Here is a 42,963-nt window from a genome sequence, read left to right on the forward strand (position 1 = left end):
GCGGCACCGAGATCAGGTCGCGGTCGGTCATGACGGTCTCGTAACGCTCGCCTTCGGGCGTGGTCAGCACCACCTTGAGCTTGCCGCGGATCAGGAAGAAGACCTCTTCCACATCGATGTGCAGGTGCGACGGGCCTTCGTGGCCGGCCGGGATCACCATGGTCGAGAAGGTGAAGTGCTCGGCCGGCACGGTGTTGTTGTCCGAGGCGACGCCGGTGCCGCCGGTGCCCACGTAGCGCATCTGGGCGCGGCGGTACTTGGGATCGAAATCGGCCTGGAACTTCAGGGCGTCCCAGTCGTACTGGCGGGTGGAATAACGCGCGATGCGCGTGTTCATCCACTGCTCCAGGCTGGCGCCTTCGGGGCGCTCCCAGCTGGGCTTGGAAGGATCGAGTTGCTGCTGCACGGACAGGTCGGTCATGGGGCTCTCCTACAAACGGGTTCGGGGACGGAAGGCGGGAATCAATTGAGCACGAAGCCGCCGTTGACGGGCAGCAACTGGCCGGTGACGAAGCGCGACAGCGGCGACAGCGCGAACAGCACCGCGCCGCACACATCGGCCGCCTGCTGCTCGCGCGGCAGGGCGCGGCCTTCGAGGTATTTGTCGTGGCGGGCCTTGGGCACGTATTCGGTGGCCTCGACCAGCGTGAGGCCGGGCGCGATGGCATTGACCGTGATGTTGGCACCGCCCCATTCACGCGCCAGCGAACGGGTCATGGCCGCCACGGCGCCCTTGCTGGCCACGTAGGCCAGCAGGTTCTGGGCGCCCCACAGAGCGGTGTCGGAGGCCAGGTTGACGATGGCGCCACGACCGCTGGCGGCCAGCGCGCCGTGGCAGGCGCGGCTCATGAGCCAGGTGCCGCGGACGTTGACGTCCATCACGCGGTCCCACATCTCGATCTCCAGCGCGTGCGGATCGCGGCCACCGGAATTGGTGATGGCGCCGTTGTTGACCAGCCCGTCCAGTCCGCCGAGCAGGCGCACGGCCTCGTCGGCGCAGGCGGTGACGGAGGTGGGATCGGTCAGATCCAGCGCCAGCGCATGCACCTCGTGGCCCTGCCCGCGCAGCGCGGCCGCTTCGCTGGCGGCCAGCTCGGCCAGGATGTCCGCGATGACCACGCGCCCACCGGCCTGTGCAATGCACTTGGCAAAGGCCAGCCCCAGCCCACGTGCCCCGCCCGTCACCAGCACGCGCCGGCCGGCCAGCAGGGTGGGCGGAATCTCGGCCATCAGGCTGCGCAGGCTCTCGGGGTCGGGCGTCATGTTCATCGGGCGAATCCGTTTGTTTCTTTAGAGAAACGCATGTTCATATATGGAATGAACGGAGATTAATGCAGCGGTTTGCGGCCGTCAAGCAGGCCGGGCCAAGGCGTCACGCGAGGGAAGCCTGCCTATCCCCCAAATGGATGAAGCTGCGGCACAACAGCCGCAACGCCCGAACCGCAGACCCTCCCTACACTGCGCCCGCCGCCTCTGGCGGACACACTTTGTTGACAATTTGCCTCAGGCAAGAAAAGAAAGAGGGGCGCTCACATGCGCAATGGGAATCCAAGGAGAACTGCCGGCCTGAAATGGGCCATTGGGCTGGGCTGCGTGCTCGCACTGGCGGCCTGTGGGGGCGGAGGCGGCGGCGGTGGCGGAGGCTTCTTCCTGCCGCCGGCCGCCGCCCCGCAGGCCCCGCAACTGGCCGTCGTGGCCGACGGGACGACCGTCGCTGCCGAGGGGGACGCCTATGTGGTGAAGCCCGGCCAGGTGATCACGGTGAAGTCCAACCAGACCGTGAGCTGGAGCGGCAGCTCGCCCAGCGGCAAGGTGACCGCCGTGGGCACCAGCAGCAGTGACCAGCAATGGCAGGCGCGCCTGGCCAACGCCAACCCGGGCGCCACCGAGGACTATCCGCTGGTGGCCACGGCCAACTCGGGCCAAACGACCACGGTGCGCCTCAAGGTGCGGGCAGGCGACAGCCGCAATGGCCAGTACATGGCCTACGTGTCCAACGGCAGCCGCCAGCAGCTCAAGGCGGACTTCGACCTGGGCAGCCTCGAGTTCGTCGATACGTCGGGCGCAAGCAATGTGGGCACCCTCGTGAAGCCGGCCAGCGGCAGCGCCGTCTACGGGCTGCTTTCGAACCGCGAGACCACGGCGCAGCGCATTTCCGGGCTGCAGGTGCTGCCCGATACGCTGGTGGGCAGCTTCCCCTTCCCCGTCCTGGGCGCCAACCCTGTGACCTACGCGCCCTTCCTTTTTGTCGCCACGCGTGCGCTGATCACAACCGCTGCCGATCTGGACGGCACCTACAACCGCTTCCGGGTCAACTACAGCAGCAACGGAGCCGTCAAGGACTCCGCCATCAGCCAGGTGCAGTTTTCGGGCGCTGGGGCGTTCTTCGTCCGCTGCAATGAGGTGGCCATCACCCGCGTGGACATCTGCCCGACAGGGTCGCTGAGCACCGCAACGCTGGCGCCCGATCCGACCACGCCCGGCCTGTGGCGCGTCACGAACAGCAGCGGCGTCTACGAAGGCCGCGTCGGCGTCGCTCGCGTCGGCAACGAGAAGATGCTGATCCTGGCAGGCCCCGGGGCGACCGACCCGACCACGGCGCAGTTCAGCGTCGGTCTGCAGGAACAGCCGGGCTGGAGCGCCTTCAACAACGCCTTCGGCTGGTCCATCCTCGGCACGCAGGATCAGTCCACGGCCGACCTGAGCACCTACACGCTGAGATCCGCATCGGCCGCCGGCGTCGTCCAGACCGCGCTGACGCTGAACACCCTGGGCTCGGTCGGGCCCACGGGCATGATGGGAAGTTCCACGGGAGACGGCCGCTACTACTTCGTCGCCCGCTCCGCGCAACTCGAGATGGTGATCGGCGCGCGGGGCAACACCGCCACCGCCGGCTTCTTCCACCTGGGCGTGATCAGCAACTGATCCTCGGCCCTGCCGCGGCCGCCCACGCTGCCGCGCCGCAGGGATCAGCCGAAACGCGCCGGGTCGAAGGGCGCGAGGGCCGCCGGACGCTCCGCCCGCCCCAGCAACTCGGCCACCCATTGGCCGGTCCTGGCCGATCCGCCCAGGCCCACATGGCCGTGGCCGAAGGCGAGGACCACATCCGGCGTGGCACGCGCATGGCCGATGCAGGGCAGCCCGTCGGGCAGGCTGGGGCGGTGCCCCAGCCAGTGCCGCACGACAAGCGCCTCGCCCGCCGCGCCGTCGCCCAGGGCCGGGAACATCGAAACGAGATGCCGGCGCAGGATCTCCGCACGGCGCCAGTCCGGCTCGGCCACCAGGCCGGCGATCTCTACCTGGCCCGCTGCACGCAGGCCCGGCACCATGGCATGCACGATCAGCTTGCCATCCGCGGCCATCATGGGCGTACGTGGGCCCACCGGCACCGCGCCTTCCAGCATCACGTGGTAGCCCCGCTCCGACTCGAGCGGCACCGGCGAGCCGGCCGCCCGGGCCAGCGCCGCGGAACGCGCCCCCGCGCTGATGACAGCGGCGTCGCAGGCGATGTCGCCGGCGGTCGTTCTCACTGCCCGCAGGCGGCCGCCTTCGATCTGCAGTCCTGTCGCCAGCGCCTTGACCAGGCGGGCACCCGTAGCCTGCGCATGGCGCGCCAGGGCCGCAACGTAGGCGCCGGGATGCCGACAGTGCCCGGCCTCGGCCACATGGATGCCCAGGGTGTAGCGTCGGTCCAGGTCCGGCTCTTCGGCGGCCAGCCGAGCGGCGTCCCACTCGGTCCACTGCACGCCGGTGCGTGCCCGCACGCGCCAGGCGAGGGACTCGGATTCGAACTCGGCCCGTGAGCGGTACACATGCAGCAGGCCCCGATGCTCGATCAACCCGGGCACGCCGGCGTCGGCCGCCAGCCGTGCGTGGAGCACGGGCGAATCCGCGAGCATCAGCCGCAGCGCATCGGCCGTGCGCTGCACGCGTTCCTCGGTCCAGCCCGAGGCCAGGTAGCGCAGCAGCCAGGGCAAGGCGCGGGGCAGATGGCGCCAGCGCAAGGCCAGCGGACCCAGCGGGTCGAGCAGCCAGGCCGGAACCTTGCGCCAGGCACCCGGCAGCGCGGGCGGGATCACCGAATGCGAGGACAGCCAGCCCGCATTGCCATAACTCGTCGCCTGCTCGCCGCCGGGCTCGCCGGGCTCCAGCAGCGTCACGCGCCAGCCCCGGCGCAGCGCCTCGATGGCGCTCGCACACCCCACCGCCCCGGCACCGATCACCACCACATGGTGCCCCGTGCGCCCTTCGATCGTCGATTGCATCCGCGCATCGTAGAGGGCGGTCTGTCGCCCATGGGGCGCCGCCCATAATCGGCGCCCTATGTCAGCCCCTGCCCTTCCCGACCTGCCCTATTCGGGCGCCATCACCGACGTCGCCGGCATCGAGGTCGGCCACCACACCGACAGCCGTCGCCCCACCGGCAGCACCGTCATCCTGGCGCGCGAGGGCGCCGTGGCGGGCGTGGACGTGCGCGGCGCTGCCCCCGGCACCCGCGAGACGGACCTGCTTTCTCCCGGCAACTTCGTCCAGGAGGTGCACGCCATCCTGCTGGCCGGCGGCAGTGCCTGGGGGCTGGCGGCGGCCGACGGCGTGGTGCGCTGGCTGGAGGAGCGTGGCGTGGGCCTGGACGTGCGCTTCGGCCGCCTGCCCATCGTGCCCGGCGCGGTGCTCTTCGACCTGCCCGTGGGCGACGCCCGCATCCGTCCTGACGCGGCCAGCGGCTACGCGGCCTGCGAGGCCGCCTCCATCGCCGCGCCCGCCGAAGGCAATGTGGGCGCCGGTGCAGGCGCGCTGGTGGGCAAGCTCTTCGGCGCCCAGCATGCGATGAAGGGCGGCATCGGTACCGCCTCGGTCAAGGTGGGCGGCGTGACGGTCGGTGCCCTGATCGCCTGCAATGCGCTGGGCGACGTGCTGGACCCGGAAACCGGCGAACTGCTGGCCGGATCGCGCACGGACGATGGCCGCGCCCTGCGCGACACCCGCCGCAGCCTGCTGCGCGGCGAGCTGCCCAAGCCCTTGCTGGCCGGCACCAACACCACCATCGGCGTGATCGCCACCGACGCCGTGCTGACCAAGGTGCAGGCCCAGCGGCTGGCCGCGGTCGCCCACGACGGCCTGGCCCGCGCCATCAACCCGGTGCACACCATGAGCGACGGCGACACGCTGTTCGCCCTGGCGACCGGCCGCGTGGCGCTGAAGGACGAAGCGCCGGGCATGACGGTGCTCTCGACCCTGGCGGCCGAGGTGGCGGCCCAGGCCACGGTGCGCGCCGTGCTCGCCGCGCGGGCCATCGCCACGGCGGAGCTGTCGATCCCGGCCGCGCGCGACTGGCCGCAGCGCCAGGACGGACACGTGCGATGAAGCGCCTCTCGCACAGCCTGATGCTGGCCCTGCTGGGCCTGCGCGACCTGCTGCTGTCGGCCGGACCGCTGGCGCTGATCGCGGTGGGCGTGCTGGTCGCGGCCTACATCTACCTGGATCCGCAGCCTCCGCGCACGGTGCGGCTGGCGACCGGGCCGCAGGGCAGCGCCTACGCGACATTCGGCGAGCGCTACGCCGCGGCCCTCAAACCCAACGGCATCCAGGTGGAGCTGATTCCAACGGAAGGCTCGCTCGAAAACCTGCGCCTGCTGCGCGAGGGTCGCGCCGACCTGGGCTTCGTGCGCGGCGGCGTGGCCGATCCCGTGGCCGACCCCGAGGCCGGCATCCTGTCGCTGGGTGCCCTGTTCTACGAGCCACTGTGGGTGTTCTACCGGCCCAACGCCGTGCGCCGGCCCGAAACCCTGCGCAGTTCCGGCGCCGAGCGGCGGGAGGGCCTGGCGCAGGCCGAGTTGTCCTCACTGGCCGGACTGCGCCTCCTGCGTCTGGGTACCGACCGCCCCGGCAGCGGCGTTCCGGAGCTGGTGGCACGCATGCTGTCGGCCAACCGGATCGACGCCAAACGCATGCGAATCACCGCCGAGACCCCCGACGACGCGGCCGCCGCCCTCATCGCCGGACGGCTGGACGCCATCGTCCTGGCCTCGGCACCCGAATCACCACGCGTGCAGCAGTTGCTGCGCTCGCCCGGCATTGCCCTCCTGGACCTGGGCCAGGCCGAGGCCTACACCCGCATCTTTCCCTTCCTCACCGCAGTGACGCTGCCACGTGGCGTGGTCGACCTGGCGTCGGATGTCCCGCCGAAGGATGTGTCGCTGGTGGCCACCACCACCTCGCTGCTCACCCGCGAGGACACGCATCCGGCGCTGCGCCAGCTCTTCGCGCAGGCGGCGCAGACCCTCCATGGCCATGCCGGCTGGTTCAACCGGGCGCGGGAATTTCCCAACACCCGGGCGAGCGAGCTGCCCGTCAGCACCGAGGGCGATCGCGCCATCAATGGCACCCCGCCCGTCTGGCAACGCTGGCTGCCCTTCTGGGCCAGCAACCTGCTGGAGCGCATGTGGCTGGTGATCGGCGGCCTGATCGTGCTGCTGCTGCCGCTGTCGCGGGTGGTGCCGCCGCTCTACACCTTCCGCGTGCGGCGGCGGGTGTTCCGCTGGTACGCACGGCTGCGGGACATCGAGGCACGCATGGAGTCCGACCCCGGCGCGCGCGACGTCCTGCTCGACGAGCTGGACGAACTCGACCGCGTGGCCAACAAGGTGACGGTGCCGCTGTCCTATGCCGAGGAGTTGTACGCCTTGCGCCACAACATCGAGCAGGCGCGGCGGCGCCTGCTTGCGCGGCCCAGAGGCTGAGGGCGGTCTGCGTCTTGGGGCTGCCGCCCACGCACGGCGGGCTGCGGGTGGCGGGCGGCGGGCGGCGGGCTGCGCAGACGCTCGGAGGCTCGGAGGCTCGGAGGCTCGGAGGCTCGGAGGCTCGGAGGCTCGCCATGGTGGGCGATGGCGACGCGTGGCGCCGTGGTGGCCGGCGCTCCAACTGGCTGCTCAGCGGCGCCCGACTCACTCTTGCCACATCCGGCGCCTCTGCTTCTGAATATCATCGGCGGTTAACCAAAATTAACATCTAAACGGCATTTCCCGCCGTTCGACCACCGCCATGACCTGCTGCTGCCGGCGCCGCGCGCGCCTGCTGGCGCCCACCTCCCGGGGGCGCTCATGATCCATGTCATCACCTGTGACCCCTTCGGCGTCGTGCGCCGCGGCATCCGCGAATTCCTGGCGGAAGCGGTGGACGTGCGGCTCAGCGGCGAGGCGGCCAGTGCCGAGGAACTCAAGCGGATGCTGCGCACCACCCAGTGCGACGTCCTGCTGTTGGCCCTGGCCCTGCCCGGCCGAAGCGGGTTGGACGTGCTGGCCGATCTGGTGGAGGCCGGCTCGACGGTCAAGGTGCTGGTGTATTCGGGCGAGCCGGAACAGCAGTACGCCGTGCGATGCCTGCGTGCCGGCGCCTACGGCTTCCTGTCGAAGGCGTCCGACCCGCGGCTGCTGGTCACGGCCGTGCGCATGGTGGGCCAGGGTCAGAAGTACCTGAGCCCCGAGGCCACCCAGTTGCTGGCCGACACGGTGGCCCGCCCCGACGCCGAGGCGCCGGCGCACCAGCTGCTGTCCAACCGCGAACTGGAGACGCTGGTGCGCATCGCCTCGGGCAAGACCATGGCGGACATCGCGCGCGAGTTCATGCTCAGCCCGAAGACCGTCAACGTCTACCGCATGCGAGTGCGCGAGAAGCTGCACCTGAACAACGATGCAGCGCTGACGGCCTATGCCATCCGCAACCAGCTGATCTGAGACAGCCGTGGCGCTGCCAGGTCAGGCCTGGCGCCGCAACCAGTCCGAGGCGCCTTCCGCCGCAACAACGCCGCTGGCCATGCAGGCGTTGAGCAGGTAGCCGCCGGTGGGCGCTTCCCAGTCCAGCATCTCGCCGGCGCAGAAGACGCCGGGCAGCCCGCGCAGCATCAGCCCTTCGTCCAGGTCGTCGAAGCGCACGCCGCCGGCGGTGCTGATCGCCTCGTCGACCGGGCGGGGCCGCAGCAGGGTCAGCGGCAAGGCCTTGAGCGTCGCGGCCACGCGTGCGGCGTCCTGCATGGCCGCCTTGTCCAGCACCTCGTGCAGCAGCGCGGAACGCACGGCATCGAGGTTGAGCCGGCTCTTGAGATGACTGCCCATGGAACGGCTGCCGCGCGGATGGGCCACCGCGGCCAGCACGCGCTCGGGCGTCCAGTCGGACAACAGGTCCAGGGTGACCGTCGCCTGGCCGATGGCCGCGATCTCGTCGCGCAGCAGGGCCGAGGCCGCATAGACCAGGCTGCCTTCCACGCCCGTGGACGTCACGACGAACTCGCCCTTGCGGCGGAAGTGGCGGCCATCGCGGTCCCGCACGTCGAGCACCACCGACTTGAGCGGCTGGCCCGCGAAGCGCTCGGCGAAGAAGGATGTCCAGGCCACGTCGAAGCCGCAGTTGGCCGGCCGTAGCGGCGCGGCGGTGACGCCACGCGCGTGCAGCGGACCGACCCACGCCCCGTCCGAGCCCAGCCGCGGCCAACTGGCGCCGCCGCAGGCCAGGATGAGTGCATCCGCACGCACCGTCGTCCCGCCCTGCGGCGTGTCGAAGCGCAGCGCACCGTCGTCCTGCCAGCCCGTCCAGCGATGGCGCATGTGCAGGCGCACGCCGCTCGCGCGGAGGCGATGCAACCAGGCGCGCAGCAGCGGCGCCGCCTTCATCTCGCGCGGGAAGACGCGACCCGAGGTGCCTACGAAGGTCTCGATACCCAGCGCGTGCGTCCAGGCGCGCAGCGCATCGGCATCGAAGCGCCTGAGCAGCGGCTCGACCTGCGCACGACGCTCGCCATAGCGCGAGGCAAAGGCATCGAAGGGTTCGGAGTGGGTGAGGTTAAGGCCGCCGCGGCCGGCGAGCAGGAACTTGCGACCCACGGAGGGCATGGCGTCGTAGAGGTCGACGGTGCAGCCCGCGGCGACGAGGCGCTCGGCCGCCATCAGGCCGGCCGGGCCGCCGCCGATCACGGCCACATTCGAAAGCTTGGTCATCGCGGGCATTGTCGCGTCGGCCAGACTTCGGCTATCGGTGGCATAGCCGCAGGCTGCCGCGCCGCAGGGGGCTTTCTGTCACAATGAAATCGATCTTTCGCCGCTCCCCGCGAGCATCCCTTTCACCGCGAACGTAGCCAAGGCAGACATCATGGCCAGCGAACTCATCAAGCACATCTCCGACTCCTCCTTCGAAGCCGACGTCCTGCAGTCCGACAAGCCCGTGCTGGTCGACTACTGGGCCGAGTGGTGCGGCCCCTGCAAGATGATCGCGCCCATCCTGGACGAGGTCTCCAACACCTACGACGGCAAGCTGCAGATCGCCAAGATGAACGTGGACGAGAACCGCGAGATCCCCGCCAAGTTCGGCATCCGCGGCATCCCCACGCTGATGCTGTTCAAGAACGGCCAGCTCGCCGCCACCAAGGTCGGCGCCATGAGCAAGGCGCAACTCACTGCCTTCATCGACCAGCAGCTCGCCTGATCGCCTCCTGCTCCGAATGAAAAGGCCGACGCATCCTTGCGCCGGCCTTTGTTTTTTCCTGTCATAATTCCTGTCATTCGCCGGCCCCAACACAAGGGCACGGTTCGAGTCCAAGGCTTCCGGGGCATCTCTCTCGCCCTGACGCAAGCCCCCTCCTCTCCCACCGTCACCAAGCATCTCCGCCCGCGGGGCCATTCCATGCACCTGAACGAACTCAAGGCACTGCACGTCTCCGAACTCCTGAAGCAGGCCGAAGCGCTCGAGATCGAAAACGTCGGCCGCATGCGCAAGCAGGAGCTGATGTTCGCCATCATCAAGAAGCGGGCGAAGGCCGGCGAGCAGGTGTTTGCGGACGGCGTGCTGGAGATCCTGCCCGACGGCTTCGGCTTTTTGCGCAGCCCGGACACCAGCTTCACGGCCAGCACCGACGACATCTACATCAGCCCCAGCCAGGTGCGGCGCTTCAACCTGCACACCGGCGACATGATCGAGGGCGAGGTGCGGATTCCCAAGGACGGCGAGCGCTATTTCGCGCTGACCAAGCTGGACAAGGTGAACGACGGCGCGCCCGAGGCGAACAAGCACAAGGTGATGTTCGAGAACCTCACGCCGCTGTTCCCCAAGGAGCAGATGAAGCTGGAGCGCGACAACTTCAAAAGCGAAGAGAACATCACCGGGCGGGTGATCGACATCATCGCGCCCATCGGCAAGGGCCAGCGCGCGCTGCTGGTGGCGCCGCCCAAGAGCGGCAAGACGGTGATGATGCAGCACATCGCGCACGCCATCGCCGCCAACTACCCCGAGATCCACATGATGGTTCTGCTCGTGGACGAGCGGCCCGAAGAAGTGACCGAGATGCAGCGCTCGGTCAAGGCCGAGGTGATCGCCTCCACCTTCGACGAGCCCGCTGCCCGCCACGTGCACGTGGCCGAGATGGTGATCGAGCGCGCCAAGCGCCTGGTCGAGCTCAAGAAGGACGTGGTGATCCTGCTGGACTCCATCACCCGCCTTGCCCGTGCCTACAACAACGTGGTGCCCTCCTCCGGCAAGGTGCTAACCGGCGGCGTGGACGCCAATGCCCTGCAGCGGCCCAAGCGCTTCCTGGGCGCGGCCCGCAACGTGGAAGAAGGCGGCTCGCTCACCATCATCGGCACCGCGCTGGTCGACACCGGCAGCCGCATGGACGAAGTGATCTTCGAAGAGTTCAAGGGCACCGGCAACTGCGAGATTCACCTCGACCGCCGTCTGTACGAAAAGCGTGTGTTCCCCTCGATCCAGCTCAACCGCTCGGGCACCCGCCGCGAAGAACTCCTGCTGGCGCCTGAAGTGCTGCAGAAGACCCGCATCCTGCGCCAGTTCATGTACAACATGGACGAGATCGAGTCCATGGAGATGGTGCTCAAGAGCATGAAGGCCACCAAGACCAACGTCGAGTTCTTCGACATGATGCGCCGCGGCGGCTGAGCCGCCGACCATCCCCCCGTCCTCATGACGCCGCGCCCTTCGCGCGGCGTTTTTCATTGGTGCGTGCGCTTCTTGCAGGTGCGCGGATGCACCAGGCTCGGCGCATCGCGCCCGACCAGACCCGGTTTTTCGTGCCCGTACTGAGGGAAATCAAGGATCTGCAATCTGGCACGCATCATGCGTAATGTCATCTGTCGACAGCTGACAGTAATTGACGGAGCGTTGTGATGCTGATGCAGGACCTGACCCCCAAGACCTTCTCCGATGCCGAGCGCCAGGTGCGCGAGGACCTGGCCGCCGCCTATCGGCTGGTCGCTCACTACGGCATGGAGGACAGCATCTACACGCACATCTCCGCGCGCGTACCGGGCGCCGAGGACCAGTTCCTCATCAACCCGTTCGGCATGCTGTTCCGGGACATCACGGCGTCGTCGCTGGTGAAGATCGACACTGAAGGCCGGATCCTGGAGCCCTCGCCCTACGACGTGAACCCCGCCGGCTTCACGATCCATAGCGCCGTGCACATGGCGCGGCATGACGCCATGTGCGTGCTCCACACGCACACGGTGGCCGGCGTGGCCGTCTCATCGCTCGCCTGCGGGCTGCAGCCCTGCAACCAGTGGGCGCTGCAGTTCCACAACCGCGTCGTCTACCACGACTTCGAGGGCATCGCGCTGGACCACGGCGAGCGCGAGCGCCTGATCGCCGACCTGGGCCCCACCGCCCGCGTGCTGATCCTGCGCAACCACGGCCTGGTGACGCTGGGCCGCACGGTGGCCGAGGCCTTCATCCTGATGCACAACCTGGAGCGTGCCTGCCGCGTGCAACTGGCCATCCAGGCCAGCGGCCAGCCGATCCACCCCGTGTCTGAGGAAGTCTGCGAACTCACCGCCCGCCAGTACGAAAGCGGCGACAGCAACCGCCTGCCCGGCGCCGCCGATCCAGATGCGCGCGAATGGCGTGCCCTGCTCCAACGCCTGGAGCAGCCCACGGCCTCCGCCTCGTTCCGCGACTGATCCCCATCCCCTCTTCAACACCCTCTTGCGCTGACTGAAAGGAAGCCTGACATGCAACGTCGTCGACTCATCCAACTGGGCGCCACCGGCCTGGGCGTCTCCATCGCGGGCGTGCCGCTGCACCTGCTGGCGCAGGAAAAGCGTAGCGGCACCATCAACGTGCTGGTGCAGCCCGAGCCGCCGGGCCTGATGCTGGGCATCGTGCAGAACGGCCCCACGCAGATGATCGCCGGCAACATCTACGAAGGCCTGCTGCGCTACGACGAGAAGCTCGACCCGCAGCCGCTGCTGGCCACCTCGTGGACCGCCAACAAGGAAGGCACGGTCTACACCTTCAAGCTCAAGCCCAACGTGAAGTGGCACGACGGCAAGCCTTTCACCTCGGCCGACGTGGTGTTCTCGGCCGACGTCTTCCTGCGCAAGACACATGCGCGCTTCCGCGCCAGCCTGCAGCAGATCGAGAGCATCAAGGCGCTGGACCCGCTGACGGTGGAGTTCACGCTCAAGCAGCCCTTTGGCCCCTTCATGGGCATCTTCGAGACCGGCACCATGCCGATGATCCCGAAGCACATCTACGACGGCACCGACTTCCTGACCAACCCGGCCAATGCCACGCCCATCGGCACCGGCCCGCTCAAGTTCAAGGAATGGGTCAAGGGCTCCTACATCCAGCTGGTGGCCAACGAGCAGTACCACCAGCCCGGCGTGCCCAAGGTGGAGAACGTGTACTTCCACGTCATTCCCGATGCGGCCTCGCGCGCCGCGGCCTTCGAGTCCGGAAAGATCGACATCGCCCCCGGTGGCTCGGTGGAGTACTTCGACGTGGCCCGCCTGGCCAAGCTGTCGGGCGTGGAGGTCACGACCAAGGGCTGGGAGTTCTTCGCGCCCCATTCCTGGCTGTGGATCAACAACCGCAAGGCGCCGATGGACAAGGTCAAGTTCCGCCAGGCGGTGATGCATGCCATCGACCGCGACGCCATCGCCAAGGTGGCCTGGCAGGGCTACGCCAAGGCGGCGACGGGACCCTTCAACAGCCACATCAAGTTCTACAGCGACGACGTGCCGAAGTACCCGCGCGACATCGCCAAGGCCAAGAAGCTGCTCGAAGAGGCCGGCTACAAGGGCGAGACCCTGCGCCTGCTGCCCCTGCCCTACGGCGAGACCTGGCAGCGCCAGGCCGAGATGGTGCGACAGCACCTGGGCCAGGCCGGCATCAAGATCGAGATGACGCCCACCGATGTGGCCGGCTGGAACCAGCGCCTCAACGAATGGGACTACGACCTCGCCTTCACCTACGTCTACCAGTACGGCGACCCGGCCCTGGGCGTGGCCCGCAACTACACCAGCAGCAACATCGCCAAGGGCTCGCCCTTCAACAACGTCGAGGGCTATTCCAATCCCAAGGTGGACGAGCTCTTCGCCGCCGGCGCGGTCGCGGCCGATCCCGAGAAGCGCAAGGCCATCTACCTCGAAGTGCAGAAGCTGCTGCTGGAGGAAGCGCCGGTGGCCTGGCTGCACGAGATCAACTTCCCCACGCTCTATCGCAGCAAGGTGAAGAACCCGGTGAGTTCCGGCATCGGCCTGAACGACAGCCTGGGCCGCGCCTCCATCGGCTGAGCACGCAGCGCACGCACCCATGAAACGCCTGCAGTTCATGCTCACCCGTGTGGCGCAGGGCCTCGTGGCCCTGGTGCTGATCGCCACCGTCAACTTCATGCTGGTGCGTGCGGCGCCCGGGGACCCGGTGTCGGTGATGGCCGGCGAGGCCGGTGCCTCCGACCAGCAGTTCGTCGACCAGCTGCGCCGCGAGTTCGGGCTGGACCAGCCCCTCGGCACGCAGCTGGCCACCTACCTGGGCCATGTGGTTCGGCTGGACCTGGGCTTCTCGTACCGGCAGCAGCAGCCGGTGGCCAAGCTCATCGCCGACCGGCTACCGGCCACGCTGCTGCTCACCGGCAGCGCCTTCGTGCTGTCGCTGATCTTCGGCGTGGTGCTGGGCGCGCTGGCGGCGCGCAAGCCGGGCTCCTGGCTCGACAGCGCCATCACGGTGGTGGCGCTGGTCTTCTATGCCACGCCGCTGTACTGGCTGGCCATGATGGCCGTGCTGCTCTTCACCGTGCAGATGAACTGGCTGCCGGGCTTCGGCTACATGACGGTGGGCTCGGGCCTCTCGGGCCTTTCCCTGGCCTGGGACATCGCCCAGCACCTGGTGCTGCCCTCGCTCACGCTGGCCCTGTTCTTCATGGCCGTGTACGCCCGCATGACGCGCGCCTCGATGCTCGAAGTCGCGCAGATGGATTTCGTGAAGACCGCCCGCGCCAAGGGCGTGAAGCCCGGCCGCATCCAGCGCGCGCACATCCTGCGCAACGCGCTGCTGCCGGTGGTCACGCTGGCCGGCATCCAGGCCGGCAGCATGATCGGCGGCGCGGTGCTCACCGAGACCGTCTTCGCCTGGCCCGGCATCGGCCGCCTGATGTTCGATGCCCTGCTGCAGCGCGACTACAACCTGCTGCTGGGCTGCTTCCTGGTGACGGCCGCCATGGCCATCCTGTTCAACCTGATCACCGACCTGGTCTACACACTGGTCGATCCGCGCATCCGGCTGTGAAGCCAATGAGGAGCCCACGGCAATGAACAACTCCGGTTTCTGGCGGCGCTTCTGCCGCAACAAGGGCGCGGTCTTCGGCCTGGTGGTGCTGGCCCTGCTGGCACTGATGGTGGCCTTCGGCCCGCTGCTGGCCACCAACGATCCCTGGGACATGGTGCAGTCGCCCTTCCTGCGGCCCGGGCAGGAGGCCGGCTTCCTGATGGGCACCGACACCATGGGCCGCGACATCTTCTCGGGCGTGGTCCGCGGCGCACGCATCTCGCTGCTGATCGGCGTGGTGTCCACCGTGGTGTCGCTGCTGATCGGCGTGGGCCTGGGCGCCGTGGCCGGCTACTTCGGCGGCTGGATCGACGCGGCGCTGATGCGCTTCACCGAGCTGTTCCAGGCCGTGCCGAGCTTCGCGCTGGCCCTGGTGCTGGTGGCGATCTTCCAGCCCTCGGTGGGGTCGATCGTGACGGCCATCGCGCTCGTCTCGTGGCCGCCGGTGGCGCGGCTGGTGCGCGGCGAGTTCCTCACCCTGCGCCAGCGCGACTTCGTGGCGGCGGCGCAGCTGGCGGGCCAGTCCACGCCGCGCATCATCCTCACGCAGATCCTGCCCAACGCCACCTCGCCCATCGTGGTGATGGCCTCGCTGATGATCGCCTCGGCCATCCTGCTGGAAAGCAGCCTGAGCTTCATGGGCCTGGGCGACCCCAACCAGATGAGCTGGGGCTACATGGTCGGCACCGCCCGCACCGTGCTGCGCCAGGCCTGGTGGATGGCGGTGTTTCCGGGCCTGGCCATCGTGCTGACCGTGCTGGCGCTGAACCTGGTGGGCGAAGGCCTGAACGACGGACTCAACACCCGGCTGGGAGGCCGCACCCGATGAACGCCCTGCTCAAGCCACTGCCCGAACCCGAGGCCGAGGACGCCGTGCTGCGCGTCGAGGGCCTGGACATCTGCCTGCCGCCCGGCGGCGACCGCGCGCTGGCCGTGAAGGGCGCCAGCTTCGAGCTGCTGCCCGGCCGCACGCTCTGCGTGGTGGGCGAATCGGGCTCGGGCAAGTCGATGATCGCCAACGCCATCATGGGCCTGCTGCCCAGGCCGCACGTGGCGCCGGTGGCCGGCCGCATCCTCTTCGAGGGCACCGACCTGCTCACGCTGACCGAGGCCCAGATGCGCGAGTTGCGCGGCCGCCGCATCGGCATGGTGTTCCAGGAGCCGATGACCGCGCTCAACCCGGTGATGCGCATCGGCGACCAGCTGGCCGAAGTCTTCGACTCGCACATGACGCTGCCCGCGGCCGAGAAGCGCCGCCGCATCGTGGCCGCGCTGGCCGACGTGGGCCTGCCCGACCCCGAACTGCTGGCCGACAGCTACCCGTTCCGGCTCTCGGGCGGCCAGCGCCAGCGCGTGATGATCGCCTGCGCCCTGCTGCTGGAGCCGCGCCTGCTGATCGCCGACGAGCCGACCACGGCGCTGGACGTGACCACGCAGGCACAGATCCTCACGCTGATGCGCGAGCTGCAGCAGCGCAAGGGCACGGCCCTGCTCTTCATCACGCACGACTTCGGCGTGGTCTCCGAGATCGCCGACCACGTGGTCGTGATGCAGACCGGCGTGGCCGTCGAAGCCGGCCCGGCGCACGAGGTGCTGATGCACCCGAAGCACGACTACACCCGCAAGCTCATCGCCGCCATCCCGCAGGGCCGCCTGCGCGAGCCGGCCGCCGACACGCAGGAGGACTACGTGCTGCAGGTGCAGGACCTGCGCAAGACCTATGTGAGCGGCGGCGGATTCTTCAGCAAGGGCCGGCGCGTGGAAGCTGCCAAGGGCATCGGCTTCCAGCTGCGCCGTGGCGAGACGCTGGGGCTGGTGGGCGAATCGGGCTCGGGCAAATCGACCGTGGGCCGCTGCATCGTGGGGCTGGAGCCCTTCGACAGCGGACGCATCCTGTTCAAGGGCAAGAGCCTGCTCTCCGGCGCGGCCATGCGCCGTCAGACTCAGGGCAAGGTGCAGATGGTCTTCCAGGACCCGTATGCCTCGCTCAACCCGCGGCACCGCATAGGGCCCACGCTGGCGGCCGGTCCCATCGCCCAGGGCGTGCCCAAGGCCGAAGCCATGGCCCGCGCGCTGGCGCTGCTGCGCCTGGTGGGCCTGGGCCCCGAGGCGGCCGAGCGCTATCCGCACGAGTTCAGCGGCGGCCAGCGCCAGCGCATCGGCATCGCCCGTGCGCTCGCCATGGAGCCCGAACTGCTCGTGGCCGACGAGCCCGTCTCCGCGCTCGACGTGTCGGTGCAGGCGCAGGTGCTTCAGCTCTTCGCCGAGGTGCGCGAGCGCTTCAAGCTGGCGATGGTCTTCATCACCCACGACCTGCGCGTGGCCGGCGAGATGTGCGACCACATCGCCGTCATGCAGCGCGGCGCCGTCGTCGAATACGGTCCGGCCGCGCAGGTGCTGACCGACCCGCAGCATCCCTACACCCGCATGCTGATCGAGGCGGTGCCCCGCCTCACGGCTGAAAAGGAAACCTCGCGTTGACCACCCTCGCCTTCCTGAGCGCCAACCTGGACCTCGGCTACCTGCTGCCGGCATTCCGTGAGGAATTCCCCGATGCCGATCTGCGCACCATGGCCGAGCTGGGCCCGCTGGACGCCATCGATGCCGCCGTCTGCTGGTGCCCGCCCGCCGGCCTGATGGCGCGCATGCCCAATCTCGCACTCATCCAGTCCGTGGGCGCCGGCATCGACCACCTCACGGCCGATGCCGAACTGCCGCCTGTGCCGGTGTGCCGCATCGTCGACACCGACATGGCCTCGGGCATGGCCGCCTATGTGACCTGGGCCGTGATCCATGGACAGCGCCACATGGGCCGCTACCTGGCCAGCGCCGCCGCCGGCCGCTGGGAAGAAGCGCCCATCCAGCCGCCCCGCGCGCACCGCGTCGGCATTGCCGGCCTGGGCACGCTGGGCCTGGTCTGCGCCCGCGCGCTGATGGCGCTGGGCTACAGCGTGCGTGGCTGGAGCCGCAGTCCGCGCGAGGTGCCGCAGGGCCTGGACTGCTTCCACGGACAGACGCAGCAGGCCGAGTTCCTGGCCGGCTGCGACACGCTGGTGTGCCTGCTGCCGCTCACCGACGAGACCACGGGCATCCTGAACCGCGATCTCTTCGCGCAGCTGCCGCGCGGCGCGCACCTGATCAACGTGGGCCGTGGCGCCCACCTGGTGGAGGCCGACCTGATCCCGGCGCTGGACGCCGGCCATCTGGGCGCCGCCACGCTGGACGCCTTCGTGCAGGAGCCATTGCCGCCGGAGCACCCCTTCTGGCGCGACCCGCGCATCCTGGTCACGCCCCACATCGCCACCCGCACCCAGCCGGCCGTCATCGCCCGGCAGACCCGCATGAACCTGGAGCGCATCCGCGCCGGCCGCGCCGCCGAGGTGGCGGTGGACCTTCAACGCGGCTACTGAAAAGAGACCGACCATGAACGCACGCACCCCCAACGCCGCCGCCGACGTCGCGGCCCATCTGCATTCGTACACCAACCTCGCCACCCACGGCCAGGTGGAGCCGCTGCTCATCACCCGCGGCGACGGCATCCATGTGGAGGACGAATCCGGCCGACGCTACATCGAAGGCATGTCGGGACTGTGGTGTGCCTCGCTGGGCTTCAGCCACCCGCGGCTGGTGCAGGCCGGCATCGACGCACTGAAGACGCTGCCCTACTACCACACCTTCAACCACCGCAGCAATCCGGCCGCCGCGCAGCTGGCCGAACGGCTGCTCGCCCTGGCGCCGGTGCCGATGGCGCGCGTGTTCTTCGCCAACTCGGGCTCCGAGGCGAACGACTCGGCGGTGAAGATGATCTGGTACTACTTCAACGCCATCGGCAAGCCGGCCAAGAAGAAGATCATCGCCCGAGACCGTGCCTACCACGGTGTGACGGTGGCCTCGGCCAGCCTGGGCGGCCTGGCGGCCAACCATTCGGACTTCGACCTGCCCATCGCCCGCATCCTGCGCACCGGCAGCCCGCACCACTACCGCGATGCATTGCCTGGCGAATCGGCCGAGGATTTCGCCACCCGCCGCGCCAATGAGCTGGAGCAATTGATCCTGAACGAAGGCCCCGACACCGTGGCCGCCTTCTTCGCCGAGCCGGTGATGGGTGCGGGCGGTGTGATCGTGCCGCCGCCCACCTACTTCGAGAAGATCCACGCCGTGCTGCGCAAGTACGACGTGCTGCTGGTGGCCGACGAGGTGATCTGCGGCTTCGGCCGCACGGGCGAGATGTTCGGCTCCACCACCTTCGGCATGCGGCCGGACATCCTCACCTGCGCCAAGTCGTTGTCGTCGGCCTATGTGCCGATCTCGGCCGTGATGGTGTCGCAGCAGATCCACGAGGCCATGGCCGCCAACAGCGGCCGCATCGGCACCTTCGGCCATGGCTACACCTACTCGGGCCATCCCGTGGCCGCGGCCGTGGCGCTGGAGACGCTCAAGGTCTACGAAGACGAAGGCATCCTGGCCCGCACCCGCGAGCTCGCGCCGCGCTTCGCCGAAGGCCTGGCCGTGCAGGCCGAGCGCCGCATCGTCGGCAACATGCGCGCCGTGGGCCTGATCGGCGCGCTGGAGCTGATGGCCGACGGCCCCGCACGCACGCCCTTCGACCCGGCTCTGAAGGCTGGCTACCAGGTGGCGCAGTACGCGCTGGAAGAAGGCCTGATCGTGCGCGCCATGGGCGACACAGTGGCCCTATGCCCGCCGCTCATCATCACGCCGGCCGAGATGGACGAGATGTTCGCCCGCCTGGGCCGCGCGCTCGACCGTTTCGAGAAGACGCTCTGAGCAGGACGACGACGATGCAGGCCTTCTTCTGCCCCGACCAGCTGCTGCACCAGCCGCAGCAGTACATGCGCATCGGCCGCATCCACAAGCCGGCCGACCTTCCCGCCCGCGCCGAGGCGCTGCAGGCCACGCTGCTGGCGCACGGCATCCCCGCGCATTCGCCGCCCGAGGCCGGCCGTGCGCCGCTGGAGGCCGTGCATGCGCCGCACTACCTGGACTACCTGTCCGCCGCCTACGAAGGCTGGCAGAAGCTCGGCCGCCCGGGCCTGGAGCCGGGCATCGAGGTGCTGCCCAACCTGTCGCCCTACTACGGCGTGGCGCCCGGCGAGCGGCGCCCACCCTGCCCCAGCCCCGCGCTGCTGGCGCAGACCGGCTACTACGTGGGCGACCTTGCCTCGCCGCTGGGGCCGCACAGCTGGCGCTCCATCCTGCGCTCGGCCCACACCGCGCATGCGGCGGCGATGGCCGTGGCCGGCGGCGAGCGGCTGGCCTATGCGCTGTGCCGGCCCTCCGGCCACCATGCGCACCACGACCGCGCCAGTGGCTTCTGCTACGTCAACAACAGCGCCGTGGCGGCCGAGGCCCTGCGCGAGCACTTCGGCAAGGTGGCCGTGCTGGACGTGGACGCGCACCACGGCGACGGCACGCAGAACATCTTCTATGCCAGCGCCGATGTGCTGACCGTCTCGACGCATGCCGATCCCGCTGGCTACTTCCCGTTCTACACCGGCTATGCGCACGAGCGCGGCGCCGGTGCGGGCGAAGGCTTCAACCTCAACCTCCCGCTGGCCCACGGCAGCGGCAATGCCGAGTTCATTGCTGCGCTGGACGAGGCCGTGGCGGCCATCGAGCGCTTCGCACCCGAGGCACTGGTGCTGCCCATGGGCTTCGACACCTACCGCGACGACCCGATCAGCGTGCTGCGCCTGGACTTCGACGCCTACCGCGCCGTGGGCGAGCGCCTGCGCGCGCTGGCCCTGCCGACGGTGATCGTGCAGGAAGGCGGCTACATGGTCGAAGCGCTGGGCCCCGGGCTGGCCGCGCTGCTGGCGGGGCTGCGGCCGTGAGCGACATCCGGACCGAGCGCTGCCCCGCGCGCCCATCTCACGAGGCACCGAAGGCCGGCCGATGAGCGCGTTGCCCGCATCCGCATCCGGGCTGCCGCGCTGGCGCAGCGGTGCTGGCGCGGGTGTCCTGCTCTTCCTGGGCGCGCTGCTGCTCTTCGCCTTCTACGACGCCTTCGCCAAGCAGATGGTCGCCACGCATTCGCCGGTGGTCATGAACCTGTCGCGCTACGTGTGCATCAGCACCATGGGCCTGGGGTTGCTGCTGCACCATGGCCAGTGGCGCTTCTGGCGCCAGCCGCACCAGGGCCTGCTGCTGGCGCGCAGCGGCATGCTGGCGCTGGTGGCCACCTGCTTCATGACCGCGCTGGTGACCATGCCGCTGGCCGAGGCGACCGCCATCTACTTCACGGCGCCGCTGCTGATGGTGGCGCTGGCGCCCGCCCTGCTGGGCGAGACGGTGCGCCGCGCCCAGTGGCTGGCGGTGGCGGGCGGCTTTGCCGGCATGCTGCTGATCGTGCGGCCAGGGCATGACCTGCCGCTGGCCGGCACGCTGCTGATGGCCGTGGCCGCCACCGGCTATGCGCTGTTCCAGGTGTTCACCCGCCGGCTGTCCGGGCTGGTGCCGGCACCGGTGCAGTTCGCGCACATGGCCTTCGTCTGCCTGGCCGTCACGCTGGTGCTGGCGGCCCTGGCACCGGGCGTCGAGATCCCGCCCTGGCCCGAGGCGCTGGTCCTGCTGGCCGGCGGGCTGGTCAGCGGCAGCGCGCAGCTGCTCTTGCTGGCGGCCTTCAGGCGCACGCAGGCCTCGACGTTGGCGCCGCTCAACTACGTGCAGTTGCTGCTCGCGGTGCTCATCAGCGCCTTCTGGTTCCAGCGTCCGCCGGACGGCCTGGCAATGGCGGGCATGGCATGCATCGCGGTGGCCGGCGTGTATCTGGCACGATCAGCCGCAACGCCACGACAACGACATCCGGAGACCGCGTGAACGCAGCCCTGCCCACATCCGCCCCCGCCTTCGCCTCTATCCAGGCGCCCGACCTGGTCGGGCTGATCCAGGCCGAGTTGCAACGGGCCATCCTCGAAGGCCGCATCGGCCCGGGCGACCGCGTGGTCGAAGCCGAGCTGGCCCGCCAGATGGGCGTGAGCCGCGCCCCGGTCCGCGAGGCCGCGCGGCGGCTGGAGAGCCTGGGCCTGCTGGTTTCGCGCCCGCGCCATGGCTTCGCGGTACGCACCGTCAGCGCCAAGCAGATCGACGACCTGTACGCGGTACGCACCACACTGGAGGTGATGGGCGCCGCCCTGGCCTGCCGCCATGCGAGCGATGCCCAACTGGCCGCCATGGCCGCCCGGGTGGACGACATGGTGACGCGCGCAGCGACGCTGAGCCAGACCGAACGCGTGGCACTGGACCTGGACTTCCATGCCGCGCTCTGCGCCCTGTCGGGCAACGACTACCTGCAGCAGCTCTTCGCCAACATGGTCAACGAGGTGCGCATGTTCCTCGCGCTGACCGAGGACAGCTACGGCGATCCAGCCTCCCTGGCCCAGACCCACGGGCCCATCGCCGAGGCATTGCGCCGCCGCGACGCTCCCGCCGTGGAGCAGGCCCTGCGCTTCCACCTCGAAGACGCGCGGGAGCATGTCTCGCGGCTGCGACTGGCCACGCGATGAGTGACTCCGCCCTGGCTCTTTCGGCTCCCACGCCTGCCGGCGCTCGGGTGGCCATGGTCAGCGGCGGCGCACGGGGCATCGGCCTGGCGATCGTGCGCGAATTGGCGGCAGCAGGCTGGCAGGTCAGCGTCGGCGCGCGCAGCGCGGCCGAGCCGCCATCCGGCGCATTCCTGCCCGGCGTGCTCTGGCAACCCTATGACGCCACCGATCCGGCCAGCGAGGTGCGCTGGGTCCAGGCCACGCTGGCGCGTTTCGGCCGCATCGACGCGCTGGTGCACAACGCGGGCATCCTCAGCAACCACTCGGTGCTGCAGGCCACGGGCGAGGAGTTCGATCGCGTCTTCGAGGTCAACGTGAAGTCGCCGATGCGGCTGACGCAACAGGCCTGGCCTGCACTGTCGAGCACCGAGGGCAAGGTGGTGGTCATGTCCTCGCTGGCCGCCAAGCGGGTGCGCGCACCCGAGGGCACGCTCTACGGCATGAGCAAGGCGGCCGTCCTGTCGCTGGCCCATGCGCTGCGTCATTGCGGGGCCGAGGCCCGCGTGCGCTGCACCGCCATCTGCCCCGGCTTCACGGACACCGACATGGCCACCCATGTGCCCGCCGAGCAACGGGCCCGGCTCACCCGGCCCGAGGACCTGGCCCGCATCGTCCGGCTGGTGCTGGAGCTGCCCGCCAGCGCAAGCGTGGCCGAGATTCCTGTCAGCTGGTGCGTCGAGCCCAGCTACTGAAGCGAGAAGAAAGAGGCGACACCTGCCCATGAAAGTCATCTACAGCGACCACCACGTCGGCCACGATCCGCAGCAGTTCATCGTGCGCGGCAAGTTCAAGCGCAGCAATGAGCAGCCCGAGCGCGCCCACCTGCTGTTGCAGGCCGCGCGCGAGCAGGGCCATGACGTCGTCACGCCCGAAGACCATGGTCCCGGCCCACGTGCGGCCATCCACACGCCCCAGTACCTGCGATTCCTGGAGACGGCCTGGGCCCGCTGGCAGCAGCTGGACGATCCTTCCTTCGAGGTGATCCCCAACGTGCACCCCTTTCCGGGGCAGCCCTTCACCTATCCCGACAGCCTGGTCGGCCAGGCGGGCTACCACCTGGGCGACATGGCCTGCTCGGTGGGGCAGCACACCTGGGAAGCGGCCGTGTGGTCCGCACACACGGCCACGCATGCGGCCCAACTGGTGCTGGACGGCGAGCGCGCCGCGTATGCGCTGTGCCGCCCGCCCGGCCACCATGCCTATGCCGACCGGGCCAACGGCTTCACCTATCTCAACAACGCCGCCATCGCCGCGCAGCAGCTGCGCCAGCGCTTCGACCGCGTGGCCATCGTCGACGTGGATGTGCACCACGGCAACGGCACGCAGGGCATCTTCTGGCGGCGGCGCGACGTGCTCACCGTCTCGCTGCATGGTGACCCGCATTTCTGCACACCCTTCTTCACCGGCCATGCGCACGAGCATGGCGAAGGCGACGGACTGGGCTTCAACCTGAATGTGCCGCTGGCCCGCGGGACCGACACCGAGGGCTATCTGGTCGCCCTGCGCGGAGCCCTGGAGGCCGTTCGCGCCTATGCGCCGGGCGCCGTCGTGGTGGCGCTGGGCCTGGACGCCCACGAGCACGATCCCTACCGCGCACTGGCCGTGAGCACCGAGGGTTTCGGCCGCATCACGGCTGAAATCGCGCGGCTGGGACTGCCCACGGTGCTGGTGCAGGAAGGCGGCTACCTGTCGCCGGACCTTGGCCCCAACCTGCGCAGCGCGCTGGGCGGCTTCGAGGCGGCGGCATGAGTCTGCAAGCAAGCGATCCGTCGGGGGACGAGCCCGAAGCGTTCGAGCGGCTGCCGGAAGCCGCCGTCTTGTGCGCAGCTCCGGCGCCCGTCGACGTGGCCGAAGCCGCAGGTTTGCTCAAGCAGCACTACGGGCTCGCCGGCACGCTGACGGCGCTCGGCGGCGAGCGCGATGCCAACTTCCTGCTGCAACCTGGCGGCGGGGCACCCTGCATGCTGAAGGTGTCGCACCCGGTCGAAAGCGCGGTCGTCGCCGACTTCCAGACGCAGGCCCTGCTGCACCTTGCGGCAACCGCGCCGGACCTGCCGGTGCAACGCGTTCTGCCTGCGCTCAGCGGCGAGTTCGCCGTGGTGGAGACGGTGATCGGCAACACCCCGCGCGTCGTCCGTCTCTTCAGCTATCTGGACGGCCTGCCCCTTCCCAAGGCACCACCCACGGCCGGCCGTGCCGCGCACATGGGCACGCTGCTCGCCCGGCTGGATGCCGCCCTCGCGGGCCTGACCCATGCTGCGGGCGGACTGCCGCTGCCCTGGGACCTCCAGCGGGGTCTCGGCACACGCAGCCTGCTCGCGCATGTGGACGATCCGGCGAGGCGCGCGCTTGCGCAGGCGGCGCTGGACCACTTTGGCAGCGACGCGCTGCCGGTGCTCCGCACGCTGCCGCGCCAGCCCATCCACAACGACTTCAATCCTTCCAATCTGCTCGTCGACCCGCGGGCGCCCGAACGGCTGGTCGGCATCCTCGATTTCGGGGACATGGTCGTGGCGCCGCGCGTCGTGGATCTGGCGGTCGCCGCCTCATACCAGCTCGACGCGCAGGCGCCGGCCGAGAGCATCGCGGCCTTCGCCGGTGCGTACCACGCCGTCACGCCGCTTTCGACGCAAGAGCGGACGCTGCTGCCGATCCTGGTCGCCACGCGCCTGGCCATGGTGGTCGCCATCAGCGGCTGGCGGGCGGCGCGGGAGCCGGCCAATGCGGCGTACCTGCTGCGCAACAACGGCGCCTCCTGGGCGCGGCTCACGGCGTTGGCCGACCTGCCTGCCGGGGCGCTCGACGATGCGCTGCGCCACGCCTGTCCCTGACCTGCCCCACGCATCCAGTCCATGCCCACCTCCACCGACCTGATCGAACGCCGCGCCCGCCTGCTCGGGCCCAGCTACCGCCTGTTCTACGAAGAGCCGCTGCACCCGGTGCGTGGCGAAGGCGTGTGGCTGTACGACGCGGAAGGCCGCCGCTACCTGGACGCCTACAACAACGTGGTCTGCGTCGGCCATGCGCATCCGCAGGTGGTGGAGGCCATCGCGCGGCAGGCCGCCACGCTCAACACCCACACACGCTACCTGCACGAAGGCGTGCTGGACTATGCCGAGCGCCTGCTGGCGACCATGCCAGCCGAACTCGGCCACGCCGTGTTCACCTGCACCGGCAGCGAAGCCAACGACCTGGCGCTGCGCATCGCCCGCACGCACACCGGCGGCCAGGGCGTGATCATCACGAACTTCGCCTACCACGGTGTCACCGCCAGCCTGGCAGAGGCCTCGCCCTCGCTGGGCCGCTATGTGCAACTGGGCGATGCGGTGCGCACCGTGCCGGCGCCGAACGGCGACGACCTCGATGCCGAGACATTGGGCCGCCAGTTCGCAGACGGCGTGCGCCGCGCGATCGCCGACCTGCAGGCGGCCGGCATCCGACCTGCGGCGCTGCTGGTGGACACGGTCTTCTCCAGCGACGGCATCTTCACCGGCCCGCGCGGCTTTCTCCAGGAAGCCGTGGCCGCGATCCGCGAGACCGGCGGCGTATTCATCGCCGACGAGGTGCAGCCCGGCTTCGGACGTACCGGCGAGGCCTTCTGGGGCTTCGCCCGCCACGGCGTGGTCCCGGACATCGTGACCATGGGCAAGCCCATGGGCAATGGCCATCCGGTCGCCGGCCTGGCCGTGCGGCCCGAGGTGATGGCGGCTTTCGGCCGGCAGTGCCGCTACTTCAACACCTTCGGCGGCAATCCGGTCTCGATGGCAGCGGCAAGCGCCGTCCTCGATGTGCTCGAGCATGGCGCGCTGCAGGCCAATGCGCAGGCGGTCGGCGCCCACCTGATGGCCGACCTGCGACAACTCGGCGAAAAACATGCGCTGATCGGCCAGGTACGCGGCGCGGGCCTGTTCATCGGGGTCGAACTGGTCACGGACCGCGCCCGCCGAACGCCGGCCACGGCCGAGGCGGCGCGGGTGGTCAACGGCCTGCGGCAGGCCGGCGTGCTTCTCAGCGCCACGGGTGAGGCCGCCCACATCCTCAAGCTGCGACCGCCCCTCGTCTTCGAGCGCGCCCATGCCGACCTGCTGGTGCAGACGCTGGACGACGTGCTGGCCCGCCTCTGAATCAGGAACCGCCCATGGCTGCCACCCCCACCCCCGACCAGTTGCGCGACGCGGCCCAGGCCCTCACGCCCTGGATGATCGACACGCTCAGCGCCTTCGTCGCCGCGCCCAGCCCCTCCGGCGCCGAGCAACCCGCCGCCGACTTCCTCGAAGGCCTGATGCAGGACATGGGGCTGGACTGCGAGCGCATCGTGCTCGACAGCCGGCAGATCGAAGGCCTGGCCCTGTTCTCCTGCCCGTGCGATCCCGACGGCGGCCGGCACAACCTGCTCGCCCGCCATCTGCCGCCGGCGGGCACGAAGGGCCGGTCGGTGCTCTTCAATGGCCACCTGGACGTGGTGCCGACGGGCCCGGAATCGCTGTGGACCGCGGGCCCCTACGTGCCGCGCGTGGAAGACGGCTGGCTGTACGGGCGCGGCGCCGGCGATATGAAAGGCGGCATCGTCTGCGCGCTGGCCGCGCTCCAGCTGCTGCGTACGCTGGGATTCGCCCCGGCCGGCACCGTCGGCTTCAATGCCGTGCTGGACGAGGAGAACACCGGCAACGGCACACTCGCGACCCTGCATGCGCTGCAGACCGCGCGGGCGAAGGCGAAGCTGACCGACTTCGACGCCGTCATCATTCCCGAACCTTTCGGCGAGACGCTGATGAGCGCCCAGGTCGGTGTGAGCTGGCTGTTCGTCACCCTGACCGGCCGACCGGCCCATGTCGCCTACATGGGCCAGGGGCTGAATCCCATCGAGGCCGCCATGGCCATCATGGCCGACCTGAAGGAACTCGAAGCCGAGTGGAACCTGCCCGAGAACCGGCACCCGGCCTTCTCCGACGTGGCGCACCCGGTCAACTTCAACCTCGGGCGGATCGAGGGTGGGGAGTGGAACTCGTCGGTGCCCTGCACCTGTACGCTGGGCCTGCGCATCGGCTACTACCCCGGTATGGACCCGGCCGATGTCGAGGCCCAGGTCGGCGCGCGCATCCGCGCCAAGGCCCGCGCGCTCAACCCGGCGCTGGTGGTCGAGATCGACGCCCGTGGCCACCGCTCGCCCGGCTGCGTCTACGACCTGGAGGCGCCGGCCATGCGTACGCTGGCCACCGCCCACGCGAAGATCACCGGCCAGCCGCCGGCCCGCCTGGCCTGCACCGCCACCACCGACGGGCGGCATTTCCGGCTGGCGACGGACCTCCCCGTGACCAACTACGGGCCGACGGCCCGCAACATCCACGGCATCGACGAGGCGGTGTCGCTCGAAAGCATGCAGCGCGTGACGGCCGCCATGGCGCAGTTCATCGTCGACTGGTGCGGCGTGGTGGCGGCCTGAACGGGCGGATGCGCGCTGCACTGGCGCTCACGGCACCGGCGCGCTAGAATGGAGGGCTTTTCGCGGCAAGTGCTTGCACGATGGTTGTGCACAGTGGCTCCCGCATCGACCGCTCAAGGAATCACCATGGCCAAAGAAGGCATCCACCCCGACTACCGCGAAGTCCTGTTCCTGGACCTGTCCAACGGCTTCAAGTTCGTCACCCGCTCCTGCGTGAACACGCGCGAGACGGAGACCTTCGAAGGCAAGGAATATCCCCTGTACAAGCTGGACACCTCCAGCGAGTCGCACCCCTTCTACACCGGCACCCAGAAGTCGGTGGACAACATGGGCGGCCGCGTCGAGAAGTTCCGCAACAAGTTCGGCAAGAGCGCGCTGTCCTCCAAGTAAGCCGTCTTTGCACACAGCGCCGCCCCGTGCGGTGCACCGAGGGCAGCCCGGATCTCCGTGCTGCCCTTTGTTTTTTCTCCCATGCGCCGCCCGATGATCCGGGCCGCCCGCCCTCCCGCCAGACCGTGAGCCCCGCGCATTGAGCCCTCCCAATCCCGCCATCGTTGCCCAGAACGCCGTACGCCGCCTGCCACGGGCCGCGTTGCTGCTGCTGTGCGCCGCCTACCTGATGCCCGGCCTGCTCGGCCGGGGGCCGTGGAAGAGCGCAGATGTCGCGTCCTTCGGCTACATGGCGGCGCTGGCCGAGGGCGGTGGCGGCATGGCACGCTGGCTCGATCCGCTGCTGCTCGGCCTGCGGCCGGAGATTCCGGCCCTGCTGCCGTACTGGATCGGCGCCTGGGCCATCCAGCTCTCGCCCTCATGGCTGCCGCCGGACCTGGCGGTGCGCATCGTGTTCGCGTTGATGCTGTGGTGCACCTTCACCGCCACCTGGTACGCGGTCTATTACCTGGCACGGACGCCGCGGGCCCAGCCGGTGGCCTTTGCCTTCGGCGGGGAGGCCCGGCCGACGGACTATGCGCGTGCGGTGGCCGATGGCGGGCTGCTCGCGCTGATCGCCAGCCTGGGCCTGGCCCAGCTGGGCCACGAGACCACACCGGCGCTGGCACAGCTCTTCTTTGCCTCGCTGCTGTTCTACGGCGCTGCGGCGCTGCCCTATCGGCGCGCGGCGCCCCTCACCGCCTTCGGCATCGGCACCCTGGGGCTGTCGCTGAGTGGTGCGCCCTCCATGGGCCTGATCCTGAGCGGTGGCTGCGCGGTGCTGGCCTGCCGCGAATGGCTGCTCGGCCAGCGTGAGCCCGACGGCGACGCCAGCCCGGTGTACGACCGTACCGGCGTCTTCGGCCTGGCGGCCCTGGCATTGGTCGGGGCGGCCGTGGCGGCCACCCTCGGCCAGTTCCACTGGAACCTCTCCCTGCCCGGCAGCGACCCCAACGAGCGCCTCATCGCCGAGGCGCGCGGGCTGCTCAAGCTCTTCCTGTGGTTCACCTGGCCCGCCTGGCCACTGGCGATCTGGACGCTATGGCGCTGGCGCCGGCAACTGACGGCCCGGCACGTGGCGCTGCCGCTCGGCTTCATGCTGGCGGCGTCGTTCTCGACCATCTTCACGGACTTCGGCGAACGCTCCCTGCTGATCGGCCTGCCGGCCTTCGCCACGCTGGCGGCCTTTGCGCTGCCCACTTTCCGGCGCAGCGTCTCGGCGCTGATCGACTGGTTCACCCTGCTCTTCTTCAGCGGCGTGGCGCTGTTCATCTGGGTGTACTGGATCTCGCTGCACACGGGCGTGCCCGCCAAGCCGGCGGCCAACGTCTACCGCCTGGCGCCGGGCTTCGTGCCCGACTTCTCATGGATCGGCTTCGGCCTGGCGCTGGCCGCCACCATCGCCTGGGCCTGGCTGGTGCGCTGGCGCACCGGCCGCCACCGCGCCGCGCTCTGGAAGACGATGGCCCTGCCTGCCGGCGGCGCCGCGCTGTGCTGGCTGCTGCTGATGACCCTGTGGCTGCCGCTGCTCGATTACGCCCGCAGCTACGAGCCGCAGGTGCGCGCCCTGTCGCAACGCATGGGCGCACAGCCCGGCTGCGTGGACGAGCTGGGCCTCAACCGCGCCCAGATCGCCGCGCTGCACCACCACGGCCGCATGGCGCTGCAACCGCTGGCCCACGGCAGCCAGTGCACCTGGCTGCTGGTGCATCCGGACTACCTGTTCAGCCTGCCCAACCGGGTCCGCATGACCGACTGGCATTTCGAGGGCACCTTCCGCCGGCCCACCAGCCCCAGCGACGACCTGCTGCTGTTCCGCCGACAGGCACCGCAGTGAGCGAGCGGCGCCTCATCGCCCGCCACGCCGGCACGGTGCTGGTCGGCCAGATGGCGACCATGGCCTTCGGCGTCACCGACACCGTGGTGGCCGGCCGCTTCGATCAGGAGGCGCTGGCGGCGCTGTCCATCGGTGCGGCCATCTTCATCAGCGTCTTCGTGGCGCTGACCGGCACCCTGCAGGCCCTGCTGCCGGTCTGGGCCGAGCTGCACGGCGCCGGCCGGCGCGAGGCCATGGGCCGCTCGGTGCGGCAGGCGCTGTACCTGTGCGCCGCCGCCACGGCGGTCGGCGCGACGCTGCTGCTGTCGCCCGGCCCGCTGCTGGCCTGGACCGAGGTGCCACCCGCCATGCGCGGCGCAGTCGGCCAGTACCTGGCCGTGCTGGCCGCGGCATTGCCGGCGGCGCTGCTCTTCCGCATCTACGCCACGCTGAACCAGTCCATCGGCCGGCCCAGCTTCGTCACTTGGCTGCAGGTCGGGGCACTGGCGGTCAAGGTGCCGCTGTCGATCTGGCTGACCTTCGGCGGCCTGGGCGTGCCGGCGCTGGGCCTGATGGGTTGCGCGCTCGCCACGCTGACCGTCAACTGGCTGATGCTGGCCGTCGCGGTGCTGATGCTGCGCCACCGACCCGAATACCAGCCCTATCGCCTCTGGCGCCGGCCCGAGCGGCCGGACTGGCCGCAACTGGGCACTTTCGCCCGGCTTGGCGTGCCGGCAGGACTGTCGGTGATGGTCGAGGTGAGCTCCTTCACCTTCATGGCGCTGTTCATCGCCCGCCTGGGCAGCACGGCCACGGCCGCGCACCAGATCGCGTCCAACCTCACGGCCGTCGCGTATATGGTGCCGCTGTCGCTGGGCCTGGCCACCAGCGCCCGGGTCGGTTACTGGATGGGTGCCGGGCGGCCGGACCAGGCGCGGCGCGCCTGCTGGCAGGGTCTGGGCATGGCGGTGCTGGGCGCATTGATGGTGGCCGGCTTGCTGTTGGCCTTGCGCGGCACCATCGTCCAGTTCTACACGCGGGAGGCCGCGGTGGCCCATCTGGCCGCGGGGCTGCTGGTGGCCTGCGCCGCCTACCACCTGGCGGACGCGACGCAGACGCTGTGCATCTTCGTGCTGCGCTGCTTCCGCATCACGGTCGCGCCACTGCTGGTGTACTGCGCCTTGCTGTGGGGCGTGGGGCTGGGCGGCGGCTACCGGCTGGCCTACCACGGCCTCGGGCCCTGGCCGGCGCAGCATTCGCCGCTGGCGTTCTGGATCATGGCGGCGGCCGCCTTGGGCGCCGCGGCCTTGATCCTGCTGGCCCTGCTGCGCATCGCCGTGAGCCGGGCGGTCGGTCGTTAGGCCGGCGCCGCGTCAGTCCGCCTGGCCGGCCGGCGGGGCTCAGCGGCCCTGGATGCCCAGCAGTTCCACCTCGAAGTTCAACGTCGCATTCGGCGGAATCACGCCGCCCGCGCCGCGGCTTCCGTAGGCGATGGCCGGCGGGCACACCAGCTTGGCCTTGCCGCCCACCTTCATCTTCTGCAGGCCCTCGGTCCAGCACGGAATCACGCGGTTGAGCGGGAACTCGGCCGGCTGGTTGCGGGCATAGGAGCTGTCGAATTCCTTGCCGCTGTCCGGGAAGGTGCCGCGGTAGTGCACGCGCACCGTGTCGGTGGCGGATGGGCTGGGGCCGGTGCCCTCCTTGACGCTCTGGTAGACCAGCCCGCTGGGCGTGGTGACGGCAGCGCCCTGGGCGTGAACAGCGCCACTGGCGAAGAGAAGGATGGCGGCAGCGGCGCCAAGGGCACGCGAAACGATGGTCATGGGCTCTCCCGAGGTGGAAAAGCGGCGGATCATAAGCGGCGCCCCTGGCGCTCTCTGCGCCCCCGCCGCAGCAGGTCGGGCCGCGCGCGGGCCCGGAACCTGCATCGCTTGTCCTACCCGGCAGCCGGGCGGCGAGCGCGATCATGCGTCGGTCTCCCGCCACGGCCGGCCCCTCGCCCACCGACACCGCCCATGCGCTACCGCACGACGATCCAGCATCAGGTCTTCGACTTCGACGATCTCCGCCAAGTGATGGCCTGCGCCAGCCCGGCGCGCTCGGGCGACTACCTGGCCGGGGTCGGCGCCGCGACCGCGCAGCAACGCATGGCGGCACGGCATGTGCTGGCCGACACGCCGCTCAGGCAGTTCCTCAGCGAGGCATTGGTGCCCTACGAAGAGGACAACATCACGCGGTTGATCCTCGACGGCCATGACGCCGCCGCCTTCGCACCGGTCGCGCATCGCACCGTGGGCGATTTCCGCAACTGGCTGCTGTCCGATGCGGCGGACGCCGCGGCGCTGACCGCGCTGGCGCCCGGGCTCACGCCGGAGATGGTGGCTGCCGTCTCCAAGATCATGCGCAACCAGGACCTGATCGCCGTGGCCCGCAAGTGCCAGGTCACGACCCGCTTCCGCAACACCCTCGGACTGCCCGGCCACCTGGCCGTCCGGCTGCAGCCCAACCATCCGACCGACGATCTGCGGGGGATCGCCGCCTCCACGCTGGACGGCCTGCTCTATGGCGCGGGCGATGCGGTGATCGGCGTCAACCCCGTCTCGGACAGCTTGCCGGTGCTCGAGCGGCTGCAGCACATGCTGGCCGAGGTCATCGAGCGCTTCGCCATTCCCACCCAGAGCTGCGTGCTGACGCATGTGACCAACACGATGAAGCTGATGGAGCGCGGCGCGCCGGTAGATCTGGTCTTCCAGTCCATCGCCGGCACCGAGAAGGCCAACCTCTCCTTCGGCGTGACGCCCGAACTGCTGGACGAGGCCTGCGAGGCCGCCCGCGCATTGGGCCGCGGCACGCTGGGCGACAACGTCATGTACTTCGAGACCGGCCAGGGCAGCGCGCTCTCGGCCAACGCGCACCATGGGGTCGACCAGCAGACCTGCGAGGCGCGGGCCTATGCGCTGGCGCGCCGCTACCGGCCGCTGCTGATCAACACCGTCGTGGGCTTCATCGGGCCGGAGTACCTGTTCGACGGCAAGCAGATCATCCGCGCCGGCCTGGAAGACCACTTCTGCGGCAAGCTGCTGGGCCTGCCCATCGGCTGCGACGTCTGCTACACCAACCATGCGGAGGCCGATCAGGACGACATGGACACGCTGCTGGTGCTGCTGGCCACGGCCGGCCTCACCTTCCTGATCGGCGTGCCGGGGGCGGACGACGTGATGCTCAACTACCAGAGCACGTCCTTCCACGACGCCCTGTTCCTGCGCGACACCCTCGGACTGGCGCGCGCGCCCGAGTTCGAGGCCTGGCTGCAGCGCATGGGCATCACCGGCGCCGATGGCCGGCTGCAGCCAGGCAGTGCACCGGCGCTGCAGCAGGGCATGGCGCGGCTGCGCCTTCTGGGAGCCTCCGCATGAACGCCCTTCCGACCGATCCGGTCCAGGCCGGCACAGGAAACGCCCCGGCAGAAGACTGTTCCTCCCCGCCCGTGACGCCCGACCCCTGGCTGGCCTGGCGCGCCGTCACGCCCGCCCGGCTGGCCCTCGGCCGCGCCGGAAGTGGCATGCCCACCGACGAGACGCTGCGCTTCGGCTGGGCGCATGCCATGGCGCGCGATGCCATCCATGCGGCGCTGGACGCCGACGCGCTGGCCCGATCGCTCGAAGAAGACGGCTGGTCCGTCCTGCGGGCCCGCAGCCAGGCGCCCGACCGGGCCACCTACCTGCGCCGACCCGACCTCGGGCGCAGCCTGTACCCGGCCGACGCCGAGGCCCTGCGCGGGCGTCCGGAAAGGGGATGCGATCTCTGCCTGGTGGTGGGCGACGGCCTGTCGTCGCTGGCCATCGAGCGCCACGCGCGGCCGCTCCTTGCCGCCCTTCGCGCGCAACTGCCCGCCGACCTGCGCATCGCGCCCATCGTCGTGGCCACGCAGGCGCGCGTCGCATTGGCCGACGAGGTGGGCGAGGCCCTGGGCGCGCGCCTCGGCGCGATCCTGATCGGCGAGCGGCCCGGCCTTTCCAGCCCGGACAGCCTGGGCGTCTACCTCACCCACGAACCGCGACGCGGGCGTCACGATGCGCAGCGCAACTGCATCTCGAATGTGCGGCCGGAAGGCCTGGGCTACGAGGCGGCCGCTTTCAAACTCGGCTGGCTGGTGCGCGAAGCGCTGCGCCGCGGCCTGACCGGCGTTCAGCTCAAGGACGAGAGCGACGACGCGGTGCTCGACGACGACCGCCCGCCGCGCATCGACTGACGCCGGGCTTCGCCCGGCGCGTCAGCGCAGCAGGCTCAGGCCATGCGCGATGCCGACGGCAAGGCCGCCGGCATTGATGAAGAGACCGAGGAGGCGACGGGGAGCGGTGATGGCGGTGTTCATGGACGTCAATGCTAGGCAGCAGGTCCTTCGCTGTGAATTCGAACGTCCTCATCGCAGCCATAGCCAACGCCGCAGGCCCTGCGCTCGGCGCCACCCGCGCGACCGCGCCGCACGTCTGCGCTGCCTATGATCGAACGCTGGACCACCCAGCCCCAACGAGACAGGAGACATCCACCATGAGCCAACGCTATCCGCTCGCCGAACTCGACCAGGTGCCCGAAGACATCCGCGCCCGCATCCTGGCCGTGCAGGAGAAGGCGGGCTTCGTGCCCAACGTCTTCCTGGCGCTGGCCCGCCGCCCTGCCGAATGGCGCGCCTTCTTCGCCTACCACGATGCGCTGATGGAGCCCGAGAGCGTGGGCCGCGCCAGCGCGCTCAGCAAGGGCGACCGCGAGATGATCGTCACCACCACCAGCGCGGCCAACCAGTGCCTCTACTGCGTGGTGGCCCACGGCGCGCTGCTGCGCATCTACGAGAAGAAGCCGCTCGTGGCCGACCAGGTGGCGGTCAACTGGCGCAAGGCCGACATCTCCGAGCGCCAGCGCGCCATGCTGGCCTTCGCGATGAAGGTGTGCGAACGGTCGCACGAGGTCGACGAGGCCGACTTCGCCGCTCTGCATGCCCACGGCTTCGACGACGAGGACATCTGGGACATCGCCGCCATCACCGCCTTCTTCGGCCTGTCGAACCGCCTCGCCAGCTTCAGCGGCATGCAGCCGAATCCGGAGTTCTTCCTGATGGGTCGGGTGCCACGCGAGAAGCCGGCCGACAAGCCCGCACGGCGGGGGTGAGATGGCCGCGTGCCTATGATGGCCGGCTGCCTTCCCTGTCCTCCATGATTCCTGCGCCTCCCCCCGCTCCAGCCGCTTCCCCATTGGCCGCAGCCACCGACCCATTGCAGCGCCTGCGCGACGCGACGTCGGCCCTGCACGCCCGGCTCGACACCGGATTGCCCGTCGCACGCGAGGGTGCCGGCCCCGCCGACTACCTGCGGCACCTTGCCCTGCTGCGCGGCTGGGTCGGCGCTCTCGAGGAATCGGGTGCCCGCGGCCCGCGCCTGGCGGCGGAGCGAGACGCCCTGGAGGCGGAATTGGCCGGCTGCCAGCAGCGGCTGGGTCTGCAGGCGCCGCGCATCGCGCTGGCGGCGACACCTGATCCCGTCTTCCAGGCCGACGGTGCGGAATGGGGACTGGCCTATGTGCTGGAAGGCTCCCGCCTGGGCGGCCAGGTGCTGCACAAGCGGCTGGCGCCGGCCATGGCGCCCCTGTCGCTGGACTACCTGCGCGGCGCAGGCTCCGCCACGGGTGCGCGGTGGAAGCACTTCGTCGCCGAGCTCCAGACCGCACTGCAAGGCGCCGCCCGGCAGGACGCCGCTTCTGCGGCTGCGCGGCGCGCCTTCGAACTCCTGCTGCGGTGCCACGAGGCGCTGCAGACCGCCTGGCCCGAACGGGCCTGCGCTGCTCGCGGCTGAAGAGGCCCACTGGTAACCCCAGGGCGAGGCCGCCCTGGAGGAATCAACCGGCCGACGCCTGCCGGCACCCTTCGAAGGCGTCCAGTGCGGGCTTGTAGGTGGGGCTCTTCACGTCCACCAGGCCCATGACGGTGTGATAGAGGTTGTCGTGCGTCAGCGGCATGTCCACCGACTTGCGCAGGCAGGCGTCCTGCACACCGGTGCGCCCACCGAGCCCGCCATCGAGCCAGGCCACGAAGGGCACATGCTTCTGCACGTCCGGCGCAAAGGCGTAGGGCACGCCGTGCAGGAAAAGGCCGTACTCGCCCAGCGATTCGCCATGGTCGCTGAGGTAGAGCATGCCCGTGTCGAAGCGGCTGCGGCGGGCCTGGAGCCAGTCGATGGCCTCCCCCAGGAAGCGGTCCGTGTGCGCGATCGAGTTGTCGTAGGCATTGATCAGCTCGCTGTGCGCGCAGTCGGACAGCGTCACCGTGCGGCACTCGGGCTGGAAGGGCTTGCCGTCCGGCGGCGAGCGGCGGAAGTAGGCGGGGCCGTGGCTGCCGATCTGGTGCATCACCAGCACCACACCGCGCGCCACGCGCTCGGGCGGCAAGGCGGCGATGCGCGCGTCCAGGCCCTTGAGCATCACGTCGTCCAGGCATTCGTCGCCGCTGCACAGCGTGGGGTTGGCCGCAATCTCCTTGGCGTCGTTGGCCTCGACATGGGGCACGCGTTCGCACACGCCCTTGCAGCCCGACTGGTTGTCGATCCAGAGCACGGCCAGCCCGGCACCCTGCACCACGTCGAGCAGGTTCTCGTAGTCCTGCTTGCGGCCTTCGTAGCCCTGCTTGCCCAGGTGCGAGAACATGCAGGGCACGGACGCCGCGGTGTTGGTGCCGCAGGAGCGCATGTCGTGGAAGCTCACCACCTTGCGCGCCTTGAGCTCGGGCGTGGTGTCGCGGGCATAGCCGTTGATTCCGAAGTGGTCGGCGCGCGCTGTCTCGCCCACCACCAGCAACAGCAGGCGCGGGCGGCTCTGCCCCGCATAGCTGGCACCCAGCGCCGCGCCACCGGAAATCGGCACCAGCTTGCGGCTGCGATGCAGCAAGGGCCGCGTGGCCGCCATGCCGAAGGAATACACGCTGGCCAGCGGATTCATCATGTAGCGCAGATGGGGCTGGTTGCGCATGAGCGGTGCCAGTTGCCGCGACATGAGCATGCCGCCGCCCACGGTCGTGGCCACTGCCGCGACAAACAGCACCGCATTGCGCCACAGCGCACGCAGCGGCCGCTGCGGGATCACCGGCACGCACCAGAGCCACCAGATCGCGGGCACCGCCACGGCCAGCACCCGCAGCGCCATCGTCAGGCTGAGCAGATCGCGCGCCTCGCCCGGATCGGTCTGCAGCACGTTGAGCGCCATGGACGGGTCCATCACCATCCGGTAGGTGGCCATGTAGTGCTGCACCACCGCGGCCACCACCACCAGCAACATCCACAGCGGCTTCATGAAGCGCGACCAGGCCGTGAGCGACAGCAGCGCCACCAGGCCCCCTCCCAGCAGCCAGGCCATGCCGACGATGTTGGGCATGTAGAGGCTGGGGGCGCGGCCGAGCTCCGCGAGTTCCATCCACAGCGGCCAGTTGGCGGCCAGCAGCAGGTAGGCGGTGAGCACCAGGACGATCGTGCGCGGCGAGCGCGCCCGCAGCAGCCAGCCGCGGGGACCCGCAAAGTCGGGCACGGAATACGCGCCCAGACGCGGCGCGGGAGAGATCAACGGCATGCCGACAGCGTAGGTGTCGGCACTGAAGTCACCCTGAACCTCTTCTTCAGACTGCGTTCAGTTTGGCGTCAGTTGCGCGCCGGCGCCGGCCCGTCATGGCCATGTCCACTGCCCAGCCGGCCATCCAGCATGCCCAGCCGCTCCACAGCGTGTGGCTGAAAAAGTGCGCGCCACGCAGCTGCTGGCCGACGCCCAGCATCAGGCCGGCCACGACGGCCGCGAGGAGCCATCCGCGGGCGAATGCCGGCGAATGCCGCCGCCACACGAACCAGCCGCCGACGAAGCCGAAGGCTGCCGAGGCATGGCCCGCCGGAAAGCAGTGCCCCGGCCCGCCATCGGCCACGCCCCAGCGCCAGTGCGAGACATGCTCGGCCACACCGCCGAAGACGCGCAGGTCCCAGGGGCAGCTGGTCAGGCTGAACTTCTTGAGCAGGGTGACGGCGCCGACCGCCCCCAGCACCGACAGCACCAGCTGCCAGCGCTCGGGGCGCGACAGCCGGCGCCAGGGGCCCATGGGCAACCACACGGCAGCCAGCATCCCCAGCACCAGGACCCAGCTGAGCGCCTTGCCGCCTTCGTGCATCAGGCTGGCCAGTGCCCAGTTGCTGCGCAGCGGAAAACCGAAGGGCGTGCCCGGCAGGCTGGCCAGCCACAGGTCGCCACCCCCCAGGTCCCAGCCGACGAGGGCCGCGGTGACAGCCAGTGTTGGCCAGAGGGGGGAAACGGAACGGGAAGACGCATCCATGGGCGGCGCGCAGCCTAAGCCCAGGCCGTGAATGCAGCCTGAAGCGGCCCACCTCGGCGGCGGGCACCGACCCCGGACGGTGCCCCGCACTAGACTCCGCCCCATGCGCATCCTTCTCGTCGAAGACGACCTCAACCTCGCCGACGCCGTCTGCAGCTACCTGCGTGCGAAGGCCTTCATCGTCGACGCGGTGCCCAGTCTGGCGGGCGCGCGCGCGGCGCTGGCCAGCGCGCGCTATGCCGCGGTGCTGCTCGACCTGCACCTGGGCGACGGCGACGGGCTGATGCTCATGCCCGGCCTGCGCACCCTGCCCGAGCGACCCATCGTTATCGTGCTGACGGCACGCGACCAGGTCAGCGACCGCATCCGGGGCCTGGATGCCGGCGCCGACGACTACCTGACCAAGCCCTACGACCCCGCCGAGCTGCTGGCCCGGCTGCGCGCCGTGGAGCGCCGGCGCAGCAGCGTCGAATCGGCCACCGTGCGCCTGGGCTCGCTCGAGATCGACCTGGGCAACGACCAGGTCCGCGTGCACGGCGCGCCGGTCACGCTCACGCAAAAGGAATGGGCGCTGCTGCGCGTGATGGCCAGCCGCCCCGACCGCATCCACAGCCGCGAGACCCTGCTCGATGCGCTGTACGGCTTCGACGACGACACCGACAGCAACACCCTGGAGGTCTTCGTCAGCCGGCTGCGCCGCAAGCTCGGCCGATCGCACATCCAGACCTTGCGGGGCCTCGGCTACCGCCTGGTTCCAGGAGATGACGCGCCCGATGCCGGGCCGGAGACGGGCGCGTGACGACCCGCCCGGCCGCTGCCGAGGGCACTTTCACGCCGGGCGATGCCGTCAATGGCGAGCGGCGGGTTCGCACCGTCGCCGTGGCGGGCGCTCGCGCCGGCAGTGACACCGAAGGCATGCACAAGCCCGGGCGCACATCGCTGGCCGCCCGCCTCACGCGCACACTGATCCTCTCCGTCGGCGCCATCTGGCTTCTGTGCGTGCTGGCCGTCGTCTGGTATGTGGACCGGGAGATCAGCTTCAACTTCGACAACGAACTGGTCGAGGTGTCGCACCGCATGTTCGACATCGCCGTGGAGCAGTACGACAGCCTCTCCGGCGGCAAGAAGCCCGAGCAGCCGCTGGTGGCGCCCGCACCGCTGTTCATCCAGGACGAAGTGGTCTACCAGATGGTCGATGGCGGCACGCGCCTGCTGCTGCATTCGTCCAACGCACGGCCCGACTACTTCGACGTGCCGCTCGCGCCGGGCTTTGCCGACACGCCGGACTGGCGCATCTACACCGTCCGGCATCCCACGCGCGACCTCTACCTGCAGGTGGCCGATCCGATCTCCGAACGGCGCGAGGCGGTGGACCGCACGCTGTTCGGCCTGATGGTGCCGCTGATCACCGCCCTGCCGCTGCTGGGGCTCGTGCTCTGGCGCATCGCCCGGCACGAACTGCGGCCGTTGCAGACGCTGGCGGACGAGATTGCCAGCCGCAGCAGCACCGACCTGCGGCCCATCGAGCTGGCGGGCCTGCCGCACGAGCTGCGTTCGGTGTGCGACGACGTCAACCACCTGCTGGAGCGGCTGGCCCAGGCCCTGAACGTGGAGCGCGCGCTGGCCGCCAATGCGGCGCACGAGTTGCGCACGCCGTTGGCGGCGGCCCGCCTGCGCCTGCAGACCGCGCTGGACCACGGCCTCTCGCGCCAGGACGTGCAGGCTGCGCTCGATTCGCTGCGGCAGCTGAGTCACCGGGCCGAGAAGCTGCTGCAGCTCTCGCGCGCCGAATCGGGGGCTGCGCTGGCACGGCGGCCGGTCGACCTGGTCAAGCTGGCCGGTGCGGTGGCCGAGGAGTTCTGGCAGGACGCGCGCGCCGCCGAGCGGCTCACCCTGCATGTGCCCGAGGAAACGATGTCCCCCGTCCAGGGCGACGTGGACGCCCTGGCCATCGGCCTGCGCAACCTGATCGAGAACGCGCTGCGGTACGCCCCCGAGGGCGCGGTCGAACTCGAAGTGGTCGCGCCCCGCACGGTGCTGGTGCGCGACAGCGGCCCAGGCGTGGCGCCCGACAAGCTGCAGGCCCTGCGCGAGCGCCACGTCCGGCAGACCGACGACCGCACCGGCTACGGCCTGGGCCTGTCCATCGTCACCACGATCGCCGAGCACCAGGGGGCCGAGCTGCAACTCCTGTCGCCGCCCCCCGGCCGCGCACGCGGCTTCGAGGCGCGACTGTCGATGCCGGGCTGAACTCAGCCGCCGACCAGGGCGCGCAGCCAGTCCGGCAGGGGCTTGGCCTTCTGCGCCGGAAAGTCCACCCAGATGGTCGTGGCGCCACCTGCGGCGCAGATCACGTCGGGTGCCTCGGCGCGGGCCATGGTGGCCCAGCTCTCGAAGGTGGTGCGCGCCGGGTCGCTCACGTACATGCGCAGCAACACGTCACCGGGGTACTCGATCTGGCGGTAGAAGTTGCAGAAGGCATTGACGATCACCATGCCCTCCCCCTTCGGATCGGGCTGGAAGCCGATGGAACGCATCCAGTCGATGCGGGCCGTCTCCATGTAGCGGAAATAGGTGCCGTTGTTGAGGTGGCCCATGGCGTCCATGTCGCCCCAGCGGATGGGGATGGTCATCTCGTAGACCAGCTTCTTCTGTTCGGGTATCTCGATGCGCATGGCGTGGCATCGTAGGCCCGTCCGGGGGCCCATCAGGAGCGGTATCTCCCCGGGCTGGCGTCGCCTATGTGACCAGGGCCTGACCTCTAGAATGCGCAGTGCTTCACAGGCGCGCCAGCCCATGGCCGCGCCCCCTCGAACCCATCCTCCGATCCCACCCGATGACACAAGAAGAGATCCTCGCCCAGTTCGGCCCGCGCGAAGCCATGGAGTACGACGTCGTCGTGGTCGGCGGCGGCCCTGCCGGCCTCTCGGCCGCCATCCGCCTCAAGCAGCTCGCCGCGCTCAACGACAAGGAGATCTCGGTCGTCGTGCTGGAAAAGGGCTCGGAGCCCGGCGCGCACATCCTCTCGGGCGCCATCATGGACCCGCGCGCGCTCACCGAGCTGATCCCCGACTGGCAGGCCAAGGGCGCGCCGCTGAACCAGCCGGTCACCGCCGACACCTTCCTGCTCATGAGCGAAACGGGCGCCACCCGCGTGCCCAACTTCATGCTGCCGCCCAACTTCCACAACGAGGGCAACTACATCGTCAGCCTGGGCAACGTGGTGCGCTGGCTTGCGACGCAGGCCGAGGAGCTGGGCGTGGAAATCTTCCCGGGCTTTCCGGCCGCCGAGGTGCTCTACAACGACGATGGTTCCGTCAAGGGCGTGGCCACCGGCAACCTGGGCATCGGCAAGGACGGCGAGCCGACCGAGAACTTCCAGCTCGGCATGGAGCTGCATGCCAAGTACACGCTGTTCGCCGAAGGCGCGCGCGGCCACCTGGGCCGGCAGTTGATCAACCGCTTCAAGCTCGACGACGGCCGCGACCCGCAGAGCTACGGCATCGGCATCAAGGAACTGTGGGAGATCGACCCCGCCCGCCACGAGCCCGGCCTGGCGATCCACACCGCCGGCTGGCCGCTGCCCAATGACACCTACGGCGGCTCCTTCGTCTACCACGCCGAGAACAACCAGCTGATCATCGGCTACGTGGTGGGCCTGGACTACCAGAACCCGCACATGAGCCCCTTCGAGGAGTTCCAGCGCTTCAAGACGCATCCGAACATCCGCTGGTACCTCGAAGGCCAGGACCAGGGCCTGAAGCCCGCCAAGCGCATCTCGTACGGTGCACGGGCCATCACGGCCGGTGGCCTGCTGTCGCTGCCCAAGACCGTGTTCCCGGGCGGCGCGCTGATCGGCTGCGAGGCCGGCTACCTCAACGCCAGCCGCATCAAGGGCAGCCATGCCGCCATCAAGACCGGCATGCTGGCGGCCGATGCCGCCTTCGAGGCTGTGCAGGCCGGCCGCCAGTTCGACGAACTGTCGTCCTACCCGGAGGCCTTCGAGAAGAGCTGGCTGCACAGCGAGCTGTACAAGGCCCGCAACTTCAAGCAGTGGTTCAAGAAGGGCCTGACGGTGGGCACGGTGATGACGGGCATCGAGCAGTTCGTGCTGCGCGGCCACATCCCCTGGACCATCCACCGCACCGAGGCTGACCATGCGCGCCTGAAGCCGGCGGCCGAGTGCAAGAAGATCGTCTATCCCAAGCCCGACGGCAAGCTCACCTTCGACCGCCTGAGTTCGGTGTTCATCAGCAACACCAACCACGAAGAGAACCAGCCGGCGCACCTGACGCTGAAGGACCCGACGGTACCCACGCGCATCAACCTGCCCGAGTACGCCGGCCCCGAGAGCCGCTACTGCCCGGCGGGCGTGTACGAATTCGTGCCGGACGAGGCGGCGGGCGGCGGCAAGGAGCGGCTACAGATCAACGCGCAGAACTGCGTGCACTGCAAGACCTGCGACATCAAGGACCCGACGCAGAACATCGTGTGGGTCACGCCCGAGGGCGGCGGCGGCCCGAACTACACGGGCATGTAAGCAGCAAGGGCGCCATCGGCGCCCTTCTTCTTTGTGCGCCCAGCATGGGCGCACTCTTGCGGGTGCAAGTCCCGCCGTAAGTTGATCACGACGAACGAAGTGAAGCGCAACTGCACGAGGGCGACGAGTGTGGGGAGGAAGCGTGGAGCGAAGCTGCGAGCCGATGAACAAGAACCGGATAGAAGGCAGTGCCGAGCAGGGCGAGTGGGCAAAGAGCCA

The 42,963-nt window shown here is 69.9% G+C and carries 39 protein-coding genes (1 of these 39 cut by a window edge); 31 read left to right on the forward strand and 8 right to left on the reverse strand.

All coding sequences use genetic code 11. From position 1 onward, the window contains the following. Both DFR41_RS23870 and DFR41_RS23875 read right to left on the reverse strand, forming a co-directional pair. Window positions 1–421: the 5' portion of a cupin domain-containing protein gene (locus tag DFR41_RS23870; RefSeq protein ID WP_114804563.1), read on the reverse strand. 131 nt of this gene lie to the left of the window's left edge; 421 of the gene's 552 nt are visible here — the first part of the coding sequence; the start codon lies at window positions 419–421; its stop codon lies beyond the left edge, outside the window. A gap of 41 nt (window positions 422–462) precedes the next feature. Continuing rightward, window positions 463–1,263 (reverse strand): SDR family oxidoreductase, encoded by an 801-nt coding sequence (locus DFR41_RS23875; protein WP_043114261.1) that lies wholly within the window; start codon window positions 1,261–1,263, stop codon window positions 463–465. A gap of 330 nt (window positions 1,264–1,593) precedes the next feature. Here DFR41_RS23875 and DFR41_RS23880 point away from each other — a divergent pair, with 330 nt between their 5' ends. After that, window positions 1,594–2,925 (forward strand): hypothetical protein, encoded by a 1,332-nt coding sequence (locus DFR41_RS23880; RefSeq protein WP_017757827.1) that lies wholly within the window; start codon window positions 1,594–1,596, stop codon window positions 2,923–2,925. A gap of 44 nt (window positions 2,926–2,969) precedes the next feature. On the opposite strand, the gene DFR41_RS23885 is transcribed toward DFR41_RS23880, so the two are convergent. After that, window positions 2,970–4,265 (reverse strand): NAD(P)/FAD-dependent oxidoreductase, encoded by a 1,296-nt coding sequence (locus DFR41_RS23885; RefSeq protein ID WP_114804564.1) that lies wholly within the window; start codon window positions 4,263–4,265, stop codon window positions 2,970–2,972. A gap of 58 nt (window positions 4,266–4,323) precedes the next feature. On the opposite strand from DFR41_RS23885, the gene DFR41_RS23890 reads away from it, so the two are divergent. From DFR41_RS23890 to DFR41_RS23905, 3 genes are all read left to right on the forward strand, one after another. Then, entirely contained in the window at window positions 4,324–5,364 is a 1,041-nt protein-coding gene (locus DFR41_RS23890; RefSeq protein ID WP_114804565.1) for a P1 family peptidase, read from the forward strand. Beyond that, complete coding sequence (locus tag DFR41_RS23895; protein WP_114804566.1) at window positions 5,361–6,740, forward strand: TAXI family TRAP transporter solute-binding subunit; 1,380 nt, start codon at window positions 5,361–5,363, stop codon at window positions 6,738–6,740. Before DFR41_RS23890 ends, DFR41_RS23895 begins: the two co-directional genes overlap by 4 nt. 360 nt (window positions 6,741–7,100) lie before the next feature. Beyond that, window positions 7,101–7,733, forward strand: a complete 633-nt coding sequence (locus DFR41_RS23905) for a response regulator (protein WP_017757829.1) — start codon at window positions 7,101–7,103, stop codon at window positions 7,731–7,733. Window positions 7,734–7,754: 21 nt separating this feature from the next. On the opposite strand, the gene DFR41_RS23910 is transcribed toward DFR41_RS23905, so the two are convergent. Beyond that, entirely contained in the window at window positions 7,755–8,990 is a 1,236-nt protein-coding gene (locus DFR41_RS23910) for a TIGR03862 family flavoprotein (protein ID WP_017757830.1), read from the reverse strand. Between the two features lie 151 nt (window positions 8,991–9,141). Between DFR41_RS23910 and trxA the strand changes: the two genes are divergently transcribed. From trxA to DFR41_RS24010, 20 genes are all read left to right on the forward strand, one after another. Then, window positions 9,142–9,474 carry a thioredoxin TrxA gene (gene trxA, locus DFR41_RS23915; RefSeq protein WP_017757831.1) on the forward strand — a complete coding sequence of 111 codons (333 nt, stop codon included), beginning with the start codon at window positions 9,142–9,144 and terminating at the stop codon, window positions 9,472–9,474. Window positions 9,475–9,672: 198 nt separating this feature from the next. After that, window positions 9,673–10,938: a transcription termination factor Rho gene (gene rho, locus DFR41_RS23920; RefSeq protein WP_017757832.1), complete on the forward strand. Its 1,266-nt coding sequence runs from the start codon at window positions 9,673–9,675 to the stop codon at window positions 10,936–10,938. Between the two features lie 227 nt (window positions 10,939–11,165). After that, the gene (locus DFR41_RS23925; protein WP_017757833.1) at window positions 11,166–11,954 is read left to right on the forward strand and encodes a class II aldolase/adducin family protein; all 789 of its coding nucleotides are present in this window, start codon (window positions 11,166–11,168) and stop codon (window positions 11,952–11,954) included. Window positions 11,955–12,005: 51 nt separating this feature from the next. Then, window positions 12,006–13,571: an ABC transporter substrate-binding protein gene (locus DFR41_RS23930; protein ID WP_017757834.1), complete on the forward strand. Its 1,566-nt coding sequence runs from the start codon at window positions 12,006–12,008 to the stop codon at window positions 13,569–13,571. A 19-nt stretch (window positions 13,572–13,590) separates the two neighbouring features. Continuing rightward, entirely contained in the window at window positions 13,591–14,562 is a 972-nt protein-coding gene (locus DFR41_RS23935) for an ABC transporter permease (RefSeq protein WP_114804567.1), read from the forward strand. A 22-nt stretch (window positions 14,563–14,584) separates the two neighbouring features. Then, entirely contained in the window at window positions 14,585–15,430 is an 846-nt protein-coding gene (locus DFR41_RS23940) for an ABC transporter permease (protein WP_017762286.1), read from the forward strand. Beyond that, entirely contained in the window at window positions 15,427–17,082 is a 1,656-nt protein-coding gene (locus DFR41_RS23945; protein ID WP_114804568.1) for an ABC transporter ATP-binding protein, read from the forward strand. Before DFR41_RS23940 ends, DFR41_RS23945 begins: the two co-directional genes overlap by 4 nt. After that, window positions 17,079–18,011, forward strand: a complete 933-nt coding sequence (locus DFR41_RS23950) for a 2-hydroxyacid dehydrogenase (protein WP_244917859.1) — start codon at window positions 17,079–17,081, stop codon at window positions 18,009–18,011. The genes DFR41_RS23945 and DFR41_RS23950 overlap by 4 nt, the downstream gene beginning before the upstream one ends. Window positions 18,012–18,024: 13 nt before the next feature. Continuing rightward, a complete protein-coding gene (locus DFR41_RS23955; RefSeq protein ID WP_114804569.1) occupies window positions 18,025–19,386 on the forward strand; it encodes an aminotransferase in 1,362 nt (453 codons plus the stop codon). 14 nt (window positions 19,387–19,400) lie between these two features. Further along, window positions 19,401–20,453, forward strand: coding sequence for a histone deacetylase family protein (locus tag DFR41_RS23960; protein WP_114804570.1), 1,053 nt, complete (start codon window positions 19,401–19,403; stop codon window positions 20,451–20,453). A 61-nt stretch (window positions 20,454–20,514) separates the two neighbouring features. Next, window positions 20,515–21,438, forward strand: a complete 924-nt coding sequence (locus tag DFR41_RS23965; protein ID WP_017762281.1) for a DMT family transporter — start codon at window positions 20,515–20,517, stop codon at window positions 21,436–21,438. Continuing rightward, the gene (locus DFR41_RS23970; protein WP_017762280.1) at window positions 21,435–22,124 is read left to right on the forward strand and encodes a GntR family transcriptional regulator; all 690 of its coding nucleotides are present in this window, start codon (window positions 21,435–21,437) and stop codon (window positions 22,122–22,124) included. The genes DFR41_RS23965 and DFR41_RS23970 overlap by 4 nt, the downstream gene beginning before the upstream one ends. Then, window positions 22,121–22,855 carry an SDR family NAD(P)-dependent oxidoreductase gene (locus tag DFR41_RS23975; RefSeq protein WP_196933748.1) on the forward strand — a complete coding sequence of 245 codons (735 nt, stop codon included), beginning with the start codon at window positions 22,121–22,123 and terminating at the stop codon, window positions 22,853–22,855. Before DFR41_RS23970 ends, DFR41_RS23975 begins: the two co-directional genes overlap by 4 nt. 28 nt (window positions 22,856–22,883) lie before the next feature. Beyond that, on the forward strand, window positions 22,884–23,912 hold the full coding sequence (locus DFR41_RS23980; protein WP_114804571.1) for a histone deacetylase family protein: 1,029 nt from the start codon (window positions 22,884–22,886) through the stop codon (window positions 23,910–23,912). Further along, window positions 23,909–24,994, forward strand: coding sequence for a phosphotransferase (locus tag DFR41_RS23985; protein ID WP_114804572.1), 1,086 nt, complete (start codon window positions 23,909–23,911; stop codon window positions 24,992–24,994). The genes DFR41_RS23980 and DFR41_RS23985 overlap by 4 nt, the downstream gene beginning before the upstream one ends. A 21-nt stretch (window positions 24,995–25,015) precedes the next feature. Beyond that, window positions 25,016–26,287 (forward strand): aspartate aminotransferase family protein, encoded by a 1,272-nt coding sequence (locus tag DFR41_RS23990; RefSeq protein WP_211322652.1) that lies wholly within the window; start codon window positions 25,016–25,018, stop codon window positions 26,285–26,287. Window positions 26,288–26,301: 14 nt separating this feature from the next. Continuing rightward, window positions 26,302–27,606, forward strand: a complete 1,305-nt coding sequence (locus tag DFR41_RS23995; protein ID WP_114804574.1) for an ArgE/DapE family deacylase — start codon at window positions 26,302–26,304, stop codon at window positions 27,604–27,606. 126 nt (window positions 27,607–27,732) lie between these two features. Continuing rightward, on the forward strand, window positions 27,733–27,996 hold the full coding sequence (locus tag DFR41_RS24000) for a type B 50S ribosomal protein L31 (RefSeq protein WP_017762274.1): 264 nt from the start codon (window positions 27,733–27,735) through the stop codon (window positions 27,994–27,996). A gap of 139 nt (window positions 27,997–28,135) precedes the next feature. Further along, window positions 28,136–29,872, forward strand: a complete 1,737-nt coding sequence (locus DFR41_RS24005) for a hypothetical protein (protein ID WP_114804575.1) — start codon at window positions 28,136–28,138, stop codon at window positions 29,870–29,872. After that, the gene (locus tag DFR41_RS24010) at window positions 29,869–31,212 is read left to right on the forward strand and encodes an MATE family efflux transporter (RefSeq protein WP_114804576.1); all 1,344 of its coding nucleotides are present in this window, start codon (window positions 29,869–29,871) and stop codon (window positions 31,210–31,212) included. The genes DFR41_RS24005 and DFR41_RS24010 overlap by 4 nt, the downstream gene beginning before the upstream one ends. A gap of 39 nt (window positions 31,213–31,251) precedes the next feature. Here DFR41_RS24010 and DFR41_RS24015 read toward each other — a convergent pair whose 3' ends face one another. After that, the gene (locus DFR41_RS24015; RefSeq protein WP_114804590.1) at window positions 31,252–31,674 is read right to left on the reverse strand and encodes an FKBP-type peptidyl-prolyl cis-trans isomerase; all 423 of its coding nucleotides are present in this window, start codon (window positions 31,672–31,674) and stop codon (window positions 31,252–31,254) included. 192 nt (window positions 31,675–31,866) lie between these two features. On the opposite strand from DFR41_RS24015, the gene DFR41_RS24020 reads away from it, so the two are divergent. The 4 genes from DFR41_RS24020 (at window position 31,867) to DFR41_RS24035 (ending at window position 35,697) form a co-directional block, all read left to right on the forward strand. Then, window positions 31,867–33,267: an ethanolamine ammonia-lyase subunit EutB gene (locus DFR41_RS24020; RefSeq protein WP_114804577.1), complete on the forward strand. Its 1,401-nt coding sequence runs from the start codon at window positions 31,867–31,869 to the stop codon at window positions 33,265–33,267. Continuing rightward, window positions 33,264–34,103 carry an ethanolamine ammonia-lyase subunit EutC gene (gene eutC / locus DFR41_RS24025; protein ID WP_114804578.1) on the forward strand — a complete coding sequence of 280 codons (840 nt, stop codon included), beginning with the start codon at window positions 33,264–33,266 and terminating at the stop codon, window positions 34,101–34,103. Before DFR41_RS24020 ends, eutC begins: the two co-directional genes overlap by 4 nt. Window positions 34,104–34,402: 299 nt before the next feature. Further along, on the forward strand, window positions 34,403–35,017 hold the full coding sequence (locus DFR41_RS24030) for a peroxidase-related enzyme (RefSeq protein WP_017760422.1): 615 nt from the start codon (window positions 34,403–34,405) through the stop codon (window positions 35,015–35,017). Between the two features lie 83 nt (window positions 35,018–35,100). Beyond that, window positions 35,101–35,697: a biliverdin-producing heme oxygenase gene (locus DFR41_RS24035; RefSeq protein ID WP_114804579.1), complete on the forward strand. Its 597-nt coding sequence runs from the start codon at window positions 35,101–35,103 to the stop codon at window positions 35,695–35,697. 43 nt (window positions 35,698–35,740) lie between these two features. Here the strand turns inward: DFR41_RS24035 and DFR41_RS24040 are convergent, their stop codons facing one another. Both DFR41_RS24040 and DFR41_RS24045 read right to left on the reverse strand, forming a co-directional pair. Beyond that, entirely contained in the window at window positions 35,741–37,459 is a 1,719-nt protein-coding gene (locus DFR41_RS24040) for a phosphoethanolamine transferase (RefSeq protein WP_114804580.1), read from the reverse strand. Window positions 37,460–37,505: 46 nt separating this feature from the next. Further along, window positions 37,506–38,204 (reverse strand): phosphatase PAP2 family protein, encoded by a 699-nt coding sequence (locus DFR41_RS24045; RefSeq protein ID WP_114804581.1) that lies wholly within the window; start codon window positions 38,202–38,204, stop codon window positions 37,506–37,508. A gap of 103 nt (window positions 38,205–38,307) precedes the next feature. Here DFR41_RS24045 and DFR41_RS24050 point away from each other — a divergent pair, with 103 nt between their 5' ends. Together DFR41_RS24050 and DFR41_RS24055 are read left to right on the forward strand one after the other, a co-directional pair. Then, the gene (locus DFR41_RS24050) at window positions 38,308–39,003 is read left to right on the forward strand and encodes a winged helix-turn-helix domain-containing protein (protein ID WP_114804582.1); all 696 of its coding nucleotides are present in this window, start codon (window positions 38,308–38,310) and stop codon (window positions 39,001–39,003) included. A gap of 116 nt (window positions 39,004–39,119) precedes the next feature. Then, on the forward strand, window positions 39,120–40,454 hold the full coding sequence (locus tag DFR41_RS24055) for an ATP-binding protein (protein ID WP_043119133.1): 1,335 nt from the start codon (window positions 39,120–39,122) through the stop codon (window positions 40,452–40,454). A 2-nt stretch (window positions 40,455–40,456) separates the two neighbouring features. On the opposite strand, the gene DFR41_RS24060 is transcribed toward DFR41_RS24055, so the two are convergent. Further along, window positions 40,457–40,879 (reverse strand): acyl-CoA thioesterase, encoded by a 423-nt coding sequence (locus DFR41_RS24060; protein ID WP_017760428.1) that lies wholly within the window; start codon window positions 40,877–40,879, stop codon window positions 40,457–40,459. A 161-nt stretch (window positions 40,880–41,040) separates the two neighbouring features. On the opposite strand from DFR41_RS24060, the gene DFR41_RS24065 reads away from it, so the two are divergent. Next, window positions 41,041–42,744: an electron transfer flavoprotein-ubiquinone oxidoreductase gene (locus DFR41_RS24065; protein ID WP_017760429.1), complete on the forward strand. Its 1,704-nt coding sequence runs from the start codon at window positions 41,041–41,043 to the stop codon at window positions 42,742–42,744. The last annotated feature ends 219 nt before the right edge of the window (window positions 42,745–42,963 follow it).

It is taken from the genome of Pseudacidovorax intermedius (assembly GCF_003350475.1).
Classification (GTDB): Bacteria; Pseudomonadota; Gammaproteobacteria; order Burkholderiales; family Burkholderiaceae_C; genus Xenophilus; species Xenophilus intermedius.

What these genes read in the sequence shown, in the direction of transcription:
- DFR41_RS23875 (WP_043114261.1), bottom strand. Translation starts at nt 1,263, where the DNA reads ATGACGCCCGACCCCGAGAGCCTGCGCAGCCTGATGGCCGAGATTCCG.
- DFR41_RS23885 (WP_114804564.1), bottom strand. Translation starts at nt 4,265, where the DNA reads ATGCAATCGACGATCGAAGGGCGCACGGGGCACCATGTGGTGGTGATC.
- DFR41_RS23890 (WP_114804565.1), top strand. Translation starts at nt 4,324, where the DNA reads ATGTCAGCCCCTGCCCTTCCCGACCTGCCCTATTCGGGCGCCATCACC.
- DFR41_RS23895 (WP_114804566.1), top strand. Translation starts at nt 5,361, where the DNA reads ATGAAGCGCCTCTCGCACAGCCTGATGCTGGCCCTGCTGGGCCTGCGC.
- DFR41_RS23905 (WP_017757829.1), top strand. Translation starts at nt 7,101, where the DNA reads ATGATCCATGTCATCACCTGTGACCCCTTCGGCGTCGTGCGCCGCGGC.
- DFR41_RS23910 (WP_017757830.1), bottom strand. Translation starts at nt 8,990, where the DNA reads ATGACCAAGCTTTCGAATGTGGCCGTGATCGGCGGCGGCCCGGCCGGC.
- trxA (WP_017757831.1), top strand. Translation starts at nt 9,142, where the DNA reads ATGGCCAGCGAACTCATCAAGCACATCTCCGACTCCTCCTTCGAAGCC.
- rho (WP_017757832.1), top strand. Translation starts at nt 9,673, where the DNA reads ATGCACCTGAACGAACTCAAGGCACTGCACGTCTCCGAACTCCTGAAG.
- DFR41_RS23925 (WP_017757833.1), top strand. Translation starts at nt 11,166, where the DNA reads ATGCTGATGCAGGACCTGACCCCCAAGACCTTCTCCGATGCCGAGCGC.
- DFR41_RS23930 (WP_017757834.1), top strand. Translation starts at nt 12,006, where the DNA reads ATGCAACGTCGTCGACTCATCCAACTGGGCGCCACCGGCCTGGGCGTC.
- DFR41_RS23935 (WP_114804567.1), top strand. Translation starts at nt 13,591, where the DNA reads ATGAAACGCCTGCAGTTCATGCTCACCCGTGTGGCGCAGGGCCTCGTG.
- DFR41_RS23940 (WP_017762286.1), top strand. Translation starts at nt 14,585, where the DNA reads ATGAACAACTCCGGTTTCTGGCGGCGCTTCTGCCGCAACAAGGGCGCG.
- DFR41_RS23945 (WP_114804568.1), top strand. Translation starts at nt 15,427, where the DNA reads ATGAACGCCCTGCTCAAGCCACTGCCCGAACCCGAGGCCGAGGACGCC.
- DFR41_RS23955 (WP_114804569.1), top strand. Translation starts at nt 18,025, where the DNA reads ATGAACGCACGCACCCCCAACGCCGCCGCCGACGTCGCGGCCCATCTG.
- DFR41_RS23960 (WP_114804570.1), top strand. Translation starts at nt 19,401, where the DNA reads ATGCAGGCCTTCTTCTGCCCCGACCAGCTGCTGCACCAGCCGCAGCAG.
- DFR41_RS23965 (WP_017762281.1), top strand. Translation starts at nt 20,515, where the DNA reads ATGAGCGCGTTGCCCGCATCCGCATCCGGGCTGCCGCGCTGGCGCAGC.
- DFR41_RS23975 (WP_196933748.1), top strand. Translation starts at nt 22,121, where the DNA reads ATGAGTGACTCCGCCCTGGCTCTTTCGGCTCCCACGCCTGCCGGCGCT.
- DFR41_RS23980 (WP_114804571.1), top strand. Translation starts at nt 22,884, where the DNA reads ATGAAAGTCATCTACAGCGACCACCACGTCGGCCACGATCCGCAGCAG.
- DFR41_RS23985 (WP_114804572.1), top strand. Translation starts at nt 23,909, where the DNA reads ATGAGTCTGCAAGCAAGCGATCCGTCGGGGGACGAGCCCGAAGCGTTC.
- DFR41_RS23990 (WP_211322652.1), top strand. Translation starts at nt 25,016, where the DNA reads ATGCCCACCTCCACCGACCTGATCGAACGCCGCGCCCGCCTGCTCGGG.
- DFR41_RS23995 (WP_114804574.1), top strand. Translation starts at nt 26,302, where the DNA reads ATGGCTGCCACCCCCACCCCCGACCAGTTGCGCGACGCGGCCCAGGCC.
- DFR41_RS24000 (WP_017762274.1), top strand. Translation starts at nt 27,733, where the DNA reads ATGGCCAAAGAAGGCATCCACCCCGACTACCGCGAAGTCCTGTTCCTG.
- DFR41_RS24015 (WP_114804590.1), bottom strand. Translation starts at nt 31,674, where the DNA reads ATGACCATCGTTTCGCGTGCCCTTGGCGCCGCTGCCGCCATCCTTCTC.
- DFR41_RS24020 (WP_114804577.1), top strand. Translation starts at nt 31,867, where the DNA reads ATGCGCTACCGCACGACGATCCAGCATCAGGTCTTCGACTTCGACGAT.
- eutC (WP_114804578.1), top strand. Translation starts at nt 33,264, where the DNA reads ATGAACGCCCTTCCGACCGATCCGGTCCAGGCCGGCACAGGAAACGCC.
- DFR41_RS24030 (WP_017760422.1), top strand. Translation starts at nt 34,403, where the DNA reads ATGAGCCAACGCTATCCGCTCGCCGAACTCGACCAGGTGCCCGAAGAC.
- DFR41_RS24040 (WP_114804580.1), bottom strand. Translation starts at nt 37,459, where the DNA reads ATGCCGTTGATCTCTCCCGCGCCGCGTCTGGGCGCGTATTCCGTGCCC.
- DFR41_RS24045 (WP_114804581.1), bottom strand. Translation starts at nt 38,204, where the DNA reads ATGGATGCGTCTTCCCGTTCCGTTTCCCCCCTCTGGCCAACACTGGCT.
- DFR41_RS24050 (WP_114804582.1), top strand. Translation starts at nt 38,308, where the DNA reads ATGCGCATCCTTCTCGTCGAAGACGACCTCAACCTCGCCGACGCCGTC.
- DFR41_RS24055 (WP_043119133.1), top strand. Translation starts at nt 39,120, where the DNA reads ATGCACAAGCCCGGGCGCACATCGCTGGCCGCCCGCCTCACGCGCACA.
- DFR41_RS24060 (WP_017760428.1), bottom strand. Translation starts at nt 40,879, where the DNA reads ATGCGCATCGAGATACCCGAACAGAAGAAGCTGGTCTACGAGATGACC.
- DFR41_RS24065 (WP_017760429.1), top strand. Translation starts at nt 41,041, where the DNA reads ATGACACAAGAAGAGATCCTCGCCCAGTTCGGCCCGCGCGAAGCCATG.